This is a genomic window from Pantoea agglomerans (assembly GCF_021397715.1).
Taxonomy (GTDB): Bacteria; Pseudomonadota; Gammaproteobacteria; order Enterobacterales; family Enterobacteriaceae; genus Pantoea; species Pantoea astica.
The window spans coordinates 342,753-400,050 of the sequence record NZ_CP090207.1; the positions used below are offsets into that span (position 1 = coordinate 342,753).

The 57,298-nt window shown below is 56.4% G+C and carries 51 protein-coding genes (2 of these 51 only partly in view); 24 read left to right on the forward strand and 27 right to left on the reverse strand.

Annotated elements, in window-relative coordinates:
- On the forward strand, positions 1–842 hold the 3' portion of the coding sequence (locus LZU96_RS01660; RefSeq protein ID WP_233986685.1) for an alpha/beta hydrolase. 55 nt of this gene lie to the left of the window's left edge; 842 of the gene's 897 nt are visible here — the last part of the coding sequence; its start codon lies beyond the left edge, outside the window; the stop codon is at positions 840–842.
- 96 nt (positions 843–938) lie between these two features.
- On the opposite strand, the gene gorA is transcribed toward LZU96_RS01660, so the two are convergent.
- Entirely contained in the window at positions 939–2,291 is a 1,353-nt protein-coding gene (gorA, locus tag LZU96_RS01665) for a glutathione-disulfide reductase (RefSeq protein ID WP_233986695.1), read from the reverse strand.
- 127 nt (positions 2,292–2,418) lie between these two features.
- Here gorA and rnz point away from each other — a divergent pair, with 127 nt between their 5' ends.
- Positions 2,419–3,330: a ribonuclease Z gene (gene rnz, locus LZU96_RS01670; RefSeq protein WP_233986697.1), complete on the forward strand. Its 912-nt coding sequence runs from the start codon at positions 2,419–2,421 to the stop codon at positions 3,328–3,330.
- On the opposite strand, the gene LZU96_RS01675 is transcribed toward rnz, so the two are convergent.
- A complete protein-coding gene (locus LZU96_RS01675) occupies positions 3,327–4,145 on the reverse strand; it encodes a CPBP family intramembrane glutamic endopeptidase (RefSeq protein WP_233986699.1) in 819 nt (272 codons plus the stop codon). The genes rnz and LZU96_RS01675 overlap by 4 nt on opposite strands.
- Positions 4,146–4,204: 59 nt before the next feature.
- Positions 4,205–5,047: a 23S rRNA (adenine(2030)-N(6))-methyltransferase RlmJ gene (locus LZU96_RS01680; protein WP_233986700.1), complete on the reverse strand. Its 843-nt coding sequence runs from the start codon at positions 5,045–5,047 to the stop codon at positions 4,205–4,207.
- 465 nt (positions 5,048–5,512) lie between these two features.
- Between LZU96_RS01680 and prlC the strand changes: the two genes are divergently transcribed.
- Both prlC and rsmJ read left to right on the forward strand, forming a co-directional pair.
- A complete protein-coding gene (gene prlC / locus LZU96_RS01685) occupies positions 5,513–7,555 on the forward strand; it encodes an oligopeptidase A (RefSeq protein WP_233986702.1) in 2,043 nt (680 codons plus the stop codon).
- Positions 7,556–7,563: 8 nt separating this feature from the next.
- Positions 7,564–8,316, forward strand: a complete 753-nt coding sequence (rsmJ, locus tag LZU96_RS01690; protein WP_233986704.1) for a 16S rRNA (guanine(1516)-N(2))-methyltransferase RsmJ — start codon at positions 7,564–7,566, stop codon at positions 8,314–8,316.
- Positions 8,317–8,485: 169 nt separating this feature from the next.
- Here rsmJ and LZU96_RS01695 read toward each other — a convergent pair whose 3' ends face one another.
- Positions 8,486–8,728 carry a hypothetical protein gene (locus LZU96_RS01695; RefSeq protein ID WP_233986706.1) on the reverse strand — a complete coding sequence of 81 codons (243 nt, stop codon included), beginning with the start codon at positions 8,726–8,728 and terminating at the stop codon, positions 8,486–8,488.
- Between the two features lie 438 nt (positions 8,729–9,166).
- Positions 9,167–9,604 (reverse strand): universal stress protein UspA, encoded by a 438-nt coding sequence (gene uspA, locus LZU96_RS01700; RefSeq protein WP_094121542.1) that lies wholly within the window; start codon positions 9,602–9,604, stop codon positions 9,167–9,169.
- Positions 9,605–10,021: 417 nt separating this feature from the next.
- On the opposite strand from uspA, the gene uspB reads away from it, so the two are divergent.
- Positions 10,022–10,357: a universal stress protein UspB gene (gene uspB, locus LZU96_RS01705; RefSeq protein ID WP_031374844.1), complete on the forward strand. Its 336-nt coding sequence runs from the start codon at positions 10,022–10,024 to the stop codon at positions 10,355–10,357.
- Between the two features lie 44 nt (positions 10,358–10,401).
- Here the strand turns inward: uspB and pitA are convergent, their stop codons facing one another.
- Entirely contained in the window at positions 10,402–11,904 is a 1,503-nt protein-coding gene (pitA, locus tag LZU96_RS01710; protein WP_233988113.1) for an inorganic phosphate transporter PitA, read from the reverse strand.
- Between the two features lie 243 nt (positions 11,905–12,147).
- On the opposite strand from pitA, the gene LZU96_RS01715 reads away from it, so the two are divergent.
- Complete coding sequence (locus LZU96_RS01715) at positions 12,148–13,332, forward strand: NAD(P)/FAD-dependent oxidoreductase (protein ID WP_233986708.1); 1,185 nt, start codon at positions 12,148–12,150, stop codon at positions 13,330–13,332.
- 7 nt (positions 13,333–13,339) lie between these two features.
- Here the strand turns inward: LZU96_RS01715 and LZU96_RS01720 are convergent, their stop codons facing one another.
- Positions 13,340–14,326: an aldo/keto reductase gene (locus LZU96_RS01720; protein ID WP_233986710.1), complete on the reverse strand. Its 987-nt coding sequence runs from the start codon at positions 14,324–14,326 to the stop codon at positions 13,340–13,342.
- 294 nt (positions 14,327–14,620) lie between these two features.
- Between LZU96_RS01720 and LZU96_RS01725 the strand changes: the two genes are divergently transcribed.
- Together LZU96_RS01725 and LZU96_RS01730 are read left to right on the forward strand one after the other, a co-directional pair.
- The gene (locus LZU96_RS01725; RefSeq protein WP_233986713.1) at positions 14,621–14,818 is read left to right on the forward strand and encodes a hypothetical protein; all 198 of its coding nucleotides are present in this window, start codon (positions 14,621–14,623) and stop codon (positions 14,816–14,818) included.
- A 1-nt stretch (position 14,819) separates the two neighbouring features.
- Positions 14,820–15,647 carry a hypothetical protein gene (locus LZU96_RS01730; protein WP_233986715.1) on the forward strand — a complete coding sequence of 276 codons (828 nt, stop codon included), beginning with the start codon at positions 14,820–14,822 and terminating at the stop codon, positions 15,645–15,647.
- A gap of 35 nt (positions 15,648–15,682) precedes the next feature.
- On the opposite strand, the gene LZU96_RS01735 is transcribed toward LZU96_RS01730, so the two are convergent.
- Both LZU96_RS01735 and LZU96_RS01740 read right to left on the reverse strand, forming a co-directional pair.
- The gene (locus tag LZU96_RS01735; protein WP_233986724.1) at positions 15,683–16,768 is read right to left on the reverse strand and encodes a type I restriction endonuclease; all 1,086 of its coding nucleotides are present in this window, start codon (positions 16,766–16,768) and stop codon (positions 15,683–15,685) included.
- 325 nt (positions 16,769–17,093) lie between these two features.
- Positions 17,094–18,119: a LacI family DNA-binding transcriptional regulator gene (locus LZU96_RS01740; protein WP_233986725.1), complete on the reverse strand. Its 1,026-nt coding sequence runs from the start codon at positions 18,117–18,119 to the stop codon at positions 17,094–17,096.
- A 253-nt stretch (positions 18,120–18,372) separates the two neighbouring features.
- On the opposite strand from LZU96_RS01740, the gene LZU96_RS01745 reads away from it, so the two are divergent.
- Positions 18,373–19,053: an SDR family oxidoreductase gene (locus LZU96_RS01745; protein WP_233986728.1), complete on the forward strand. Its 681-nt coding sequence runs from the start codon at positions 18,373–18,375 to the stop codon at positions 19,051–19,053.
- Positions 19,054–19,068: 15 nt separating this feature from the next.
- Here LZU96_RS01745 and LZU96_RS01750 read toward each other — a convergent pair whose 3' ends face one another.
- A complete protein-coding gene (locus LZU96_RS01750; protein ID WP_262287780.1) occupies positions 19,069–20,457 on the reverse strand; it encodes a sugar porter family MFS transporter in 1,389 nt (462 codons plus the stop codon).
- Between the two features lie 271 nt (positions 20,458–20,728).
- On the opposite strand from LZU96_RS01750, the gene LZU96_RS01755 reads away from it, so the two are divergent.
- Complete coding sequence (locus LZU96_RS01755) at positions 20,729–21,388, forward strand: epoxyqueuosine reductase QueH (RefSeq protein WP_233986729.1); 660 nt, start codon at positions 20,729–20,731, stop codon at positions 21,386–21,388.
- A 3-nt stretch (positions 21,389–21,391) separates the two neighbouring features.
- Here the strand turns inward: LZU96_RS01755 and LZU96_RS01760 are convergent, their stop codons facing one another.
- A complete protein-coding gene (locus LZU96_RS01760) occupies positions 21,392–21,889 on the reverse strand; it encodes a helix-turn-helix domain-containing protein (RefSeq protein WP_233986731.1) in 498 nt (165 codons plus the stop codon).
- Between the two features lie 351 nt (positions 21,890–22,240).
- On the opposite strand from LZU96_RS01760, the gene LZU96_RS01765 reads away from it, so the two are divergent.
- Positions 22,241–23,263: an alpha/beta fold hydrolase gene (locus tag LZU96_RS01765; protein ID WP_233986733.1), complete on the forward strand. Its 1,023-nt coding sequence runs from the start codon at positions 22,241–22,243 to the stop codon at positions 23,261–23,263.
- 25 nt (positions 23,264–23,288) lie between these two features.
- On the opposite strand, the gene LZU96_RS01770 is transcribed toward LZU96_RS01765, so the two are convergent.
- The 5 genes from LZU96_RS01770 to uxuA all read right to left on the reverse strand — a co-directional run bounded on the left by LZU96_RS01770 (position 23,289) and on the right by uxuA (position 30,654).
- A complete protein-coding gene (locus tag LZU96_RS01770) occupies positions 23,289–24,257 on the reverse strand; it encodes a sensor domain-containing diguanylate cyclase (protein ID WP_233986735.1) in 969 nt (322 codons plus the stop codon).
- Between the two features lie 110 nt (positions 24,258–24,367).
- Positions 24,368–25,345 carry a porphobilinogen synthase gene (hemB, locus tag LZU96_RS01775; RefSeq protein ID WP_233986737.1) on the reverse strand — a complete coding sequence of 326 codons (978 nt, stop codon included), beginning with the start codon at positions 25,343–25,345 and terminating at the stop codon, positions 24,368–24,370.
- Positions 25,346–25,472: 127 nt separating this feature from the next.
- Positions 25,473–26,978 carry a glycine betaine/L-proline transporter ProP gene (gene proP, locus LZU96_RS01780; RefSeq protein WP_233986739.1) on the reverse strand — a complete coding sequence of 502 codons (1,506 nt, stop codon included), beginning with the start codon at positions 26,976–26,978 and terminating at the stop codon, positions 25,473–25,475.
- A 581-nt stretch (positions 26,979–27,559) separates the two neighbouring features.
- Positions 27,560–29,143 (reverse strand): EAL domain-containing protein, encoded by a 1,584-nt coding sequence (locus LZU96_RS01785; RefSeq protein WP_233986753.1) that lies wholly within the window; start codon positions 29,141–29,143, stop codon positions 27,560–27,562.
- 326 nt (positions 29,144–29,469) lie between these two features.
- On the reverse strand, positions 29,470–30,654 hold the full coding sequence (uxuA, locus tag LZU96_RS01790) for a mannonate dehydratase (RefSeq protein ID WP_233986760.1): 1,185 nt from the start codon (positions 30,652–30,654) through the stop codon (positions 29,470–29,472).
- A 139-nt stretch (positions 30,655–30,793) separates the two neighbouring features.
- Between uxuA and LZU96_RS01795 the strand changes: the two genes are divergently transcribed.
- On the forward strand, positions 30,794–31,477 hold the full coding sequence (locus tag LZU96_RS01795; protein WP_233986762.1) for a FadR/GntR family transcriptional regulator: 684 nt from the start codon (positions 30,794–30,796) through the stop codon (positions 31,475–31,477).
- On the opposite strand, the gene LZU96_RS01800 is transcribed toward LZU96_RS01795, so the two are convergent.
- Positions 31,466–32,521: an AI-2E family transporter gene (locus tag LZU96_RS01800; RefSeq protein ID WP_233986770.1), complete on the reverse strand. Its 1,056-nt coding sequence runs from the start codon at positions 32,519–32,521 to the stop codon at positions 31,466–31,468. The genes LZU96_RS01795 and LZU96_RS01800 overlap by 12 nt on opposite strands.
- Positions 32,522–32,795: 274 nt before the next feature.
- Here LZU96_RS01800 and LZU96_RS01805 point away from each other — a divergent pair, with 274 nt between their 5' ends.
- Positions 32,796–34,013 (forward strand): MFS transporter, encoded by a 1,218-nt coding sequence (locus tag LZU96_RS01805; RefSeq protein WP_233986772.1) that lies wholly within the window; start codon positions 32,796–32,798, stop codon positions 34,011–34,013.
- Between the two features lie 84 nt (positions 34,014–34,097).
- On the opposite strand, the gene LZU96_RS01810 is transcribed toward LZU96_RS01805, so the two are convergent.
- A complete protein-coding gene (locus LZU96_RS01810) occupies positions 34,098–34,913 on the reverse strand; it encodes a TIM barrel protein (RefSeq protein ID WP_233986779.1) in 816 nt (271 codons plus the stop codon).
- A gap of 428 nt (positions 34,914–35,341) precedes the next feature.
- Here LZU96_RS01810 and LZU96_RS01815 point away from each other — a divergent pair, with 428 nt between their 5' ends.
- Together LZU96_RS01815 and iolB are read left to right on the forward strand one after the other, a co-directional pair.
- Positions 35,342–36,847, forward strand: coding sequence for a CoA-acylating methylmalonate-semialdehyde dehydrogenase (locus LZU96_RS01815; protein WP_233986780.1), 1,506 nt, complete (start codon positions 35,342–35,344; stop codon positions 36,845–36,847).
- Positions 36,848–36,977: 130 nt separating this feature from the next.
- Positions 36,978–37,796: a 5-deoxy-glucuronate isomerase gene (iolB, locus tag LZU96_RS01820; RefSeq protein WP_233986787.1), complete on the forward strand. Its 819-nt coding sequence runs from the start codon at positions 36,978–36,980 to the stop codon at positions 37,794–37,796.
- Positions 37,797–38,470: 674 nt separating this feature from the next.
- Here iolB and LZU96_RS01825 read toward each other — a convergent pair.
- Together LZU96_RS01825 and LZU96_RS01830 are read right to left on the reverse strand one after the other, a co-directional pair.
- Positions 38,471–39,313: a MurR/RpiR family transcriptional regulator gene (locus LZU96_RS01825; RefSeq protein ID WP_094121845.1), complete on the reverse strand. Its 843-nt coding sequence runs from the start codon at positions 39,311–39,313 to the stop codon at positions 38,471–38,473.
- 289 nt (positions 39,314–39,602) lie between these two features.
- A complete protein-coding gene (locus tag LZU96_RS01830; protein ID WP_233986789.1) occupies positions 39,603–41,516 on the reverse strand; it encodes a bifunctional 5-dehydro-2-deoxygluconokinase/5-dehydro-2-deoxyphosphogluconate aldolase in 1,914 nt (637 codons plus the stop codon).
- A 546-nt stretch (positions 41,517–42,062) separates the two neighbouring features.
- Between LZU96_RS01830 and iolD the strand changes: the two genes are divergently transcribed.
- From iolD to iolE, 3 genes are all read left to right on the forward strand, one after another.
- Positions 42,063–44,003 carry a 3D-(3,5/4)-trihydroxycyclohexane-1,2-dione acylhydrolase (decyclizing) gene (iolD, locus tag LZU96_RS01835; RefSeq protein ID WP_233986798.1) on the forward strand — a complete coding sequence of 647 codons (1,941 nt, stop codon included), beginning with the start codon at positions 42,063–42,065 and terminating at the stop codon, positions 44,001–44,003.
- A gap of 63 nt (positions 44,004–44,066) precedes the next feature.
- Positions 44,067–45,077: a Gfo/Idh/MocA family protein gene (locus LZU96_RS01840; RefSeq protein WP_233986800.1), complete on the forward strand. Its 1,011-nt coding sequence runs from the start codon at positions 44,067–44,069 to the stop codon at positions 45,075–45,077.
- A gap of 46 nt (positions 45,078–45,123) precedes the next feature.
- Positions 45,124–46,020, forward strand: coding sequence for a myo-inosose-2 dehydratase (gene iolE / locus LZU96_RS01845; RefSeq protein ID WP_233986802.1), 897 nt, complete (start codon positions 45,124–45,126; stop codon positions 46,018–46,020).
- 69 nt (positions 46,021–46,089) lie between these two features.
- On the opposite strand, the gene LZU96_RS01850 is transcribed toward iolE, so the two are convergent.
- Both LZU96_RS01850 and LZU96_RS01855 read right to left on the reverse strand, forming a co-directional pair.
- Positions 46,090–46,644 carry a DcrB family lipoprotein gene (locus LZU96_RS01850; RefSeq protein WP_233986808.1) on the reverse strand — a complete coding sequence of 185 codons (555 nt, stop codon included), beginning with the start codon at positions 46,642–46,644 and terminating at the stop codon, positions 46,090–46,092.
- A gap of 118 nt (positions 46,645–46,762) precedes the next feature.
- Entirely contained in the window at positions 46,763–47,428 is a 666-nt protein-coding gene (locus LZU96_RS01855; RefSeq protein ID WP_233986810.1) for a 7-cyano-7-deazaguanine/7-aminomethyl-7-deazaguanine transporter, read from the reverse strand.
- Positions 47,429–47,632: 204 nt separating this feature from the next.
- Between LZU96_RS01855 and tusA the strand changes: the two genes are divergently transcribed.
- Entirely contained in the window at positions 47,633–47,884 is a 252-nt protein-coding gene (tusA, locus tag LZU96_RS01860; protein WP_031375242.1) for a sulfurtransferase TusA, read from the forward strand.
- A gap of 45 nt (positions 47,885–47,929) precedes the next feature.
- Here the strand turns inward: tusA and LZU96_RS01865 are convergent, their stop codons facing one another.
- Together LZU96_RS01865 and LZU96_RS01870 are read right to left on the reverse strand one after the other, a co-directional pair.
- The gene (locus LZU96_RS01865) at positions 47,930–50,206 is read right to left on the reverse strand and encodes a zinc/cadmium/mercury/lead-transporting ATPase (protein WP_233986812.1); all 2,277 of its coding nucleotides are present in this window, start codon (positions 50,204–50,206) and stop codon (positions 47,930–47,932) included.
- Between the two features lie 100 nt (positions 50,207–50,306).
- Complete coding sequence (locus LZU96_RS01870) at positions 50,307–50,936, reverse strand: lysoplasmalogenase (RefSeq protein WP_233986814.1); 630 nt, start codon at positions 50,934–50,936, stop codon at positions 50,307–50,309.
- 153 nt (positions 50,937–51,089) lie between these two features.
- Between LZU96_RS01870 and LZU96_RS01875 the strand changes: the two genes are divergently transcribed.
- Positions 51,090–51,446, forward strand: a complete 357-nt coding sequence (locus tag LZU96_RS01875; RefSeq protein WP_233986816.1) for a DUF2500 domain-containing protein — start codon at positions 51,090–51,092, stop codon at positions 51,444–51,446.
- Positions 51,447–51,474: 28 nt separating this feature from the next.
- On the opposite strand, the gene LZU96_RS01880 is transcribed toward LZU96_RS01875, so the two are convergent.
- Both LZU96_RS01880 and rsmD read right to left on the reverse strand, forming a co-directional pair.
- Positions 51,475–51,747, reverse strand: coding sequence for a DUF1145 family protein (locus tag LZU96_RS01880; RefSeq protein ID WP_233986818.1), 273 nt, complete (start codon positions 51,745–51,747; stop codon positions 51,475–51,477).
- Positions 51,737–52,336 (reverse strand): 16S rRNA (guanine(966)-N(2))-methyltransferase, encoded by a 600-nt coding sequence (gene rsmD / locus LZU96_RS01885; RefSeq protein ID WP_233986827.1) that lies wholly within the window; start codon positions 52,334–52,336, stop codon positions 51,737–51,739. Before rsmD ends, LZU96_RS01880 begins: the two co-directional genes overlap by 11 nt.
- A 233-nt stretch (positions 52,337–52,569) precedes the next feature.
- Between rsmD and ftsY the strand changes: the two genes are divergently transcribed.
- From ftsY to rpoH, 4 genes are all read left to right on the forward strand, one after another.
- Complete coding sequence (ftsY, locus tag LZU96_RS01890; protein ID WP_233986837.1) at positions 52,570–54,315, forward strand: signal recognition particle-docking protein FtsY; 1,746 nt, start codon at positions 52,570–52,572, stop codon at positions 54,313–54,315.
- 5 nt (positions 54,316–54,320) lie between these two features.
- Entirely contained in the window at positions 54,321–54,989 is a 669-nt protein-coding gene (gene ftsE / locus LZU96_RS01895; RefSeq protein WP_031376707.1) for a cell division ATP-binding protein FtsE, read from the forward strand.
- Positions 54,979–55,965 (forward strand): permease-like cell division protein FtsX, encoded by a 987-nt coding sequence (gene ftsX, locus LZU96_RS01900; RefSeq protein WP_233986846.1) that lies wholly within the window; start codon positions 54,979–54,981, stop codon positions 55,963–55,965. The genes ftsE and ftsX overlap by 11 nt, the downstream gene beginning before the upstream one ends.
- A gap of 241 nt (positions 55,966–56,206) precedes the next feature.
- Entirely contained in the window at positions 56,207–57,064 is an 858-nt protein-coding gene (rpoH, locus tag LZU96_RS01905; RefSeq protein ID WP_031376708.1) for an RNA polymerase sigma factor RpoH, read from the forward strand.
- A gap of 67 nt (positions 57,065–57,131) precedes the next feature.
- On the opposite strand, the gene panM is transcribed toward rpoH, so the two are convergent.
- Positions 57,132–57,298, reverse strand: partial view of an aspartate 1-decarboxylase autocleavage activator PanM gene (gene panM / locus LZU96_RS01910; protein WP_233986856.1) — the end only. It continues 229 nt past the right edge of the window; only the last 167 of its 396 coding nucleotides appear in the window; its start codon lies beyond the right edge, outside the window; it ends in the stop codon at positions 57,132–57,134.

Genomic DNA, 57,298 nt, shown 5'->3' on the forward strand with positions numbered 1-57,298 from the left:
CCGCCGGCAAATTATTTGCCCGCGATGACATTATTCCCCTCTGGCCGGACGATCCGCCCGGCGGCGGCGGCCCATCCGGCGAACTCCATATTAATTCCAGCGGTTCATGGTCAAATATTGTCAGCCCGGCGATCCAGCGTTTTAAGCCGGAAAATCCGAACGGTGAAGCGGTACTGATTGCCGCTGGCGGCGGCTATCGCTGGATTGGCATGGGACGCGAAGCCTGGCCGGTCGCGCGCTGGCTGAACGCCAACGGCTACACCGCCTATGTGCTCAGCTATCGTTTACCGCATGAGAAGTGGCAGGCGGGCCGGCTGGCTCCGCTGCAGGATGCACAGCGGGCGATTCGGCTGGTGCGATCCTTTGAGCGTAAGGTGCATGTGCTGGGCTTCTCGGCCGGTGGTCATCTGTTAGGCATGGCGGCGGCGCGGCCCACGTTTGAGTCCTATCCGGCCATCGATCCGCTGGATGAGGTGGTGCCAAAAGTGGATAGCGTTGGCCTGATCTACCCGGTGATTACGCTGGAAGCGCCTTATCAGCACACCAATACGCACCTGATGATGGTCGGCAAAAATGCCACGCCGCAGGATGAGGCTAACTGGTCGGTACAGAACTATGTCACCCGACAGTATCCGCCGACCTTTCTGGCGCAGGCTGAAGACGACCACACCTCCAATCCGTTTAACACCGAACTGATGCACGACACCTGTCGCCGTAATCGGGTGCCGGTCGAGCTGATTCAGATCAGTAAAGGCGGTCACGGCTTTGGGCTCGGCAAAGCGGGAACGCCCGCCGCGTTATGGGATCAGGCATATGTGCGCTGGCTGGATCGCGTGAGCTGAGTTGCCCTGCGGTGGTGCAGTCCTGCACTCTCCTTATCGCAGGCAAAAAAAACAGGCGACCGGAGTCGCCTGTCTGAAGCACTCTGCCGTTGCGGCTTAGCGCATGGTTACGAACTCTTCCGCTGCGGTCGGGTGAATCGCCACGGTATTGTCGAAGTCTTTTTTGGTGGCACCCATTTTCAGCGCCACCGCGAAGCCCTGCAGCATCTCATCCATACCAAATCCGATACCGTGAATACCGACGATCTTCTCCTCGGCACCGACGCAGACCAGCTTCATGCGGCACGGCTGGCGATGCTGGGTCACGGCGGTGTACATGGCGGTAAACGCCGATTTGTACACTTTCACCTGGTCGTCGCCATACTGCTCACGCGCCTGCGGTTCAGTCAGGCCGATGGTGCCAATCGGCGGATGGCTGAAGACCACGGTCGGGATGTTGCTGTAGTCGAGATGCTCGTCCGGCTTGTTGTTGAACAGGCGCTCAGAGAGGCGACGACCCGCCGCCACGGCGACCGGCGTCAGTTCTACCGCGCCGGTGTTGTCACCGACCGCATAAACGCCAGATACGTTGGTGTTCTGAAACTTATCGACTTTGATATAGCCTTTTTCGTCCAGCGCCACGCCCGCAGCCGCGATATTCAGGTTGTCGTTAGCCGGTTCACGACCAATCGCCCACACCAGGCAATCCACGGTAAAGTCGCTGCCGTTTTCCAGCTGCAGCGTCAGGCTGCCATCGTCGTTTTTAATCACCGCTTTTGGAATCGATTCGGTATGCAGCGTCGGGCCTTCGCTGTTCATCACTTCCACCAGCGTCTCGGTGATCAGCGGATCGAAGTCGCGCAGCGGACCATGTTTACGCACAAACAGATGGGTTTCCGATCCCAGTGCATTCACCACGCCCGCCAGTTCAACGGCGATATAACCCGCGCCCACTACCGCAGTCCGCTTAGGCAGCGCATCCAGTTCAAAGAAGCCGTCGGAATCAATGCCGTATTCCGCACCTGGAATCGATGGCTGGCTGGGACGTCCGCCGGTGGCAATCAGGATATGGTTAGCCGTGATGATCTCGCCGTTGACTTCGACGCTGTGCGCATCAACAAAACGGGCGAAGCCTTTGATCACTTCAACGTTGTTTTTACCCAGCACGTTATCGTAAGAGGTGTGGATACGATCGATATAGGCCGTGCGGTTTTTTACCAGCGTGGCCCAGTCGAAGCGGTTAACCGTGGTGTCGAAGCCGTAGTCCGGCCCGTAGAGATGGATAGCTTCGGCGATTTGCGCAGCATGCCACATAATTTTCTTTGGTACGCATCCCACGTTAACGCAGGTGCCACCCAGTTCTTTGGCTTCAATCAGGGCGCATTTCTGGCCATACATGGCTGCACGGTTGATCGAGGCGATGCCGCCGCTGCCGCCGCCGATGGCGAGATAGTCGAAATGTCGGGTCATTGAAGTATCCATCCGGTTGCATGAAAAATTGGCATAGAGTGTAACGCTGCGGGTCGAATTGACGCAAAGTTTGCGCCTATGATTGTAATAGGGTTCTGTTTTTCATTCACTGACAGGGAAGCATACCATGCACCTTACTTTTCTCGGTACCGGCGGCGGCGCGCCCAGCCTGCAGCGTAACGTCACCGCTATCGCTTTTACCCGGGCGCAAAGTGGTGAAACCTGGCTGTTTGATTGCGGGGAAGGGACGCAGTTGCAGTTTATGCGTTCCGATCTGAAACCGGGCAAGCTGGATACCATCTTTATTACCCATCTGCATGGCGATCATATCTTTGGCCTGCCGGGATTGCTGACCAGCCGCTCAATGGCCGGGCTGACCAGCCCGATGACCGTCTATGGCCCGAAAGGCCTGAAGACCTTTGTCGAAACGGCCTTGTCGATCAGCGGTTCTTATACCGATTATCCGCTAAATATTGTTGAGATTGAGCCGGGCTGGACGCGGGATGACGGTGAGTTCCGCATCAGTGCCTGGCCGCTGAACCATACGCTACCCTGTCTGGGCTATCGGATTGAGCAGCATGATAAGCCGGGATTTCTCGATGCGCCGCGCCTGAAGGCCGAAGGCGTGCCGCGCGGCCCGTGGTATCAGCAGCTAAAGCTGGGCGAAACCGTCACGCTGGAGGATGGCCGGGTGATCAATGGCGCGGACTATCTGGGTCCGGCGACCAAAGGCAAAACGCTGGCGATTTTTGGCGATACCGCGCCGACCGAGGTGGCGTTGCAGATGGCGGCTAACGTGGACCTGATGGTGCATGAAACCACGCTGGAGGCGGCGATGACGGAGAAGGCCAACGGGCGGGGCCACTCTACCACCCTACAGGCGGCGGAGGTGGCGAAGCGCGCCGGGGCAAAACGGCTGATCGCCACCCACTTCAGCTCACGCTATCTGGCGAAAGATATGCGCCGCCTGCTGGCTGAATGCCAGACCATCTTCCCCTGTACCGAGATGGCCTGGGATCTGGCGGTCTTTCCCCTTTAGTGATGCAGTGCGGGATAGGTGAAAAACAGCAAATGGGTCATGTTGAGGGCAAAGTGCAGGGCGGTCGACAGCCATAACCGGCCGCTCCAGTGCCACGCCAGGCCATACAGTAACCCGGCGAGGGTGGCGAAGATCACCAGCAACAGACCGCCGCTCAGGTGCGCCAGACCAAACAGCAGTGAGCTCAGTAACAGCGCAGGTATACCGCCCAGCGCCAGCGCTAATTTTTGCTGCAGATAGCCACGAAACAGCGCCTCTTCCGCCAGCGAGACAAAGAACAGATTGGCGAGCATAAATGCGCCCAGCCAGTCCGGGAAGTGACGTTCAACGGCTAATCCGCCCAGCAATACGGCACTGTATAACAGCAGCGGAACGGCGGCGATCAGCGCCAGCGCGGCGGGCAGTTTATAACGCGGCGGACTGGCCGGAGCGCGAAACAGCGTCGGCAGACAGGCCAGCAGCACAAAGGGAACCAGCGCTTTATCAAAGTTAAACGAGAAGCCGAACGCCACGCTGCGCGCACCGACCTGCACATCATCAATTTTGCGTGGATTAGCAAAACCCGGGAACAGATGGAGGAATAGCCCGATGGCGATCAGCACCAGCACCGCTTCAGTCAGCAATTGCCGCCGGGGATGGTCTCGGTCATAAATACGGAATGCCACCACCGCGGCAGTGCCCGCGAACAGCAGCAGCGCGGGCCACGCTAATACGTCCTGATAAAAACCCAGCAGCGTGGCGAGCGCCAGTAACAGTAATGCCAGCCGCCGGGCCGGTTGCAGCGCGGCCAGCGCGCCAGCCAGTATGATCCACATGGTAAAGACCTGATACAACGCCGCAGCACCGGCAGTGTGCGGCTTAAAAGGAGAAAAAGTTATTCGGGTACGATCTGGTTGACCACAAAGTGGCCGGTGCCAGCCGGAACCAGTTTCTTATGCAGCCACGGCAGCAGCTCGTTCATCTGGGCAGCCAGCTTCCACGGCGGATTAATCACAATCATGCCGGAGGCGGTCATACCGCGCTGATCGCTGTCGGGACGGGCCGCCAGCTCAATCTGCAGAATATTGCGAATGCCGGTCGCTTCGAGATCGCGCAGCATATGTTTGATCTGCTGACGCAGCACCACCGGATACCAGAGCGCGAAGACGCCGGTACCGAATCGCTTATGACCTTCATGAATCCCTTTCACCACCGCCTGATAATCACTTTTCATCTCATAAGGGGGATCGATCAGAATCAGGCCGCGACGTGACGGTGGCGGCAGTTTAGATTTCAGCTGCTGGTAACCATCAGCCCGCTCTACCCGCGCACGGCTATCTTTGCTGAATTCGTTGCGCAGCAGCGGATAGTCGCTGGAGTGCAGTTCGGTCATTTGCAGGCGGTCATCTTCGCGCAGCAGATGGCGGGCAATCAGCGGCGAACCCGGATAATAACGCAGCGTCCCGCTACGGTTCAGCGCCCGGATGGCGTCGAAGTAGGGTTGCAGCAGTTCAGGCGCGTCCGGCTGCTGCCAGATGCGGGCGATGCCTTCCAGATACTCGCCGGTACGCTCAGCGTGCTCACCGCTCAGTTGATAGCGACCCGCGCCCGCATGGGTATCGAGATAAAAGAACGGTTTCTCTTTCTCTTTCAGCGCGGTGATGATCAGGCTCAGTACGGTGTGCTTCAGCACGTCAGCGTGGTTGCCAGCATGGAAGCTATGGCGATAACTCAGCATTGTTTATCCTGTTGAATGTATAAGGTTTTAACTGATGGAAAATCAATTTATACCAATTATTACCTCACGTATTACCCACAGAACGACGCACAGCAACCGACGCAGGAACAGCATGAGAATCCGCGATTATATCAGGGATGCCTCGCTGATGGGTCGAAAGCGTGATAACTAATCCAGCCGCTGCCGCGCGTGACGCAGGTGAAAATCTCACAGCCAGAGTAAAAGCGTCATTACGCCCTGACCGAAGCGGCACTGCCTTGACGTAACGCAAATTTTTTTCGCCCGGCAGCCCATGAAATGCGCCGCGATAAGCACCGTTTAGTTTTTGCCGCGCCATGGTCATATTGCGCTCGTTTCTTCCGCAGCGAAGTTAGGCCCCATTGATTTTCGCTACACTTAGCCGCATGTTACTTAGATTGCGTTGCGCGACCCATCGCGCCCCACACATCAATAAAGGACTGCGCTATGACCAATCCGCTACTGACATCTTTTACGCTTCCCCCTTTTTCTGCCATCCAGCCTGAACATGTGGTTCCTGCCGTCACGGAGGTACTGAACGACTGCCGCGCGATGGTCGAAAAAGTGGTGGCGCAAGGCGCACCTTACAGCTGGGATAACCTGGTTCAGCCGCTGGCAGAGAGTGATGACCGCCTGAGCCGCATTTTCTCGCCGGTCAGCCATCTGAACTCGGTTAAAAACAGCCCGGAACTGCGCGAAGCCTACGAGCAGACGCTGCCGCTGCTCTCTGAATACAGCACCTGGGTCGGCCAGCATGAAGGTCTGTATCAGGCCTATCGCAACCTGAAAGAGGGCGACCAGTACGCCGCGCTGGATCTGGCGCAGAAGAAAGCGGTCGATAACGCGCTGCGTGATTTCGAACTCTCCGGTATCGGCCTGGCAAAAGATAAACAGCAACGCTATGGCGAAATTGCGGCCCGCCTCTCTGAGCTGGGATCGGCCTACAGCAATAACGTGCTGGATGCCACCATGGGCTGGAGCAAGCTGATCACTGACGAAAACGATCTGGCCGGTATGCCGGAAAGCGCGATGGCTGCCGCCAGAGCGCAGGCGGAAGCCAAAGGTCAGGAAGGCTGGCTGCTGACGCTGGATATCCCCAGCTATCTGCCGGTGATGACCTATTGCGACAACGCCGCGCTGCGTGAAGAGATGTATCGCGCCTATGCGACCCGCGCGTCCGATCAGGGTCCTAACGCCGGTAAATGGGATAACGGTCCCATCATGGCGGAAGAGCTGGCGCTGCGTCATGAACTGGCGCAACTGCTGGGCTTCGACTCCTACGCCGACAAATCGCTGGCGACCAAGATGGCGCAAAGCCCGTCTCAGGTGATCGACTTCCTCAACGATCTGGCGGAACGCGCCCGTCCGCAGGGTGAAAAAGAGCTGGAGCAGCTGCGCGCTTTTGCCCAGAAAGAGCATGGCGTCACCGAGCTGAACCCGTGGGATCTCACCTATTACGGTGAAAAACAGAAGCAGCACCTCTATACCATCAGCGACGAACAGCTGCGTCCTTACTTCCCGGAATCGCGCGCGGTAGCGGGCCTGTTCGAAGTGGTTAAACGCATCTACGGCATCACCGCAAAACAGCGTACCGATGTGGATGTCTATCATCCTGACGTGAAGTTCTTCGATCTGTTTGATGAGACCGGTGAGCTGCGCGGCAGCTTCTATCTCGATCTCTATGCCCGTGAACACAAACGTGGCGGCGCCTGGATGGATGACTGCGTCGGTCAGATGCGTAAAGCCGATGGCAGCCTGCAGAAGCCGGTCGCCTATCTGACCTGTAACTTTAACCGTCCGGTGCAGGGCAAACCGGCACTCTTCACCCATGACGAAGTGATCACCCTGTTCCACGAATTTGGTCACGGTCTGCACCACATGCTGACCCGCGTAGAAGTTCCAGGCGTCTCCGGCATCAGTGGAGTACCGTGGGATGCGGTCGAGCTGCCAAGCCAGTTTATGGAAAACTGGTGCTGGGAGCCGGATGCGCTGGCGTTTATCTCCGGCCATTACGAGACCGGTGAACCGCTGCCGAAAGAGCTGCTGGATAAAATGCTGGCGGCGAAGAACTATCAGGCGGCGCTGTTTATCCTGCGTCAGCTGGAGTTCGGCCTGTTCGATTTCCGTCTGCACACCGAATTTGACCCGACCAAAGGGGCACAGATTCTGGAGACGCTGCGTGAAGTGAAAAGCCGCGTTGCAGTGGTCCCGAGCCCGGAATGGGGCCGTTTCCCGCACGCCTTCAGCCACATCTTCGCCGGCGGTTATGCAGCCGGTTACTACAGCTATCTGTGGGCGGATGTGCTGGCTGCGGATGCCTATTCACGCTTTGAAGAGGAGGGGATTTTCAACCGCGAAACCGGTCAGTCCTTCCTTGACAACATCCTGACGCGCGGCGGTTCGGAAGAGCCGATGGAGCTGTTCAAACGCTTCCGCGGCCGTGAGCCGCAGCTCGACGCGATGCTGGAACATTACGGCATTCAGGGATAAGTCGTTACGTGAAAATCTGTTTGGTCGATGAATCAGGCGCCGGAGACGGCGCCTTATCACTTTTGGCGCAGCGCTGGCAGCTGGAGCACGACGAGAACGCGCTGCTGGCGCTGGTACAGACGCCGACCCATCTTGAGCTGCGTAAGCGCGATGAACCGAAGCTGGGCGGCATCTTTGTCGATTTCGTTTCCGGTGCGATGGCGCATCGTCGCCGTTTTGGCGGCGGACGTGGCGAAGCCGTGGCGAAAGCGGTCGGCATTAAAGGTGACTATCTGCCCGATGTGGTGGATGCCACCGCTGGCCTCGGACGCGATGCCTTTGTTCTGGCGGCGCTGGGCTGTCGGGTGCGGATGCTGGAGCGCCATCCGGTGGTCGCGGCGCTGCTGGATGATGGCTTACAGCGTGGCTATCAGGATGCGGAGATCGGCGGCTGGTTGCGTCAGCGTCTGACGCTGATTCACGCCGCCAGCGCCCAGGCGCTGAGCGATATCACGCCAGCACCGGACGTGGTCTATCTCGATCCGATGTATCCGCATCGTCAGAAAAGCGCCATGGTGAAGAAAGAGATGCGGGTGTTTCAGTCGCTGGTCGGTGCCGATGAGGATGCTGACGCGCTGCTGGAACCGGCCCGTCGTCTGGCAAAGAAACGTATCGTGGTGAAGCGGCCCGACTATGCGCCGCCGCTGGCAGGGGTCGTCACTCAGGCGGCGGTGGTCACCAAAAGTCATCGCTTCGATATCTATCCCCCGCTGGTCAGCTGACCGTAACGGATCTGCGCATCTGGCAAACCGGAGACCAGCCCTTCCTGTTTAATGCCGGCCGCCGCGCCAACCAGAAAAAGCCTGCCTGATGATATCAGGCAGGCTTTTTATTAGCGTATTTAGCGGGCGATCAACCTGCCGCAGTAAATACGCAACCGCTTATATTTAATCAGGCGGCTAATTTAGTCAGAAAACCTGAGAAAGCGCTTAAAAAACTTTTCGCTACGCTCAGGCCAAAGGCTTTATAAGACAGACCAATTTCTTCCTGAATAACGGTTGTTTCATTCAGAGATTTAATTGTGGTGTCGAACAGATCAGAAACCTGAGTTAATGCATCATTAACGTTGCCGATAAATTCAGTCAGGCCCGCGCCGCTAACGGCAGCAATTTCAGTCTGGTTGATTTCTCTCATAATTAATATCCTTATCTTGTTGTTAAATTACATTATTGTGCTTCATCAGTCGCCCGGCGACTGAGAGAGCAGAACGAATATAATGAACCCGGCGAACCTTGCCTATAGTAAAATATTGATAAATGAAATTGCGGCGTAAAGCGTGAGAGGAACCTTTGCTTGTTAATGTATTGCTAATATAAAGATTATTTTTATAGAGGCTAAATGCGCAATTTTATCGTGAAAGTGCGAATTATCTGATGTCTGGTAATATCGGTCACGGCGGTGTCAGTTGAACAGGCCCTTTTCCATTGTGGCGAATCGTGCTGACAGGGGAACATCAGGAAAGCGCAATGCTGGCGACAGGCGAAGCGGGCTGGCGATATTCACTCACGGGCCGTGCCGGACCCGACGTAACGGGAAAAAGCCGGTGATTGTCGCCGGCTTTATGATCGGCGGTTATTCGTCGTCTTCATCGCGCAGCGGCACAATCAGCATGTCGATGTGCACGGTGTTGATCAACTGACGCGCCGAGGACATCAGCTTGCTCCAGAAGTCCTGGTGATGACCACATACCACCAGATCGACGTCATACTTTTTAATCGCATCGACCAGTACCTGGCCGAGATCGCCACTGCCGCTCAGCGTCTCACTGATCGGGTAGCCGGCGGAATCAGACAGACCTTTCAGCGCCGAATGGGTCTCTTCGGAAATACGCTTCTGCATATCGCCAAGGTTGACATCAATCAGGCCGGTATAGAGGTCGGAATAATTCACATCAACGTGGATCAGGGAAATTTTAGCGTCATAAGGGCGGGCCAGCGAAACGGCTTTATCCACCAGTAACTGACTTTCGGGAGAAAGGTCTACTGCAATCAGGATATGTTTATAAGCCATGATAAAACTCCTTTCACGAGATTAAGGATGGCATCCGGTGTTCCTGCCGCGTCACAGCGTAGCGAAATCCTTTGCGCGAACGGGCGATGAGCGCCACCAAAGTGTGTACCTGCGCTGCAGGTGACGATGTTGTTATGTCTCTGAGTATAGCCTTCTCTGGTGGCAAATGCTGCTGTTGCCGCCTGGCTTGTGAATAAGATCAACGATGCGGCAATTTTACTCGCCCCGAACGAAAAACATCGCTGGAAAAAATTTAAACATTTCTCCTACACTGAAAAAAGGCGGTCTGGTTTGTTTCCGCCCAGGCGTTCATAACACTATCGCAGTCCGGTAATTCAGTGGTTGGCTATTTCTGTGGGCGTGCTCAGCGTTTTCCCGCTGCGTCTGTTCCTGCGGCTCCAGCCAGGAGGGGAGAATATGATCAGCACTATCGCGCTTTTTTGGGCTCTTTGTGTGGTGTGTATTGTGAATATGGCGCGCTATTTTTCGTCACTGCGCGCCCTGCTGGCGGTGTTACGTGGGTGCGATCCGCTGTTGTATCAGTACGTCGACGGTGCGGGATTCTTCACCTCACACGGTCAGCCCAGCAAACAGGTGCGGCTGGTGACCTATATCTGGGCGAAACGCTATCTTGATCATCATGATGACGAATTTATTCGGCGCTGCGAGCGGGTGCGTGGACAGTTTATGCTGACCAGCGCGCTGTGCGGACTGGTAGTGATCAGTCTGGTGGCGATGGCCATCTGGCATTAAAAAGGGCGACTTGCGTCGCCCTCGGGTATCACTGGTTTCTGGTGTTACACCAGTTTTAACGCAATCCAGTAGAGCGAGCCTGACAGCACAATACAAACCGGCAGCGTGAAGATCCACGCCATGGCGATGTTCTTGATGGTCCGACTCTGCAATCCGCCACCGTCAACCAGCATAGTACCGGCAACAGATGAGGAGAGGATGTGGGTGGTGGAAACCGGCATTCCGGTGTAGCTGGCGACGCCGATAGAGAGCGCTGCCGTTACCTGCGCCGACATCCCTTGCGCATAGGTCATGCCTTTCTTACCGATCTTCTCACCGATGGTGGTGGCAACACGACGCCAGCCAATCATGGTACCGGTGCCCAGCGCTAACGCGACGGCGACGATAATCCAGACCGGCGCATACTCAATAGTGCCCAGCAGATCGCTTTTCAGCTTATTGAGGAAGCGCTGATCCTCCGGGGTGGTTTCCGGCAGTTTGGCCGCTTTGTCGGCGGTATCAGAGATACACAGCAGCAGACGACGCATCTGACCGCGTTGATCAACCGTCAGCTGATCGTAGCTTTGCAGATTATTCAGCAGCCCCTGCGCGCGCTGAACCGCCTGTAACGCGCGAGCGCTATCACAGTGGAACTCTTTCGGGCTGGATGACGGCACTTCTTCCGGCGTCGGCAGCTTAGGCGGAGCCATCTGAATAATATGGGTCAGCGAGGCGTTGTGCTGCTGATAATATTGCTCCAGATGATTGACCGCATCGCGGGTCCGGGTGATGTCATAGCCAGAGGCATTCATGTTCACCACGAAGCCAGCCGGCGCGACGCCAATCAACACCAGCATAATCAGGCCGATGCCTTTCTGGCCGTCATTCGCGCCATGCGAATAGCTGACGCCAATCGCTGAAACAATCAGCGCAATACGGGTCCAGAACGGCGGCTTTTTCTTGCCGTCGATCTTCTCGCGGTCGGCGGGCGTCATATGGATGCGGGCACGCTTTTTGGTGCTGCTCCAGTAGCGACGCAGAATAAAGATTAAGCCGCCCGCAATCACCAGGCCGACAATCGGCGACAGGATCAGCGACAGGAAGATGTTCAGGACTTTCGGGATGTTGAGCGCATCAACCACCGAGGTACCGGTCATCAGGGCGTTGGTCAGACCGATACCAATAATGGCGCCGATCAGGGTATGGGAGCTGGAGGCCGGCAGACCCAGATACCAGGTGCCGAGATTCCAGATGATCGCCGCCAGCAGCATAGAAAACACCATGGCGAGACCGTGAGCCGATCCAACATTCAACAACAGATCGGTGGGAAGCATATGAACAATGGCATAGGCGACACTCAATCCACCGAGTAGCACGCCAAAGAAGTTAAATACACCCGCCATTACCACAGCAAGCTGGGCACGCATGGCACGCGTATAGATGACCGTCGCAACTGCGTTGGCCGTGTCGTGGAAGCCGTTGATTGCTTCGTAAAACAATACAAACAGCAGGGCAAGAACCAATAACAGGCCAGTACTGAGGTCGAGACCAGCAAACAGATGTAGCATAAACGTTACGCCATTTTTGGAGGACATGAACGCGGCGCATTATCCGCGACAACGTGCTGTATGGGAAAGGAAAATATAGTCTTAATTTGACCTTTAGCAGTAACGCACCTGACTTAAAGGGTTAAAAAGCTCCAGATATTAGCTAGTTACATTATGACACATTTACGGCAAATTTTTGACGCTGGCGTCTCAGTGAGCAGATCACTACAATCTGCGCCTTTCCGATTAAGTGAGTGAACCGCCGTGGAACAGTTTGACGTTATCATCATTGGAGCCGGTGCCGCAGGGCTGTTCTGTGCCGCCCAGGCCGGACAGCGCGGGCGTCGCGTCTTGCTGCTGGATAACGGCAAAAAGCCGGGACGTAAGATTCTGATGTCGGGCGGAGGACGCTGCAACTTCACCAATCTCTATACTGAACCGGCGGCCTATCTGTCGCACAATCCTCATTTCTGTAAATCGGCGCTGGCGCGCTATACCCAGTGGGATTTTATCGATCTGGTCAATCGTCACGGCATTGCCTGGCATGAGAAAACCCTCGGCCAGCTGTTTTGCGATGAGTCCGCGCAGCAGATTGTCGATCTGCTGATGGCCGAGTGCGAAAAGGGCAACGTGACGCTGCGGCTGCGCAGTGAAGTGCTGAACGTGGCGCGTGACGACAGCGGTTATACCCTGCAGCTGAACGGCAGCACGGTACAGGCGGAAAAGCTGGTGATTGCCAGCGGCGGCCTGTCGATGCCCGGCCTGGGCGCAACGCCGTTCGGCTATAAAATCGCGGAACAGTTTGGCCTCAACGTCTTCCCGACACGCGCGGCGCTGGTGCCCTTTACCCTGCATAAACCGCTGCTGGAACAGCTGCAGACCCTGTCTGGCGTGGCGCTGGAGACCACCATTGACGCGCAGGATGGCACCCGCTTTAAAGAGGCGATGCTGTTTACCCATCGCGGCCTCTCTGGCCCGGCGGTATTGCAGATCTCCAGCTACTGGCTGCCAGGTGAGTTCGTCACCATCGATCTGTCACCCGCGACGCCGCTGGATGCCTTCCTGACCGTCCAGCGTGAGGCGCATCCTAACCTCAGCCTGAAGAACAGCCTGGCGAAAATTCTGCCGAAGCGGCTGGTGGAAGTGTTGCAGACGCTGAAAGTGGTGCCGGATATCACGCTGAAGCAGCTCAACAGCCGGCAGCAGGCGGAGCTGGTCGGGACGCTGCACGCCTGGCGTATTCAGCCCAACGGCACCGAAGGCTATCGCACCGCCGAGGTAACACTGGGCGGCGTCGATACCACCCAACTCTCCTCGAAAACCATGGAAGCGCGGGCCGTACCGGGGCTCTATTTTATTGGAGAGGTTGCAGATGTGACCGGCTGGCTGGGTGGCTATAATTTCCAGTGGGCGTGGAGTTCCGCCTGGGCGTGCGCCCAGGCGTTGTAACGCGCGTTTACCAGCGCTGATGGACGTGAGGCGCGATCTTCTCCTGATAGATCTGCTTCAGCGCCGTCATGGTATCCGCAGAGAGCGCATCGACGTCGCTGGCGCGGGCATTGGCTTCCGCCTGTTGGCGGTTTTTCGCGCCAGGAATCACTACGCTGACATCCTCGTTCATCAGGATCCAGCGCAGCGCCAGCATCGCCATGGTGGTGTCGCCAGTGACATAGCGGCGAATCTCCTCGACCGCCTCCAGCGCCACCTCATACGGCACGCCGGAAAAGGTTTCGCCCTTATCAAACGCTTCGCCATTGCGGTTAAAGGCGCGATGGTCGTCGGCAGCAAACTGGCTGTCTGGCCCCATTTTGCCGGTCAGCAAGCCTGACGCCAGCGGCACACGGGCGATAATCCCGACATTACGCCGCTTCGCTTCACGCAGCAGTAGCTCCGCTGGTCGCTGGCGGAAGAGATTGTAAATCAGCTGAATGGATGAGACGTTCGGAAACTCCAGCGCCTTCAATCCTTCCTCTACCTTTTCCACCGACACGCCGTAGTGACGGATTTTGCCGGCAGCCACCATCTCATCCATTACCGCAAACACCTCCGGGTTGTAATAGACCTCGGTGGGTGGGCAGTGCAGCTGCACTAAATCCAGCGTGTCGGTTTGCAGGTTCTCGCGCGAACGGTCAATAAAGGCGTTGAGGTTGCTGGCGTTATAGCCCTCGGCAACGTGCGGCGAAAGCCGGCGGCCCAGCTTGGTGGCGACAAACGGCCGTTCACCGCCACGCTGATTCAGCACTCCGGCAATAATCTTTTCAGAGCGGCCGTCGCCATAGACATCGGCGGTATCAATAAAGGTGATACCGGCATCAAGAGCAGCATGCAGCGCCGCCTCGGCATCCTGCTGGCTGACTTCTCCCCAGGTCCCGCCAATCGCCCATGCGCCAAAGCCAATTTCGGAGACGCGCTGACCGGTACGACCTAACGTGCGTTGTTTCATCTGAATCTTCCTCAATATGTTGCAGACAGGGTGACCGTCATCGGACAAAGAGTGAGCTTAGCGCTAACCGGCGAGAAAGGGGTGAAGCACGCTCACAGACCGTGCAGCCGGAAAGGGAGAGTTGTCGCTGCCAATCTACTGGTTATATTAGCTATTTCAGCCAATCACGCCGTGTAATGATCGCTAGCCGCTTCGCTAATTAATTGATTTTAAGAAATTTCACCTGAAATTAACCAGGCGAGAGTGTCGTTTCAGTCACATACTTCCTCTTTTAGGCCAGATAAGTGGATCGCCATGTTCAAATTTGTAAAATCGCTGTTTGCCAGCCCCGATAAATTTCTGCAAATCATGACCCGCCAGGATATCAACGACTCTATCGCCGAAGGCGAGCGCATCATTATTGACGAGAACGGCAATATTTCGGTCAACACGCTCAGTGAAGAAGTACACGAAGATTTTGCCCGCCATGTGAATACGTTAAAGGGAGTCTGAGGTGGGTACCGCAATATTCATGGTGTTAATGGTCAGTGGTTACTGGTACACCAGCCGCGATTTAAATAGCCGTTTTAAAATTCGCCGTTCATCGGGCTGGGATGTTTATTTTCTGGTTGCGCTTTATGGCTGTATTTTCGTTCTGCAGGGCGTGTTTGCGACCGGCATCGTCTGGTTACTGCTGCTCGCCGTCTCTGCTATTGCCAATGCGGTACAGATGATCCCCGGCGTCCATCTCAAATGGCAGATGGAGTTTATGAACTGGAGCTTCCTTGGCATCCAGGCACCGATTGTCATCATGCTGGCCTTCGCTATTCTGCTCTGTCTGTATCGCTCGAACTGGGCGGGCAGCGCACGACTCAACGTTTCGGGCCGTAAAGATCTCTATCAGCAACTGTCGCGCTCGAACGGTGTGGAGCAGCTGCTGTTTCAGTGCATGGAAGAGGGCGAGCTGGCGTGGATTACCCTCAAGTCACGCCGCATCTATATCGGCATGGTACACGCCTCGACGTTTGAGTATGAGAGCACCAAAAATATCGTGCTGATCCCGATGCTCAGTGGCTACCGCGACAGTAAAACGCTGAAGCTGGCGGTGGAGCATAATTACAGTAAGTGGTACGCCGAACACGACATCACGCTGGACTCGACGCCCAAAGATGCCATGTCGTTCCGCAAGGTGATCATGGTGGATCAGATTGAGAGCCTGTCGCTGTTCGACCCGGCCAGCGCGACGGCGCTCTCTATGGGCCATCCGCAGGAAGTCGAGAAAAGCCAGGGCAGCGAAGACGGTCAGAGCCCGGATGATCAGAGCCGGGAGCCGCCGCAATAATAATAAGGCCAGGTCAATACCCTGGCCTGTCGCGATTAGCTATATTGCTTCGCCGTTTCTCTCAGCAGATCGGTAAAGTTATAGATATCGTTGAGGGATATTATCGGATGGCGAGTCTCTTTCTTCTCGCCATCAAACATCCCAATATACAACTGGCTGCGGTTAAAATGCAGACGGCAAATAGGTTTCCGATTGTTATCATCGATCAGTATGCCCAGATAGCTTTGCGTATCCCTAAAGGTAATTCGCTGAGGTTCAATAACCTTTCTTATTATTGATTTTACGATGTGGAACCCTTCTATCTCCATTTCGGTGGTAACGATTAAATGCTCTTCTGCTTCGTTTTTCTCACTATGATTTTTTACTACATCGTCACTACTGATTTGAGCGGGGGATGTTGTAACACCCCCACTTATTGCTGACTTAAGCCTTTCATTAATTTGATCATTTAACCACTGCGTAGCGGCCTTTTTAGTCAATACAGCAAACTGTTCTCTGACCTTTTGCGTCAATATTCCATCATAGACACGCGAAGCAAAAAGCTTAACGAAGTCTTCATCGGGTTCACTGAACTGGCGGGAAATCATCTTTTTTAACTGACTGATGTACTTAAGTTCACCTGCTGCGCTAACAATCGATTCGACATCAAAGGCGCTTTTAGTGAGTTTGAGCAGTTCAGGAACCACATGCTCATCAATATCCAGCAGATCCAGTTCTAAAAATGGCTTTTCATCCATTTTATTGGGTGCATCAAGGTCAGTGAAGAATTTATAAATCTGACCATTTGTCAGGATAGAAATGCGTGCGTTAGTAACGTGAAAGTAACGGAAAAGTTGAGAGGCATGTTTAATATTTAACGATTCGCCAATCTTTTTACATTCAATCAGAATCTGAATTTCACCGTTTTTCAATATAGCGTAATCAATCTTTTCACCCTTTTTCGTTCCGACATCACAAATGAATTCAGGAATGACTTCAGTCGGATCAAAGACATCGTAGCCTAATATCTGACTAATAAAGGGCATGACAAAGGCGCTTTTAGTAGCCTCTTCTGTTTGAATAACGGCTGACTGCTGCTGAATTTTTGCTGAAAGTCCATTGAGATTACTGAAAATATCCATAGAGAATCCTGTCTATTGTTCTGACTTTTTTCGAAATTTTGGCTTCATTCACGAATGATGAGGAAGCTGAATGTTGGAACATCTTTTTTTAAAACTTTCAGGGCTTTGGCGGACGATAGTTGTATTGAATTATTCCCTGAATTCAAAACGCCGTATGAAAAATTATCAGAAAAAAAGGAGGTTGGCTATTTAGTGATCGATGAGAGAGGTTTTTTTAAGGGAAGAAGACATAGCAAGATGGGCAATTCCTTTTGGCTGAGCGACCTGCGTGAATACGTTCGAAGCAACGCTAAGTATAAAGTTTGCGTTGCCTCCAGAAGGTATCCTACATTGCTTCCATATTCTCCGCCGTAAACAGCCGGAACGCGACCTTACCTTCCTGATACTCATCCGGCTGATAACCGGTTTCCAGATGGCGCAGCAACAGATCAATCGACAATCGCGCGTGCTGCTGCGCGTGCTGATCCAGCGTGAACGCCACCTCATCGTTCAGCAGCAGCTGGCGGGTTACCGGATAGAGCTCATGGGTGATATAGGTACAGTGGCCCAACAGCCGGTGGGCGCGCAGGGTTTCGCTAACGTCGGTATTGCCCATCCCGGTGTTATAGACGCCCGCTATCGCCTGCGATTGCGTCAGATTGCGCGCCAGCAGGCTGCGAATGGTGTCACGATCATCCTGGCCGAGCAGCACTTCACGCAGGTGACGCTGCGGCGCGCGCTGCGTCATCACCTCACGGAAGCCGGCGATGCGCTGCCGGTGCGCCTGATAATCAAACCGGCCGCTCACCATCACAATATCCCCGGCCTGATGGGCGGTCTTACTCATCAGTAAACCGGCGGTCCGTCCCGCCTGATACTGATCGATACCGACATGGCACAGACGATCGGCGGCGGGCAGATCGGTCACGATGGTGATCACCGGTACGTGACGACTGCGACACAGCGCCAGGGCGCGATAGATCGGCGGCGAGTCATGGGCAAAGACAATAATGCCGTCGCGGGTGGCGCTACGGGCAATAATGCTCTGCGCCAGCTTTTCGGGCTGCGCTTCTGTGACCAGCGTTTTATGCAGTTTAAGCCGCCGGTAGCCGAGCTGGCTGGCGACGTCGCTGAAATGGGCGGTGAGCTGCTGGAAAAATGCGGAGCCGTTGTTGCTGAGGAAGACCTCAATCTGCCACGGATGTTGATACTCCTCCGGCAGCAGTCGTTTGAGACCGGCTTCGCGCGCCGCTTTTAACACCTTGCGGGTGGTCTCCAGCGACACGCCGCCACGCTCGTTCAATACCCGATCGACCGTCGCGATGCCTACGCCCGCCATTTTTGCCACCGTCTCTAAGGTGAGCTTTTTCATTCAGACTCCACGCGAAAAAAGCGGGCGAACATCGCGCCGCCTGCCTGCCAGTCGATATCTTCTAACCGGTTAAAAGTAAAAGATAAAGCGAAACTTTGATGGAAAACCATCAATGAAGCCGAACGGGCCGATCAGCCGCATCAGCTGATGCATTTTACCTGCCGTGCGGTCACCCGACTAAAACGCACATCCGGGCGCTGGCAACGCTGATTTGTCGTTAAGCTAGTAGTGAGATTAACAACGAGGAATGAACATGGCTCAGCAACAGAAAGTGTTAGTGATTGGCGCATCGCGGGGTATTGGCCTGGCGGTGGTACAGGCGTTTGCTGCACAAGGCTGGCAGGTTACGGCCACGCACCGCAGCGGCATCCCGACGCAGGGCAACCCGTCGGGCGTTGACTGGCACGCGCTGGAGATGACCGAATCGTCCTCGGTGCAGCAGCTGGCCGGCCAGCTCGCCGGACAGACCTTCGATGTGATTCTGATTAATGCCGGAATATCCGGGCCGGCGCATCAGAAACTGGCGCAAAGTGACCCTCAGGAACTGGCGCAGCTGTTTATGACCAATACGATCGCACCGGTGCGCAGTGCCGAGATTCTGCTGCCGCTGCTCAGCAAGCAAAAGGGCGTGCTGGCGATCACCTCATCACAGCTGGGTAGCCTGAGCGAAAACCCGCGTGCCGACATGCCGCTCTATTCCGCCAGCAAGGCGGCGCTGAATATGCTGAGCCGGACGCTGGCCGAAGATGTGGAAGCCGTGGCCGGTACGCTGGTGACGCTCCATCCGGGCTGGGTAAAAACAGATATGGGTGGCGAAGCGGCACCTTTAACCGCAGAGGAGAGCGCGGCCGGTATTGTGCAGCAGCTGACCGCCTGGCAGGGCCGCGGCGGCCATCACTACATCGATTACGCCGGTAAAACGCTGCAATGGTAATCGACGACGGGGCGGTTACGCCCCGATATCACGCAGCGCTTTGCCTTTCATCAGGTTGCGTTCGATATGCTCCAGCGTGACATGTTTGGTCTCCGGCACCAGCATCATTGTCACCACAATGAACACCAGATTAAGCGCACCGTAGAACCAGAAGGTGTTGGCGTTGCCCAGCTGATCGAGCATGGTCAGGAAGGTCGCACCGACAATCATGTTACCGACCCAGTTGGTGGTGGTCGACGCGGTGATGCCAAAGTCACGCCCTTTCAGCGGCTGAATCTCTGAGCACAGCAGCCAGATCACCGGTCCGGCAGCCATCGCAAATCCGACGATAAACATCAGCAGCATAGCGATAGCAAAATATTTGCGGAAGTCGGTTTCGACGCCAAGATGCAATAGCGTGCCGAGCACGCCCATTCCCACCGCCATCACCAGAAAGCTGGTGGTGAGCATCGGCTTACGTCCCCAGCGGTCAACCAGGAAGATCGCAATCAGCGTCGCCAGCATATTGACCAGCCCGACGATAACCGTGCCCCACATCTGTTCGCTGGTGCTGGAGAAACCGGCAATATTGAAAATTTTCGGGGCGTAATACATCACCACATTCATGCCGGTAAACTGCTGCATTACCTGCAGCAACATGCCCAGCCACACGGCACGGCGGAAGTTGCTGTTCGAACGAAACAGTGACCAGCCGCGTTGCTTCACCTGCAGACTTTCACGGATCTCTTCCAGCTCCTGCCGCGCCTGTTCGCTGGTATTACGCAGCCGGTCCAGCACCCGCTGTGCCTCATTAAAACGGCCGTGCGCCGCCAGCCAGCGCGGGCTGTTAGGCAGAAACAGCACGCCGATGAACAGAATCACCGCCGGAATGGCGATAATCCCCAGCATCCAGCGCCAGTTGCCAGTGTAGCTAAAGGCCGTATCAGAGAGATAAGCCACCACAATGCCGGTGGTCAGCATCAGCTGGTACATCGAAATCATGGAACCCCGAATACGCTCAGGCGCAATCTCAGCCAGATAGAGCGGGGCGGTGTAAGAGGCGATGCCGACCGCCAGCCCCAGGATCACCCGGGCGCAGACCAGCGATTCGACATCCGGTGACAGCGCTGACCAGAGCGAGCCGATGACGAACAGCGTGGCACCGGCCAGCATACTTTTCTTGCGTCCCAGCTTTGATGACATCCAGCCCGCGCCCAGCGCACCCAGCGCAGCCCCGAACATCATCGAGCTCACGACCCACTCCTGCTGATGGTTAGTGATCTGCAAATCTTTGGCGAGAAACGGCAGCGCGCCGGCAATAACGCCGATATCCAGACCAAACAACAGGCCGGAGAGCGCGGCCATAAAACAGACGAACCAGGTAAAGCGGTTCTGACCCGACGGCGATTTGTTAGTTGCAGCCATGCCTCACTCCTTGCCCTGTGACTTTGTCAGTATTGTTAATGTTATGTAAACATAGTCGATGGCAGTGTGTTACCGGTCACAGTTTAAAACATCAGCGACGTGGCAGAAGGCCGTGGTTGCCCGCCAGAACCCGCTGGCACAGGATCGGCGGCTCAGCACCGCTGTGGGCGCAAGCGCACGAATATCCAAAAACCGGCCAGCCGGGGAAATTTTGCAACCCCCGGCGTGCGCCATTACACTGCAGTTTTTCTGCTAATGATTGAAGGTGCTTATGTCTCAGCCTTATCAGCGCCAGCCGCTGCCCTTACCGGGCGGCCACAAAAAGGTGCTTTTACACTCCTGTTGCGCTCCCTGTTCGGGCGAAGTCATGGAGGCGATGCTGGCATCGGGTATTGAATACACCATCTATTTCTACAACCCGAATATTCATCCGCTCAAAGAATATGAGCTGCGCAAAGAGGAGAATATTCGTTTTGCTGAAAAATTTGGCGTGCCGTTTGTTGATGCCGATTATGACCGCGATGACTGGTTCAAACGCGCGCGCGGTATGGAGTGGGAGCCGGAGCGCGGCGAACGCTGCACCATGTGTTTTGATATGCGTTTCGAACGTACCGCGCTCTATGCGCATGAAAATGGCTTTCCGGTAATGACCAGTTGCCTGGGTATTTCACGCTGGAAAGATATGAAGCAGATTAACCGTTGTGGTGTCCGCGCAGCGGCGGCGTATCCGGATCTGCTTTATTGGGATTTTAACTGGCGTAAAGGCGGCGGATCTTCACGCATGATTGAAATCAGCAAGCGCGAGAGTTTTTATCAGCAGGAATATTGTGGCTGCGTTTATTCACTGCGCGACACCAATCGTCATCGCGTCACGCAGGGTCGTGAGCGGATTCAGATTGGTGTGCAATATTATCAGCCGGACGATCTCTGAACCTCACAGGCTGTGGGAGGATTCAGTCTGGCGATAGTGGTGCGGTGATATCGCAATACGCTGAGTGATTCCACTGCAGCTTTTTTCCGGCGTTCTGCCCTGAGCATAGCTGCATAATGCGCAGGGATTATCGGTCCCGGCTAACTGCTGTCGCGCCGCCTCATCCAGCGCGCGCCGGCGGCAGACGCTGGGCGTACAGCCCATCAGTTGTTTAAACGAGCGGGTGAAAGATTGTTGGCTTTCAAAATGATACTTCAGCGCCAGGCTTATTATCGGCGTGCGGCTGTTTTTTAAATCATTGACACAGGCAGCCAGCTTGCGCTTGCGAATATAACGTGCCAGCGTTTCATCGTGATAACGCGCAAATAATTTCTGCAAATACCATTTGGAATAACCTGCTTTTTCAGCAATATCATCAACGCTTAATCGCTGGTCGAGATTATTATTAATCCACTCAGTGACAGAGACGATCACGCTTTCATTATATTTACTCTCATTCATATCGGCCCCCTAATTTTTGTGCGGGCAGTTTAAAATAATTTATCTTTTGCTGAGCATGACTTGCGTAAAGTTTTATCAGGAAATGAATCTTTATCTCCGATAAAACAGTTTTAATGATCATTTGATAATATAAATAGCGTAATTGTTATTGATGTGTTGAGTGTATTGGTGGGGTTAGTGGTTCGAATAAGCGGAAACCGTAATCTTCATTAAAGGATTTTCTTTCGCTCAAACTGTCCCGTGGTGACGCCAGACGCTGATAATGGAGTCATCATATCGCACAGCCCATCAATACACTTTTCGCCGCTTCATGCCAGGCTTAACCCTCACCTTTAACCTGGAGAACTCTGGATGAGCCCGACATACGCGTTGAAGAAACCGCTTGCCGCCTTGCTCACCTCGCTGACTTTACTCAGCACGGCACCGGCTCTTGCCGCCACCGTCTACGGCGAGCAGCTGGAAGGATTTCAATACCCTTATCCTCTGCAACATTTTAATTTTTCCTCCCAGCAGCAGCCGCTGAGCATGGGCTATATGGATGTGAAACCGGCAAAAAATGCCAACGGACAAACCGTGGTGCTGATGCACGGTAAAAATTTCTGCGGAGCCACCTGGGAAGAGACGATTCGCGCGCTGAGCCAGCAAGGTTATCGCGTAGTGGCGCCCGACCAGATCGGTTTCTGCAGCTCAACCAAACCGGCGAATTACCAGTACAGTTTTCAGCAGCTGGCGGAGAATACCCATCAGTTGCTGACGAAGCTGGCAGTGGAAAAAGCGGTGATTATCGGCCATTCCACCGGCGGAATGCTGGCAACACGCTATGCGCTGATGTATCCGGCACAGACGCAGAAGCTGGTGCTGGTCAATCCGATCGGGCTGGAAGACTGGAAGGCCAAAGGCGCGCCGTGGCGTTCTGTCGATCAGTGGTATCAGCGCGAGCTGAAGCTGAGTGCCGAAGGGATTAAGAAGTATGAACAGCAGACCTACTATGTCGGACGCTGGAAACCGGAGTATGACAAATGGGTCGATATGCTGGCCGGCCTGAACAGCGGGCCAGGACACCAGAGGGTGGCGTGGAACTCCGCCCTAATCTACGACATGATCTTCACGCAGCCGGTATTTTATGAGTTTGGCGATCTGAAAGTGCCCACCACTCTGATGATCGGCACCTCAGACACTACCGCCATCGGCAGTGATATCGCCTCTGCGGCGGTGAAAGCGCGGCTGGGTGATTACAAGGTGCTGGGAAAAGAGACGGCAAAACGCATTCCGGGCGCGCGCTTAATCGAATTTCCGGGGATGGGTCATGCGCCGCAAATGGAAGAGCCGGCGAAGTTTAATCAGACGCTGCTCGACGACCTGGCGCGTCAGTAACCGGTCAGGCGCGCGGCGTCCGACGTTACAGCGCCGCGCGCTTCTGCTTTTTACTGCGGTACATCTGCTCATCGCTGTCATGCAGCAACTGCTCCAGCGACTGCGGCCCGGCCGGATCAAACTCCACCACGCCGCACGAGAAGTGCAGATGATAACGGCGGTTCAGGCTGATCGACTGCTGCGCCAGATAGTGGGCAAACTGCTGCAGCAGCGCTTCAGTCTGCTGCTGTTGCAGGCCGTTGAACAGCACCACAAATTCATCGCCGCCTAAGCGTGCAAACAGATCGGAGTGTTTAAACACCACCTTCATCGCATCAGCAAAATCCATCAGGGCGCGGTCGCCCTCGCGATGGCCGAGTGAATCGTTGATCTGCTTGAACTTGTCGAGATCGAGAAAGGTCAGACAGGCGGGGCGGTTCTTCATCCGGCACTCATTCAGCACCATCTCGCCCAGCGTCATAAAGCCGCGACGATTAGTAATCTGCGTCAGCTCATCACAGGTTGCGGTCTGAAATGCCACCAGTTCCGCTTCAGCCATCGCCGCCAGGTCGCGTAGCGTGGCCCGATCTTCTTCGTCGAACGGGCGTGGCGACCGGCCAATGATGCAAAGCGTGCCCATCTTCGCGCCGCCCGGCGCCCGCAGCGGGCAGCCAGCGTAGAAGCGAATATGCGGCTCACCGGTCACCAGCGGATTATCATGAAAGCGCGGGTCTGCTGCGGCATCTTCGACGATCATGATCTCATCCTGCAGGATGGCATGGCCGCAAAAAGAGATATTGCGCGGCGAACCGGCAGGCTCAAAACCCTGCGCTGACTTAAACCATTGATGATCGGCTTCCAGCAGGCTAACCAGCGCAATCGGCACGTCAAACAGGCGGCGCGCCAGACGGGTTAAACGATCGAAACGCTCTTCCGCAGGCGTATTCATAATGTTCAGCGCACGCAACTGCGACAAACGTTGTGCCTCATCGGCAGCGATCTCAGGTGCTTTCATCGCAGAGCCCTTTATTTTTTTAACTAGAGCCAGGTTCTGGTGTGAGCCTTACGGCAAAGAAAAAAGACAGTGATCGAAGCGATTCAATTCACTGTCTTATTGAGGGGGGATCAGAGCACTTTTTGTTCGGCGAGATCAAGCGCGAAATAGCTGAAAATCAGGTCCGCACCGGCACGTTTTATCGCACCCAGGCTTTCCAGCACCACATTACGTTCATCGATGGCGCCCGCCTGCGCGGCAAATTTGATCATCGCGTATTCGCCGCTCACCTGGTAGGCAGCCAGCGGCAGCTCTGTGCGCTCGCGGATGTCACGCAGGATGTCGAGATAGGCGCCTGCCGGTTTAACCATCAGCGAATCTGCACCTTCAGCCGCATCAATCAGCGATTCACGGATCGCTTCACGACGGTTCATCGGATTCATCTGATAAGTCTTACGGTCGCCCTTCAGCGAGGTGCCTGCCGCTTCACGGAACGGACCGTAGAAGGAAGAGGCGAACTTGGTGGAGTAGGACATAATGGCGGTCTGGGTGAAACCCGCCGCGTCCAGCGCCTGACGAATCGCCTGCACCTGACCGTCCATCGCCGCCGAAGGGGCAATAAAGTCAGCCCCTGCTGCTGCGGCCACGACCGCCTGCTTGCCGAGGTTGATCAGGGTCGCATCGTTATCCACGCCGTGATCGCACAGCACGCCGCAGTGGCCGTGGCTGGTGTATTCACAGAAACAGGTATCGGACATGACAATCATTTCCGGCACCGTCTCTTTGCAGATGCGTGACATCCGCGCCACCAGACCGTTTTCATTCCACGCATCGCTGCCGGTGGCATCGGTATGGTGTGAAATCCCAAAGGTCATCACCGAGCGGATACCGGCTTTCGCGATGCGTTCAATCTCATAGGCAAGACGCTTTTCCGGGATACGCATCACGCCAGGCATCGCCTGAATCGCTTTGTAATCGTCAGCACCCTCTTCAACGAAAATGGGCAGAGCCAGATCGTTCAGGCTGAGGGTAGATTCCTGGAACATTTCGCGCATTGACGCGCTGGCGCGCAATCTTCTTGGGCGCTGGATAAGGGAATAATCAGACATATTCATTCTTACGCAGGTGAAAAAAGTGACAACAGTTTACTCCCTTTGTCTGCGTGGCATGAAGGTTTGTGTGCGGTCATCGGGGGGCAAAAAAAACTCTCCCGCCGGGCGGCGGGAGAGGAGGCGGTTACTCGTTAATGTCCGGGTGCTGCTGCACCAGGTTTTTACGTTTCGCTTCGAGGCGGGCAATTTCTTCGTCGATATCTTCGATTTTGTGCTCGATGTTATCGTGATGCTCCTGCAGAATTTCGCGCGCTTCAGCCATATCGGAGGCGGCTGGTGTCGCCCCTTTCAGCGGCTTGTTAGCGGTCTCTTTCATAAACAGACCGGTAATCAGACCCACCACCGCGACTACCATCAGATAGTAGGCTGGCATGTAGAGGTTGTTGGTGGTCTCGACCAGCCAGGCGGCCAGCGTCGGGGTCAGACCGGCAATCAACACCGAGATGTTAAAGGCACTGGCCAGCGCACTGTAGCGGATGTGGGTCGGGAACATCGCCGGCAGCGACGAGGCCATCACGCCGGTAAAGGCGTTAAGGATTACCGCCAGCAGCAGCAGACCGGCGAAAATCAGTCCCAGCACACCGCTGTTGATCATCATGAAGGCCGGAATCGCGAAAATCATCAGGGCGATACTGCCGATGATGACAAACGGACGACGACCAAAACGGTCACTCATCATGCCGATCATTGGCTGGACAAACAGCATACCGATCATGATGGCGATAATAATCATCACGCCATGATCTTCGCTGTAGTGCAGGTTATGCGACAGGTAGCTCGGCATGTACGTCAGCAACATGTAGTAGGTGACGTTAGTAGCGATCACCAGACCGATACAGGAGAGCAGGCTGCGCCAGTGTTTGGTCGCAATCTCTTTGAATGAGACTTTCGGGCCATCCTGCAGGCCTTCGCGGTCACCCTGTTCCAGTTTGTCCACGTGCTGCTGGAAGGCCGGGGTCTCTTCCAGCGCATGACGCAGGTAAAGACCGATAATTCCCAGCGGCAGCGCCACAAAGAATGGCAGACGCCAGCCCCACTCAAGGAAACTCTCTTCCCCGATGATGGAGGAAATCAGAACCACCAGGCCTGCGCCGAGCACGAAACCGGCAATCGAACCAAAGTCGAGCCAGCTCCCCATGAAACCGCGCTTACGGTCAGGCGAGTATTCGGCGACAAAGATAGAGGCACCGGTATATTCCCCGCCGACCGAGAAGCCCTGCGCCATCTTGGCGAGCAGCAGCAGAATCGGTGCCCAGATGCCGATAGAGGCATAGGACGGTATCAGGCCGATACAGAAGGTACTGACCGACATGATGATAATGGTGATGGAGAGTATTTTCTGACGACCATATTTGTCGCCCAGCATACCGAAGAACAGGCCACCCAGCGGGCGAATCAGGAAAGGAACAGAGAAGGTGGCGAGCGCCGCAATCATCTGAATGCCCGGCGAGACGTCCGGGAAAAAGACTTTACCCAGCGCGTAAGCCACAAAGCCATACACACCGAAGTCGAACCACTCCATCGCATTACCCAGAGAGGCTGCGGTGATGGCTTTACGTAAACGGGCATCATCAATGATGGTTACATCATCGATCCCGATTGGTTTTACACGCTTCCTACGCAATTTCATAGAATTACCCTGTAATGGAACATGAAAGTCCTCAACGGCGCGAACCGAGCAAAAGGGTTCAGACCGCGGCGTTGAGGAAATTAAAGCATAGCCGTAAACAGGCCTGTTTTACCGGCCAGCCAACACAATAATTCGTGCCGGAATTAGTGCGTTAAGCGGCAGAGTATACCGTTTTTGTGTGATATCTGTCATGTTTGGCCTAAAACTGAGCCATCAGACCGATCATTTAGTCCGTTTATCATCCCTGAAAAAATAATCACTCTGCGTGACGAATGACGCTTTTTTCATCAGATTGCTCACTGTGGGTCCGCATTGTCAGCCGCTTCGGTTAGATTTTCAGCGGTTTGCCGTCGGCAAGCTGACGATCAGCGCGGCACAGAAACATTCAGTAACATTGGGTGTTTCGCAAGGGCAGGGGTGAAAGGGTTGATCGCTGAGGCTGCCCGGATACAGAGGCGCTGGCGACAAGCGCCGCAACGGGCAGGTTGTGAGGGCAGAGCACACAGTAAGGCGGGACCATCCAGCCGCCGTGGCGTTGCGCGCCGCCGGCAGGCAGCAGAACCGGCGTGATTCAGCGGATGTTAACCGGGTTCATCATCCCGCATGGGCCGATCGCCCTGTTCCTGCTGCCAGACGATCAGCGCAGCGTTATCCATGGGACGGGCATAGTAGTAACCCTGGATAAAGACCACGCCGCGTTGCTGCAGATAACGAAACTGCAGGGCGGTTTCCACCCCTTCGCCCAGCACCTGTAACTGCAACTTATGGCTGAGGTTAATGATGGCGTCCAGCACCGGCGTTTCGCCCTCCAGCGATTCAATGGCGTTAATAAAGCCGCGATCGATTTTCAGGTAATCCAGTGCGAAGGTCTGCAGGTAGCTCAGGGAGCAGTGACCGGTGCCGAAATCGTCAATCGCAACTTTCATGCCGAACTGACGCAGCTGGTCGAGTTTACGCGCCACGCCTTCGCCATCTTTAATCAGGCTACGCTCCGTCAGTTCAAGGGTGATCACAAACTGCTTCTCTTTCACCCGCTCGGCAAAATAGAGCATGTCGCTGACAAAATCGGGATGCTGCAGATGGTCTGCCGCCACGTTAATGGCCAGATGGAAATGCGCCGGGACCTGCCACTGCTGGACATCTTCCACGATCAGATCGAGCAGATGACGGGTCAGCGGCACAATCATCCCTTCCGCTTCGGCGGCACCGATAAAAATATCGGGACGGACGCCATTGCCATCGGGCGTGGTCCAGCGCAGTAGCGCTTCCACGCCACTGCAACGCTGCAACCGATCGTCATAAACCGGCTGATAGTGTGCGCGGAACTGACCCCCGGCGATGGCGCGGCGGATCTCGTCACGCCATGAAATGCGCCGCTGCAGCCAGTTTGAGGTCAGGATCATCAGCAGAATGGAAAAGATTGCCGCCATCGGCAGGAAGATAAACAGCACCTGACGCCAGGCCGTGATCAGCTCGCCGGGCGGGGCGATCACCGTGACGCTCAGCGGATAACGCTGTGAGGCGGCGTGATAAACCAGCGGTTCAAACCAGCCTTGCGCCGTGGTTTGCTGGATACCATAGGCGATCGGTGCGCCACCGCTGAACTGCATACTCAGCTGATAGCCGCGCGCGCTGCCGATGGCACGCATAAAATCGATCAGATACTGACCATCAATCACCGCCCAGAATCCTTCGCCGCCTGGCAGTTCACGCACGAACAGCACCGCCGGGCGATCCGGGACAGCGTGCGTGCCGGCTATCGACAAACTCCACCAGGCTTTGCCGGTCACCGGCACATCACGCATCATCATTTCAGATAGCGAGCCAGAATTTAAACCATAGGCGGAGGAGCAGGCGATGTGATCATCTTCCAGTTTACCAATGGCACGGAAATAGGCGTTGAGCGTACCGAGTCGCTGCAGGGAATTTTCGATCTGGCTGCAGGGCTGGTTCTGAAACTGGCGGAGTGAGGTGATCATATCCCAGGCGCTGTCGCTCATTTTCTCAGCCTGAGATAAAAGAGTATTGGCGGCGCTCACCTGCTGCTGGTGAACCGTATGACGCGCATCGAGGGCGGTAAAAAAGATGCCAAGTATCAGGGGCAACACGCCGGAAACGATGATAATCAGCCTGGCGTAGTCGCGTTTTCGTTGCAATAACGGCACCGCAAATTCCTCTGAATGTTATAGACGTTATGAGGAGGTGCTAATCAATCGGCGCAGCATAGCATGTCTCCGGGCGATGCAGGTTAGCGTTTTGTCCGCCAACAGAACTGATTAAGGTCAATTATCGACCAGAGATTGCATTTGTTGACAATGTTTTTCTTTTGCTGGCATTCAGATAGGGTTCTTAACCGTTCAGCGCAACCACAGAGCCGCTGTGGGTCTGGTGGCAGAGTGAAACGCAGCAGGTGGCAGAGTCATTTGCTGCGATGAAGGAAGGTAAATGCCCTGGCCGGCACCAGGCCGGACGCAGGGCCAGTGACGCAGGTTTAGTCGTTAAAATAGATCTGTTTCAGGGCCACTTCGACACCCCGTAATTCCGCCAGACCCTTCAGCCGTCCAATCGCCGAATAGCCGGGATTGGTGCGTTTATGCAGGTCGTCGAGCATCTGATGCCCGTGATCGGGGCGCATCGGAATTGCCCGGTGATTACCCGCCTGACGGCGGCGCTGCTCTTCAGCCAGAATCACTTTGATCACGCCAACCATATCAACGTCGCCCGCAAGGTGTGCCGCTTCGTGGAAGCTGTTAGGATTCGCCTCACGTTTGGTGGCGCGCAGATGAACAAAGTTGATGCGGTCGGCGTACGCTTCCGCCATCTCAATCAGCGGGTTATCGGCGCGAACGCCATACGAGCCGGTACAGAAGCAGAAACCGTTATGCAGACTATCCACCGTCTCTTTCAGCCACTGCATATCTTCCTGCGTCGAGATAATTCGCGGTAGGCCCAGGATCGGGCGCGGTGGATCGTCCGGATGTACCGCCAGCTTAATTCCCACTTCTTCCGCGACCGGCACGATTGCCCGCAGGAAGGTGGCCATATGCTCGCGTAACCGGGCTTTATCGATGCCGTCATATTGCGCCAATTGCGCCTGGAACTGCTCCAGCGTGTAGCCCTCTTCGGCACCCGGCAGACCGGCGATAATATTGCGCACCAGCCTGTTTTTGTCGTCTTCACTCATGGCGGCGAACAGCTGTGCCGCCGCCTGCTGCTCGGCGGCGCTGTAATCCTGTTCGGCACCCGACCGTTGCAACAGGTGCAGTTCAAACGCAGCAAAGGCATCGGCGTCAAAGCGCAGCGCTTTTGCGCCATCCGGCAGCGTCCAGGCGAGATCGGTACGGGTCCAGTCGAGCACCGGCATGAAGTTGTAGCAGACGGTATCCACGCCACAGGCGGCCAGGTTGCGTATCGACTGCTGATAGTTGGCAATGTAGTGCAGGTAGTCGCCGCGCTGGGTCTTGATCGACTCATGCACCGGGATGCTCTCTACCACCGACCAGACCAGGCCTTTTTCTGCCAGCAATGCCTGGCGGGCCTTAATCTCTTCTACCGGCCAGATTTCGCCGTTAGGAATATGGTGTAGTGCGGTTACGATGCCGGTTGCGCCAGCCTGACGGGCATCATCCAGAGAGACCGGATCGTTCGGACCGTACCATCGCCATGTCTGTTCCATGTTTACTCCTCAACTGTGATGTGGCCCAGTGGTCAGGCCGCTGGACCAAGAGTATGATAGCCAGCAAAACGGGGCCGTGATCCGGATCGCAGCATGACAAACTGCGCGATCGGTGCAGCCAGATAACAAGGAGAAGGTGATGACGCTGCCTGTCATAAAAACTGAACGTCTCTATCGTCAGATTGCTAATGCCATTATGGCGGGGATTGAGCGCGGTGATTTTGTCGCCGGTGACCTGCTGCCGCCGGAGCGGGAGCTGGCGAAGCAGCTGGGGGTCAGCCGTTCTTCGGTACGTGAGGCGTTGATCGCGCTGGAGATGACGGGCTGGGTCGATATCCGCACCGGCACCGGCGTTTTTGTCGCGCAGCCGCTGCCTGCGTCTGCACCGGCAACGGAGAGCGAAGCCTGTAGCCTGCAGGATCTGTTACAGGCCAGAGAGGCGTTCGAAGGAATGCTGGCAGGACTGGCCGCGCGCAACGGTAGCCCGCACCAGCGTGCCGCCCTGCTGGCGCTGACTGCCGAGCTGCAACAGCACCAGGAGAATGATGCGGCCTTTCTGGCGCAGGATAAGCGCTTCCATTTGCTGATCAGTGAGATGAGTGGCAACGATCTGCTGCGTGAGCTGCTGGAGCAGTTATGGAATCAGCGCCACACTCCGCATGTGCAGCGGCTGGAGCGCCATTTCGCCGCCAACAGTTTTGCCCTTGAGATGAACGCTGACCATCAGCAGATTGCGAACGCCATCGTGGCCGGTGATGAAGTGGCGGCCCGTCAGGCGATGGAAAACCATCTGCGCCACGTCCAGCAACGGTTACTTGGTTAAACCGCGCGCTCGCTTCGGCCGTCCGGTGCCCAGCATAATCGCCAGCCGGCTGCCGCCTGGGGTGGTCTCCATCAGAATTTTGGTAATGCTGGTGAGCGGCACCGATAACAGCATCCCGACCGGGCCGAGCAGCCAGCCCCAGAACACCAACGACAGAAACACCACCAGGGTGGATAAACCCAGTCCCCGGCCCATCAGGCGCGGCTCCAGCATATTGCCGAACACCATATGAATGGCCGTAAACAGCGCCGCCACCATCGCCGCATCAAACAGGCTGTTCAGCAGCAGCGCCTGTAAAAAGGGCGGGATGCCGGCAATAATCGGCCCGATATTGGGAATAAAATTGAGGATAAACGCCACGACGCCCCACAGCAGCGCAAATTTCACATCCAGCAGATAAAGGCTGAGCCAGACCGACAGGCCGGTTATCAGACTCACCAGCGTTTTCAGTGCCAGATAGTGCGTCACCCCTTTCAGCGCCTTATGCAGCCCGGCAATGCGGATTTTGGGATTAACCAGCGCGTTACGCATTTTGTAGGGCAGGTGGTGGACTTCAAACAGCATAAACACCACGGTCAGAATCAGCAGCACCGTATTGGTCATCGCGCCTGAGAAGCCGCTCAGGGCCACCGTGGCCAGATTCACCATGGTGTTTGGGTCGAAGCGCTGAATCAACGCATCGGTGGAAATGTTGAGGTGAAAACCGGCCGCCAGATGCTGCAGCACCGTCATTTTCTGTTCCATGGTGGCGCGCAGTTGCGGGTAGAGATCGTAAAACTCACTCATCGAGCTGGCCAGTACCGCGCCAAGCAGCAGAATGACGAAGAAGATCACCGTGATTACCAGAGTAATCGCCAGCCCACGCCGGAAGCCGCGCCGCATCAGCAGGGTGACCAGCGGGTTGAGCACAATGGCAAAAAAGGCCGCCAGCAACAGCGGCACCAGAATATCGGACGCGGCCCGCACGCCAGCGAGGATAATCACCAGCATCGCCAGTTTGATCAAAATATTTTGTCCGATTTTTTCCCGTTGCAGCTCGCTCATTCCCTCTCCCATCACGCAAATTGGCTGATGAAAGTGTAGCTGAAGTAAAATTAACAAACTGATTTATCAGAGAAACGGTAAAAATGGCCAGCAGTCTGGGCGGGCGCAAAGCCGCTGCTGAGTGTGCCAGAGATCAGGCGGTCTGCTGCAGCGCGTTTGCTGTCTGGCGGGATAATATCGCCGGTTGCGGCGCTGTACGGATGCGCGCCCGGCGAAAGCAGGTATAGTTAAACATTACTCTTTAGCTTTCAGCCGACTACGAGTGCAATGATTCATGCCTGACCAACCTGCAGCAGAGCCGGGTTCTGCATCCGGTAGCGTAAAAATCTCCCTGCTGATCCTCTCCATCGTGATCTACAACTTTGCCAGTTATCTCACTATTGGCCTGCCGCTGGCGATCCTGCCGGGATGGGTACACGACACGCTGGGCTTTAGCGCCTTCTGGGCCGGATTAGTGATCAGCCTGCAATATGTGGCGACGCTACTGAGCCGACCGCATGCCGGTCGCTATGCCGATCTCTGGGGACCCAAGAAAGTCGTGGTGGTGGGGCTGGTGGGCTGTCTGATCAGCGGCGTCTGCATCCTGCTGGCGGCGCTGACGCTCGACCGTCCGTTGCTGAGCCTGACGTTGCTCTGCATCGGCCGGTTGATCCTCGGTGTGGGGCAGAGTTTCACCGGCACCGGCACCTCATTGTGGGGCGTGGCGCGGGTCGGTTCGTTGCACATTGGTCGGGTGATCTCCTGGAACGGCATCGTCACCTACGGCGCGATGGCGATTGGTGCGCCGCTTGGCGTGCTGATCTACCGGCTTGGCGGCCTGCTGTGGCTGTCAGGGATTATCATTGCCATCTGTCTGGTGGGGATTGCCGGGGCAGTGCCGCGTCCGGCGGTGAAAGGCAGTAAAGGCCGGCCGCTGCCGTTCCGCGCGGTGTTGGGGAAAATTGCCGGATTCGGCGCTATTCTGGCGATGGGCTCGGCCGGTTTCGGCGTCATCGCCACCTTTATTACGCTGTTTTATCAGGATAAAGGCTGGGAAGGGGCCGCCTTTGCGCTGTCGCTGTTCAGTGGGGCGTTTGTCGGGGCGCGGCTGCTGTTTCCGAATGCCATCAACCGTCATGGTGGTTTGCGGGTTGCCAGCCTCTGTCTGGCGGTGGAAGCAGCCGGGCTGTTTCTGGTGGCCGCCGCGGGCGATCCGTGGATGGCTAAAGCGGGTGCCTTTCTTACCGGTGCTGGTTTCTCGCTGGTCTTCCCGGCGCTGGGGGTTGTCGCGGTAAAAGTGGTGCCGCAGCAGAATCAGGGCAGCGCGCTGGCAACCTATACCGCCTTTATGGATCTGTCGCTGGGCATTACCGGGCCCATCGCCGGACTGATCATGAGCTATGCCGGCGTTTCCCAGGTCTATCTGCTGACGGCGCTGCTGGTCTGTCTGGCTTTTTTCTGCACCCTGCGTCTGCAGTTCAGGCAACCGGTGACAGAGCCGGATCAGCGCTGAAAAAAAGGCCCCGACCGGGGCCAAACGTCTTTTCAGACACAGATAAGAATCGGTTGGCACGAGGTCACTTCCCCGTAGCCGGTTTCAGGCCTGTAGCAGTTCGATACTGTGGCGAATCTGGCGTTCAATCTCCGCGGGCGTCCAGCGCTCAACCTGGCTTGAGAAAGGCTCAAAGGCGTAAATCCCCTTGTAGCCGAGCATCTCCAGCCGCTTCACCTGCACCACGCTGTTCAGGACATCACTGTCACTTAACATCACCCGCTCTTCATCCGTCAGTTCAGCGGTCGGGCGCAAATCTTCCACGCCAGAGAGATGCACCAGCCCGATTTGCTCAATATCGATGCTGGCCGGAAACTCCTGTTCAGCCTGCTCATAGAGATGATGGTGGAAAGTATCCAGCACCAGCTTAAACGGCACATCCGCCTCTGCAATCAGCTGTTGTGCCTGCACCGACGAACGCAGTGAGCTGACCGGAAAACCCAGCGGCTCCACCAGACCCTGAATGCCGTAATGCGCAAAGCGCGGTGCCAGTTGCTGCATCGCCGCCAGGGTCTGTTGCGGCGACACGGCGAGACCTTCATTCAGTGGACACATCACCAGCGCGCGGGCACCAATCCGTTGTGCTTCCTGCAACAGCGCTTCGGCACGGGTCAGCAGGTCATCATCGATACGGTTAAACGGATAGAGCGCGTTAATGGTGATGATATCGATATGATATTTGTCGGTCAGCGCGCGCAGCTGATCGGCACTGAGGCCGTCAGTGACTTTGCCGCCCGGCATGTCATTGCGCAGTTCAACCTTGCTCAGTCCAAGCCGGTGTACCAGCTGGAAGAAGGCCTCCAGTGAGAGGCGGGGCGCAATTTTACGGTTAATACAGAAGCGGGTGGGATCGATGGCCATGCGGCGACTCCGGTGGCAGGCAGCGTGAGAGATAGCGCTAAAGAGAACATTTATTTCATTGTTTATGAATTATGAAATAGTAATTATTAGATCAGCCTCGCATTAATTCCATATTCCGTTTCAGCCTGTGTAAGCAAAACCGGATCGGGCCTGCAATAAACGTCAATTTCCGTCGCTCTTTCCCGGTTTGCTAACGCCGTTGCAGCGCCTTTACTGGCTGGATTTCACCGCTTTTCAGACCGCGCTGCCTCACTGACCAGAAAAATGCGATCTGTGCCGCTAAAAGGAAATTTTCCAAAAATATCTATTTGAAAAATTTGTTCCACTGTAATAGCTTCATAACACGCTTTCAGGTTTGCCTGATCAGACTGCGGGACAGGCCGCACGGTGCGTCTGCAGGAAACTTAACCCTTTAAAGAGGCAACATCATGACGATCACAGGAAACTTTATTGGCGGTAAAACCACCTTCAGCGCCAGCAACGAAACCATCCCGGTTTACGATCCGGCAACCGGCCAGGTGGTACGTGAACTGACGCAAAGTACCGCTGATGAAGTGGCTCATGCGATTGAGGTTGCGCACAACGCTTTTCCGGCCTGGTCGAAAACCTCGCCGCTGCGCCGCGCCCGTGTGCTGTTTAATTTCAAAGCGCTGATGGAACAACACCGCGACGAGCTGGCCGCGCTGATTGTTTCGGAACACGGCAAAGTCTGGTCTGATGCGCTGGGTGAACTGACCCGTGGTATCGAAGTAATTGAGTTTGCCTGCGGCATCCCGCATCTGCTGAAAGGTGAATATTCACCAAACGTCGGCAGCGGCGTGGACAGCTACTCGCTGATGCAGCCAGTGGGCGTGGTGGCGGGGATAACCCCATTCAACTTCCCGGCGATGGTGCCGTTGTGGATGTTCCCGATCGCCCTGGCCTGCGGCAATACCTTTATCCTGAAGCCGCCAGCGCTCGATCCGAGTGCAGCGGTGCGCATGGCGGAACTGCTGACCGAAGCGGGACTGCCGGATGGCGTATTCAACGTCGTTCACAGCTCCAATGACGATGCGGAACAGTTGTATAAAGATCCGCGCATCGCGGCAGTGAGCTTTGTCGGTTCATCCGGCGTCGCTGAGCACATCTACAAAACCGCCAGCGCTCACGGCAAACGAGTGCAGGCGTTTGGCGCAGCCAAAAACCACGCCATCGTAATGCCGGATGCCGATCTGGATGCCACCGTGAACGCCATTATGGGCGGTGCGTTTGGCTCAGCGGGTGAGCGCTGTATGGCTCTGCCGGTGGTGGTCGCGGTCGGTGATGATACAGCTGACAAACTGATCGCCCGACTGACGCCGCTGGTAAACGCGCTGCGCATTGGTCCCGGCATCAATAAAGGCGCTGATGAGAATGAGATGGGGCCGGTGGTTTCCGCGGCGCATCAGAAGAAAGTGCTCGGCTACATCGATAAAGGCGAGCAGGAAGGCGCGAAGCTGGTGGTCGATGGCCGCAACGTTCAGGTGGCGGGTCACGCTGAGGGTTACTACGTCGGCGGTACGCTGTTTGATAACGTCACCTCTGACATGGTGATCTGGCGCGAAGAGATTTTTGGCCCGGTGCTGAGCATCATGCGTGCGCCGGACTACGACAGTGCGTTACAGCTGGTCAACAGCCATGAGTTTGGTAACGGCAGCGCCATTTTCACCAGCAACGGCAATATCGCGCGTGAATTTGTCCAGAACGTTGAAGCGGGCATGGTCGGCGTGAATGTGCCGGTGCCGGTGCCGATGGCGTTTCACAGCTTTGGTGGCTGGAAGCGCTCGGTGTTCGGTGCGCTCAACGTCCACGGTCCGGACGGTGTGCGTTTCTATACCCGAATGAAAACCGCCACGGTGCGCTGGCCAGCGGGTCAGCAGACCGTTTCTGAATTCAGTATGCCAACGCTCAGTTAATTCAATGCACGCTGTTTAACGTGCCAGACCGGCAGGCCGCCTTGCGTTGACCTGCCGGTATCCGGTTTTGTTGCCCGGTTAAATCCGGGTCACGGCGGGCACGTAAAGCATGACAGAGAGGAGGAAGGGAATGTCTTTACTTTCGAAAGCACAAGCACCAGACAGTCAGGGGCGCATTCAGCACGTAACACCGGAGCGTGCCGGCTGGCGTTATGTCGGTTTCGACGCTTATCTGTTGAAGAAAGGTGAAACCCTGCGGCTCAGCAGCGGTGATAAAGAGCTGTGCCTGGTATTAGTTGCCGGGCTGGCCTCGGTGAAAACCCGCCATGCGGAATTTCCGGGCATCGGAAAGCGCATGTCACCGTTTGAGCGCGTGCCGCCGTGGTCAGTCTATGTGCCGCATAACGATGAAGTGGAAGTGCGGGCCGACAGCGATCTGGAGCTGGCGGTATGCAGCGCGCCGGGTCACGGCAACCTGCCTGCGCGGCTGATTGCCCCAGAAGATGTCGGCGTTGAGCATCGCGGGAAAGGGCGTAATCAGCGGCTGGTGCACAATATTCTGCCGGATAATAAACCCGCTGACAGTCTGCTGGTGGTGGAAGTCTACACCGATGAAGGCGACACCAGCTCTTATCCCAGCCACAAGCACGATCAGGAAGAGAGCGAAGACGAAACCTATCTGGAAGAGACCTATTATCACCGTTTCGATCCGGAACCGGGTTTCGCTATGCAGCGGGTTTACACCGACGATCGCTCGCTTGATGCCTGCATGGCACCCTACAATCGCGATGTGGTGATGGTGCCGCGTGGCTATCATCCGGTGGCGACGCTGGCGGGTTACAACAACTACTACCTGAACGTGATGGCCGGGCCGGTGCGGCTGTGGAAGTTTACCTGGGAGAAAGATCACGCCTGGGTTAACAGCGACGCCTATCCGCGTCAGAAGTAACCGCTGCACTGATTCTCGTCAGCAGCGGATAACCCTCAGAAAAGTAAAACGGCAGCCGATGGGCGTAATGCCTGTCAGTTAAGCGACCGGTGATAATGCAGTCTGGTGCCGCTCAGGGGCTGGCGGTCCTCGCGCCGCTGCGCGGTGCCTTCACGTCATTCGTCTGCCTGACGGACCGGCGGGGATGGCACATCCTGTGCCGCCCCGACTTTCGCCCGCGTCCTGCGGGCTCTCCTGGCTAATGTTCAGCGCTGCGGATTGCCTGCCCCTGATCGGCCCCCGCCTGCTCTGAGGCTTCAGTGTGTGCTGTTAAAAAGGGCACAAGAGTGGAGGCCTGGGCGCCTCTGCTGCGGAAAGGGCTATCCGCAGCGCTGAGGCGTGACGTTGGGCCAGAACGCCACGCCGGGAAGCGTGGAGAGTTCGGGGCCGGCCAGGGAAGGCCGATCCCCGAACGGTTCGTCGGCACGACGTCAAAGCCGAAGGTACCGCGTGAGCGGCGCGAGGACGGCCCGGCAGCAGCAGAGATGCTCAGGCCCGCACTCCGGCACGCTCGCGCAGAAAAAAAGCTGCCACGTCTGACCGTGACAGCCTTTGCAAATTCAACCTTAACTGACCAGCACTACAGCCCATCGGCTGCCTTTGTTATTGCCGCTATCCAGCGTTAACGCCGCAAATCAGGGCGTTTCCACGTTGTTCAGCGCCAGTGAAACGGCCAGCGTCTGTGCCAGACAGAGCGATGCCACCTGCGAGCGGAAGCCGTCTACCTGTGCTTCACGCACCACAAAGCAGACGTCGCTGAAAGCCGCCAGCGGACTCACCTGGCTGTCGGTAATGGCGATCTGATGCGCACCGCGCTTGGCACCCATTTCGACCACTTCGACCGCTTCACGCGCATACGGCGAATAGCTGATGGCAATCACCACATCTTTTGGATTTACCAGGCTGAGCTGTTCGGTAAACATGCCGCCAAGGCCGTCGATCAGGAATGCCCGACGTTCCAGATGACGCAGCGCATAGACCAGGTAAGAGGCCACGCTAAAGGAACGGCGCAGGCCAATCACATAGATATTCTCGGCCTCGTTAAGCAGTTTCACCGCCTTGTTCAACTGCTCCGGATTCACCTGCATCGCCAGCTGCTGTAACGCCTGGCTGTTCACCATGGTAAAGACATTCAGGATCTCAGCCGGGCTCTCAGGCGCGCTGGCGCTGTCGTCGGTTGACGTCTGGCGAAACAGGCGGGCGCGCTCGGTGTAGTTCACCGTCTCTTCCATCAGGTGCTGACGAAAAACCTGTTTCATTTCGTTGAAACCGCTAAAGCCAAAAGCGTTGGCAAAGCGAATCAGAGTCGATGGCGGCACATCGGCCTGCTGGGCGATGGAAGCCACGGTATCAAAGGCGATGCTATTGCTGTTATCAAGGATGTAACGCGCAACCTGTTTAAGACGTTTGCTCAGCGTTTCGTAGCGGCGACGAATATCGTCCTGCAATAAAGAAAGTTGGGTGGGATTATTGGTCATTACTTCTGCCCGTGTAATAAGAATAATGGCTGGATAATGAGCGCTATAGTACCAGATGGATGGAAAATTTCATTTGTTTGCGTCAACAGAGCGGTTTATTTCATGGCTTTATGAAATGCTTCACAGATTGTCTCTGCATCACCTGTCTGCTGGCCGACCGCGACTCCCTGCAGGCCGAAAGGGGACAAACGGCGGGCGCGAATGGCAACAGAAATGAATTAAGCGCGGCGGAAGATGAAAAAAAAAGCGCCACCCTCCGGCCGGAGGATGGCGTCTGGCGCTGAATCAATCAGGCGCGGGCGGCGCGCCAGTACTCTATCAGCCGCAGGTAGTTGCCCTTCACGGTCTCGATCAGCGCCTGATCGTCCAGTTCGCCCTGCAGCCACTGGCGTGATGGCTGACCAAAAATAGTCCTGCCCACTGCGAAGCCTTTAACCCAGGGCGCTTTTGCCGCGGCGGCAAAACCAGCTTTGAGCTTCTCCTCTGGCGCATCAAGGCCGAGGAGCAGAATGCCGCGACAGTGCGGGTCCTGCTGCTCAATCAACCCGCTGATCGCCTGCCAGCTCTCAGCGGAGAGCGGCGGCAGTTTCCACCAGTCCGGCTGAATGCCGAGGCTGTAGAAGTGGCTGAGAATATCAAGATAGTAGCGCTCATCACGGTCCGGATTGCTCTCCGGCAGAATCACTTCCAGCAGCAGCTCGTGTCCGCTTTTGTTACAGCCGTTCCAGACATCCAGTACCAGCTCATCCTGCTCTTTACGCAGTTCGGCGCTGTCGTGTGGATGATAAAATACCAGGCATTTCACCACATGCTCGGCTGGCCAGTCGATTAACTGCGAGCCGATATTGCCATGTTCCAGTCGCAGCGGGCGCGAACCCGGCAGCTCAATCGGACGGCCAATCCACCACTGTTTTCCGGTAATCGCATTCAGTGCTTTCTGACCGTAGGTGGTATCAGCCAGGATACCGCTCTTGTTTTCCAGTCCGGCCGTTTGCGCCGCTTCCTCGGCCGCTTTCAGCAGCAGCAGTTTAAGCTGTGGAATTTTGCTCTCATCAACGCCCGCTTCACGCGCCATATCCAGCAGCTGTTTGCGATGATCAAAGGCGAAAACATTCAGTTCTGGCCACTGCTGCTTGCGGGTGGTCACGCGATGCAGATGGTTGAGGCGATCGTCGAGATCGGGCCGTTTCACCTCTTTATCGCGGCTCAGGAAATCATCCAGCTCCGCTTTGGTCGGCATGGCGGGTGCGCAACCGTGGCGTGACACCACCAGCGCACCGCAGGCGTTGGCGTAACGACACGCCTGCTCCCAGCCCTCATCGTTCAGCCAGCCACGCAGCAGGCCCGACATAAAGGCATCGCCCGCGCCCAGTACGTTTAACACCTCGACGCGCACGCCGGTGTGCAGCCGGGTCTGCTCCCAGCTATCCGGGATCTCGCCTTCGAACACCACGCAACCCAGCGGGCCGCGTTTGCAGACCAGCGTCGCCTGGCTGGCCTGACGCACATTCTTCAGGGCGGTCAGCGTGTCGGTGCTGCCACCGGCAATATGAAACTCTTCTTCGGTGCCGACGATCAAATCGAAATAATGCACCACTTCCTGTAGCTGCTGCGTCACCTGCGACGATTCAATGAAACGCGTTTCACCGTCGCCGAGCGAGGTCAGTCCCCACAGCACCGGACGATAATCGATATCCAGCGCGGTACGCAGGCCGTGGCGGCGGGCAATATCCAGCGCTTTCAGTACCGCTTCGCGGGTTTGCGGATGAGATAAATGGGTGCCGGTTACTGCCACCGCACGCGAAGAGGCAATAAACGCTTCCTGCACGTCCTCCGGTACCAGTCCCATATCCGCGCAGTTGTCACGGTAGAAAATCAGCGGAAAAGTCTCTTCATCTTTAATACCGAGGATCACCATGCCGGTCAGGCGTTTTTCATCGGTAATTAAGGCGTCGGTATTGCAGCCTACGCGCTGCAGCTCTTCCCGCAGAAAGCGACCATTGTGCTCATCTCCCACCCGCGCCAGCATCGCCGATTTCAGACCCTGAATCGCGGTGCCATAGGCGACGTTACCTGACGAACCCCCCAGATATTTGGCAAATGAGGTGACATCCTCCAGCCGCGCCCCGATCTGCTGACCATAAAAATCGACGGCGATGCGCCCGATACAAATCACATCAAGCCGCTTCTGTTGTGTACTCATACCTGTGGTTTCCTTCTGTGATTAGCAGACACTGCGGGCGAAAAGCCCGACGACGCGCGCTTTGCTTCCGGGTCTATAGGTGCCTGATTGGCTATGAGGTCAGTATGAGGAATAAAAATTCCAGATTCAATATGAAATGAAATATCCATCGCGATTTTGTGAACCAGGTAAAACTCCTGATTCCGCCTGGTGACGGGTAACCTTATCTTCGCCGTGCCCGGCGTGTCGGGGTTGTGAGAGAGATCGCAGGAATATTGCCAGCAATAGAGGAAGCTACTGAAGTGAAATGAATTTTTTCAACGCACCTTGTTGTCCATAAAACGTTCCAGTTTTTCCCGCCCGGATGCCTCGTCAGACCCTGCAGCATGACTAAATTTGATCTCACTCGCAAAATGAAATGTTTCTTCTGTAATTGTATTTTATGAAAAATATATTTGTTTATAATCGCCTCACGTTTCAATTATACCGGTCGCCTTTTCCGCAGTATGACTTCGCCTGGCGCGTTGTACCGGAGTCAGGTACCACCAGCATGTAAAGGAAGAGCATATGGGCACAATCAGACTGACCACTGCACAGGCGCTGGTTAAATTTCTTGATAATCAATACATTGATGTCGATGGCGTTGAGACAAAGTTTGTAAAAGGCATCTTCGCGATTTTCGGTCATGGCAACGTGCTGGGAATGGGGCAGGCGCTGGAGCAGGACAGCGGCGATCTGGTGGTTTATCAGGGTCGCAATGAGCAGGGCATGGCGCATGCCGCGACCGGCTTTGCGAAACAGTCACTGCGTCGTCAGATCATCGCCTGCAGTTCATCAGTCGGACCGGGCGCCGCCAACATGATTACTGCCGCCGCTACCGCCACCGCAAACCGTATTCCGCTGCTGCTGCTGCCGGGCGACGTGTTCGCTACCCGTCAGCCCGATCCGGTTTTGCAGCAGATTGAGCAGAGTTACGATCTCAGCATCAGCACCAACGACGCCTTCCGGGCCGTCAGCAAATACTGGGACCGCGTCAGCCGTCCGGAACAGCTGATGTCCGCCTGCATTAACGCCCTGCGCGTGCTGACCGATCCGGCCGAAACCGGTGCGGTAACGCTGTCGCTGCCGCAGGATGTGCAGGGCGAAGCCTGGGATTACCCGGACTATTTCTTCCAGAAGCGGGTACATCGACTGGATCGTCGCCTGCCGGTTGCGGCGCAGCTGGCCGATGCCCTGACGCTGATCGGCCGTAAGCGCAAGCCGCTGATCGTTTGTGGCGGCGGGGTGAAGTATTCCGAAGCAGGCGAGGCACTGCGCCAGTTCGCCGAACGCTATCAGATCCCGTTTGCGGAGACCCAGGCGGGCAAAGGCACGGTGATCTCTGACCATCCGCTGAACGTCGGCGGCGTGGGCGAAACCGGCTGTCTGGCGGCGAACCTGCTGGCCAAAGAGGCTGATTTAGTTATCGGCATCGGGACCCGTTACACCGACTTCACCACCGCCTCGAAATGGATTTTCCAGAACCCGGACGTCAGCTTCCTCAATATCAACGTCAGTAATTTCGACAGCTACAAGCTGGATGGCGTGCAGCTGCTGGCCGATGCCCGTGAAGGGCTGACCGCGCTGACCGCCGCGCTGGCGTCACAACATTACAGCAACGACTGGGGCAGCCAGATTGAGCAGGCGCAGAGCAAATTGCTGAAAGAGACCCAGCGCGTCTATCAGGTGACCTATCACGAGCAGGATTTTGTGCCGGAAATTGCTGACCACCTGGATCGTGAAGCGGTCTTCGCCGAGTTCAACCGCCTGACTCAGTCGGTGCTGACCCAGAGCAGCGTGCTCGGCACGCTGAACGAACAGTTACCCAAAGAGGCGGTGATTGTCGCGGCGGCAGGCAGTTTGCCTGGCGATCTGCAGCGCGTCTGGCGTACCAAAGATTACAACGCCTATCACGTTGAGTATGGCTACTCCTGTATGGGGTATGAAGTTAACGCCGCGCTGGGCGCAAAACTGGCGCAGCCGCAGCGTGAAGTCTATGCGCTGGTCGGCGACGGTTCTTTCATGATGCTGCACTCCGAGCTGGTGACCTCGATTCAGGAAGGGGCGAAGATCAACGTGGTCCTGCTGGATAACATGACCAACGGCTGCATCAATAACCTGCAGATGGAACACGGCATGGACAGCTTCACCACCGAGTTTCGCTTCCGTAATCCGGAAGGCGGCAAGCTGGATGGCGGCTTTGTGCCGGTTGATTTCGCCGCCATCGCGGCAGGCTACGGCTGTAAAACCTACCGCGTCACCACGCTGGAGCAGTTAAAAGCCGCACTGGAAGATGCCAGAACGCAGACCGTTTCCACTCTTATCGACATCAAAGTGCTGCCAAAAACCATGATCCACAAATATTTCAGCTGGTGGCACGTTGGCGTTGCACAGGCCTCCGATTCTGAACGGGTTCAGGCGGTCGCGGATAAGCTGAAAGCCCATCTGGATCAGGCCCGTAAATACTAATTTCAGGGCCGGAGCACGGCCCCTTTCTTCTTCTCTCAGCACGAACCCTACACAGGTGTAATTATGACTTTGAAACTTGGCGTCATCGGTACCGGTGCAATTGGTCAGGAACATATTCGCCGCTGCAACCACGTGTTGCAGGGAGCGCAGGTGGTTGCCGTCTCGGATATCAACGTTGACGGCGCGCGCGCTGCGCTGCAGCGCCTGAATATCGAGGCGGAGGTGTTTCAGAACGGGCATGACGTGATCCAGTCGCCGAACGTCGATGCGGTGCTGGTGACGTCATGGGACCCGACCCATGAAGAGTTCACCTTAGCCGCCATCGCAGCCGGCAAACCGGTGTTCTGTGAAAAGCCGCTGGCGATGAGCGCCGAAGGCTGCCGCCGGGTGGTCGATGCTGAAATTCAGGCGGGCAAACGGCTGGTCCAGGTTGGCTTTATGCGACCTTACGATGCCGGTTATCGCGCCCTGAAAAAAGTCATTACCGACGGAGATATCGGTGAGCCGCTGATGCTGCACTGCGCGCACCGCAACCCGACCGTGCCGGAAAATTACACCACGCCGATGGCGATCACCAACACGCTGATCCACGAACTGGATGTGCTGCGCTGGCTGACCAGTGACGATTACAAAACCGTGCAGGTGGTCTTCCCGCGCGTCACCTCAAAATCGCATGCTCAGCTGAAAGACCCGCAGATTGTGCTGTTTGAAACCCAGAAAGGGGTACGCATCGACGTCGAGATTTTCGTCAACTGCGCTTATGGCTATGACATTCAATGTGAAGTGGTTGGCGAAGAGGGCATTGCCCGGTTACCGGAGCCGTCGTCGGTTCAGCTGCGTAAAGATGCCCGGCTGTCGAACACCATTCTGGTTGACTGGAAAGATCGGTTTATCGAAGCGTATGACGTTGAGCTGCAGGCGTTCATCAACGACGTGAAAGCGGGCACGCTGACCGGTCCGTCAGCCTGGGATGGCTTCGCCGCCTCAGTGGCTGCCGATGCCTGTATCAAAGCGCAAAACAGCGGTGCGATTGAAACGGTAGAGATGCCGCCACGTCCTGCTTTCTACTCCTGATTCAGCACAGACAGGCGGGATGCCCGCCCGGCTAAGGAACAACATAATGAACAAAAACAACGTAAAACTGGCGATTGCCCCGATCGGCTGGACCAACGACGACATGCCGGATCTCGGCAGCGAGAACACCTTCCAGCAAACCGTCAGTGAGATGGCGCTGGCGGGGTTTACCGGCAGCGAAGTCGGCAGTAAATATCCGCGCGATCCGGCGATCCTGAAACCGATGCTGGATATTCGCGGCATCGAAATCTGTAACGCCTGGTTCAGCACATTTTTTGCCAACGGCGATAAGGCCAAAACCATCGATGAGTTCATTAACCACATGAACTTCCTGCATGCGATGGGCGCGCGGGTCATTGGCTGTTCAGAGCAGAGCAAAAGTATTCAGGGCACCACGCTGGCGGTGTTTGAGCAGAAACCGGTGTTCAGTGATGAAGAGTGGCAGCGCACGGCAGACGGCTACAACGAACTGGCGCGCATTGCGGCTGAAAAGGGAATGCGGGTCACGCTGCATCACCATATGGGCACCGGCATTCAGACCACCGAAGAGATCGACCGCTTTATGGCATTGACCGACGAGCAGGTTGGCCTGCTGTATGACACCGGTCACGTCTACTATTCGGAAGGTTCACAGCAGAAGATGCTGGCGGTGCTGGAAAAATATCTGCCGCGCATTTTTCACGTCCATCTGAAAGATGTGCGCGACGAGGTGGTCGCTGAGGTGCGCGACAATCATCTCTCCTTCCTGGAAGGGGTGAAGAAAGGCACCTTCACCGTGCCGGGCGATGGCGTGATCGATTTTAAACCGGTGTTCAAAATCCTCGACGATTACGGCTACAAAGGCTGGATGGTGGTGGAAGCGGAGCAGGACCCGGCGCTGGCTAACCCGTTTGAATATGCGGTGAAAGCGCGCCGTTATATTCGAGAGAATACCGGGCTGTAAGCGCAGGCGGGAAATAACCGGCTTCCCCGAACCGGGGAAGCCGGAAGCCAGCAGGGCAGTCGCCCGGCCTTATTTCAGAGTGATACTTTTCACAATGTTGTCGGCATCGCTTTGTGCCTGCTGCTGGTTATCGCCCGGCAGAGTAATCTGCAGCGTGACCAGTTTGCCATCGACCTTCGCCAGAATCACCGATGACCATGATGTCTGGTTGTTCGCTGAAATCACCGTATCCAGCTGCTGTGCCGGCTGATCTTTCAGCGTAACCGATTTGTTTGAAACCACCTGCAGTTGCGGATCGCGATTGCGCTGCTGCTGTTCCATACGCTGTGATAACACGTCCAGGCCATCATTGGTCGGCTCACCGGCAATCACAATAATCGCGCGCGCGCCGGTTTCATCGGCGTAAACGTGCATATTAGTGGTCTGCGAACCAAGCTTGCCGCTCTTATCTGACATGCCAGGCGGCAGCGAGAAGCTCAGTTTGCCATCCATCAGCGTCACCGTCTGCGCCGACTGACTGGCGCTGACGCCGTTGTCATTTGCCGCGTCATCTTTCTTCTGGTCACAGGCGGCTAAGCCGAGCACCAGTAAGCCCATTCCTACATATTTCACCAGGTTGCGCATCAGAATCCCTTTTTTAAGTTTCCAGTCAGCCGTTAATACAACAGGAATCAGGTTGCAAACGCAACCTGATGATTGTCAGCAGATCTTAGCGGGTAATGGCGAAAATCGGTATGGCGGGTTAGCCGAAATTTACCTGAGCGGCAGAACGGCGCTCAGCCAGCCGTTTCAGCGCGGCATTGAGCAGTACGCCGTAGGCGGGCAGGAAGAAAATCATGCAGATCAGCACCTTGAAGCTGTAATCCACCAGGGCAATCTCCACCCAGTGCTGGGCCATAAAGGCATCAGGGCTCTTGTAAAAAGCGATGGAGAAAAAGGCCAGCGTATCGCTGATGTTGCCGAGGAACATAGCGCAGCCTGGCGCGATCCACCACTGCGGCAGGGCGCGCAGACGGTTAAAGACGTGTACGTCGAGGATCTGACCCAGTGCGTAAGCCATAAAGCTGGCGCAGGCGATGCGGGCGACAAACAGGTTCACCTGTTCCAGCGCCTGCCAGCCCTGCCATTCACCCTGATAGTAGAGCGCAGAGACGGCATAGGAGATAAACAGCGCCGGGATCATCACCGCCAGAATAATGCGACGGGCCAGCGGCGCGCCAAAGATGCGCACGGTCAGATCGGTTGCCAGGAAGATAAACGGGAAGCTGAATGCGCCCCAGGTGGTGTGGAAGCCAAAAATCGAGATCGGCAGCTGCACCAGATAGTTACTGGAGGTGATCACCAGCAGGTGAAACAGCGATAACCAGAACAGCGCGTGCATGCGCTGACGCGAAGAGAATGCGAGCATAATCAACCTTTTTAATGTTGGGGTGAGGGAACCCATTGCGGGACGCCGTTCGGGCAGCGCCTGGCAGTTTTATGAGCAAAAAGCGGCGGCATCTTACCGCGTTGTGCTATTTATGCAATGGTTAATTTTAGCGCAATCGTTATCGCCTTGCGTCATCATCATCACGCGTTAGAATGAGCGCCCCAAACCTGAACCGAGTCCATTATGAGCGATGCTTTTTCCTCTGCCGACCATCAACTGGATGCCCGTGGCCTGCGTTGCCCGGAGCCGGTGATGATGGTGCGCAAAACCGTACGCAGCCTGCAGGATGGCGACACGCTGTTGATCATTGCCGACGATCCGGCCACCACCCGGGATATTCCGGGCTTCTGCCGCTTTATGGAACATCGTCTGCTGGCGCAGCAGACCGATAACCTGCCGTATCAGTTCCTGATCCAGAAAGGCATGGCGGAGTAGTCGTGCTGGCTGAGCGCGGCCCGTCATCGGACAGGCCGCCTCTCTTTAGCTGCGGTTGCGCAGTAACCGCAGCGCGTTGGCGGTGACCAGCGCCGTGGCGCCCGAGTCCGCCAGCACCGCCAGCCACAATCCGGTCAGTCCCAGCAGCGTCGTGACCAGGAAAACTGCCTTCAGCCCCAGCGCGATGGTAAGGTTCTGACGAATGATGCGGCGCGTGCGGCGCGCCAGCACAATCATCGGTGCCAGATGGCTCAGCTGATTGCGCGTCAGCGCGGCATCGGCGGCTTCCAGCGCCACATCGGTGCCGCTGCCCATCGCAATGCCCAGCGTCGCCGCTTTCATCGCCGGCGCATCGTTAATCCCATCACCGACCATCGCCAGCGGCTGCTGCTGGCTCAGTTCGGCTATTGCCGCGACCTTATCGGCGGGCAGCAGGCTGGCCCGGAAATCAATGCCCAGCTGACGGGCAATGGTCGCGGCTGCACGCGGATTGTCACCGGTCAGCATCAGGCTCTCAATGCCCAGTTTTTTCAGCGCCTGCAGAGCCGCTGCCGCATCACTGCGCAGCCGATCGTGCAAGGCCAGCGCCCCCAGCACGTCGTCATCCCGCACCAGTACCACCACGGTTTCACCTTCTGCTTCGCGCCGGGTGATCTCTTCGGTTTGCTGCGCTGTCAGCCCGCCAATCTGTGCAGGCGTCAGCAGCTGGATTTGCTGACCGCCGACCCAGGCGGTAATGCCCCGACCCGCCTGCACCTGCTGATCGTCTGCGACCGGAATCGTCAGATTGCGAGCCGCCGCTGCCGCCACAATCGCCGTGGCCAGCGGATGGGTCGCGCCCTGTTCCACGGCGGCGCTCAGCGCCAGCATCTCCGTTTCACTGGCGGTGCCAAAGCGCACAATTCCGCTGAGCTGCGGCTTGCCGACGGTCAGGGTACCGGTTTTATCGAACGCCATCATGCGCAGCGAACTCAGTCGTTCTAAGGCCGCGCCGCCTTTGATCAGCGCGCCCTGACGGGCAGCGGCGGCCAGTCCGGAGGTAATCGCCGCTGGCGTGGAGATCACCAGCGCACAGGGACAGCCAATCAGCAGCAAGGTCAGGCCTTTGTAGATCCACGGCTGCCATTCCCCCGCGCCGAGCAACGGCGGGACCACCATCACCAGCAGCGACAGCAGCATCACCAGCGGCGTATAGATGCGGCTGAACCGATCGATAAAGCGTTCAACCGGCGCGCGATGGGTTTCCGCCTCCTCAATCAGTTGCAGTATCCGGTCGATCGCGCTTTCGCCCGGCTTCGACACCACTTCCAGCGTCACCAGACGGTCAATGCTGGTGGCACCAGCCAGGATTTTGTCGCCGCGGCTGTGCGTCACCGGCAGCGATTCGCCGGTTAAGGCGCTTTCATCAAAACTGGCGAGCGGCGTCATTAAGCAGCCATCGACCGGCAGGCGGCTGCCCGCCGCCACTTCAATCTGATCGCCGGGCTGCAGCGCGGCGAGTGGCACGTCACGACGCTGGCCCTGCTCAAGGCGGATCGCCGATTCCGGGCGCAGCGCCATTAAACGGGTGACGCCACTGCGTGCCCGCGCGGCGGCGTAACTTTCCAGCTGCTCGCCGAGCTGAAACAGCACCAGCACCATCGCCGCTTCGGCGTGGGCACCGATGATCAGCGCACCGGCTGAGGCCAGCGTCATCAGGGTTTCGATGGTGAAAGGCGAACCGCTGCGCAGCCGCTGCCAGGCGCTGCGTGCCACCGGAAACAGGCCGATCAGGGTGGTGATGACAAACAGGCGATCGCCCCACAGCGGCGCGAAATGGCTGAGCAGGCTGCTGGCGAGCACCAGCAGCGCCAGCGCAATCAGCATGCGGTTATGTTGCCAGCGCGGGCCATCGGCTGCCGTGTCGGTCTGGCTGCTGAGCTGGAAACCGGCTTTTTTAACCGCCTGTTCTACCGCCTGTCGCACGTCGCTGTCGGCGCTGATCACCAGTTTTTCACTGCTGAACAGCACGCGCGCTTCGGTAACGCCCGCCACCTGCTGAACCGCGGTTTCAATGCTGCGGGCGCAGCCGGGACAATCCATCCCGCTGACCTGCCAGCTAAACGGCAGGTGACCGGCGCGTCGCCGGTCGCCTTCCTCATCGGCATCGTTGCCGGGACTGCTGTTACTGTCGCAGCAGCAGCCCGCGCTGTCTGCGGTAACCGGGGTTGCGGCGTGGATGGAGAGCGTCAGGGGACGAGTCTGAGGGATCTGGCACAGGGGTTTGGCTGCGGCGTGGCTGGCACGCGGTTTACCGCAGCCACAGGCGTGATGTTGATGCATATGACCTCCGGATAAGGGATGAACGAAGCTGTCCATCCCGTTATCCTACACTCTGGAGTTAACTCCAGAGTCAAGGCCATTTTTTAAACCAGGCGTTCTGTTACACCACCCACAGCGAACGGACAATCATAAAGTGACCGGCAAAGTAGCAGGCGGCAACGATGGCGCTGTCGGCACTGAAACGGCGACGATAATGACTGATAAACCAGACAATATTCGCCAGCAACAGCAGACCGGCACCCACCATGATGGAGAAGCTGTAATCGGTCGGGCGGAAGAAGTACTGCTCTGTCGCTATCCAGGTCATTACCAGCGTCATACCGATAAACGTACAGATCGGCCAGCGCAGATCTTCCAGTCGGCTCCACAGAATGCCAATCAGCACCACGCCGATAATCAACAGCGTCAGCGGAATCGGCCAGAAGAAAGTCATGGTCATGCTGGCGGCGAAACAGAGGGTATAAAGCAGATGCGACAGGAAAAACGCGCCAATGGCGTAGAGCATCTGCTGACGGGGTAGCAGCGTTAACGCATCGCCGACCAGAGTGGCGATCAGACCGGCCAGAATCAGGTAGTCCGTGGTGTTCAGCGTCGGGGCCTGCCAGGCGAGGCCGACCAGCAGCAGCAGCGTGACCGGTTTAAACAACCAGCGTTGCCATTGCGGACCGCGATAGGTGGCATCAACGTAGAGCCAGCCGGAGAAAAGTACAGCGAGGAAAGACCAGAGCATTGTTTCTCCCTTTTTTAACCAAAATGGTGAAAGATCCCAAAATATCCCTTCCAGTTTAGGTTACGTCCTGACGATGTGACAATCAGGCAACTCTGGTTGTATGCTTTGCCGCGCAGTTAACGCCATCCGCATTTCTTTAAGCACGAGAGAATTATGAGCAAACCACCGCTAATCATTATTATCGTCCTGGCGATTATCGCCGTGCTGGCTACCCGTCAGTTCATCAAACAGCGCCGCGAAACCGCCGTCAATGATGCCTCTCCGGTGCGATCCCTGACGGCGGAAGTCAAAACCAAACGTGAATTTCCGGCACCCAATCGCCGTTCACGTCAGCGTGAGGTGATTGCCGGGGAAGAGATGCGCTACGAAGCCCTGTTTCATCCGCTTAACGGTGCCAGCGACATTAAAGTGCAGCTTAAAGAAGGCGAATATCATCAGCTGGATAAAGGGACGAAGGGCGAACTGAAAATGCAGGGAACGCGCTTTATCAGCTTTACCCCAGCGCAGTAATCAGCGGGCAGGGCGCCCGCTCACAGAACTATTTTTTGCGGGGAAAGTGCTTTTTCTGCCAGGCGACCAGTTCAAATACGCCAAACACAAACACCTTCGCCTGGGTAAGGCGGTCAATCGGCGGGGCATCTTTGGTCTGCGTGGCGCGCAGTAATACCAGCTGCAGGCCGTGCATCATGATCATGAAAAACAGCGCGACATTAATAAAGTAGGTCAGCGGTTTCGGGTAGGGATGCACCACGTTAACCAGTAAAAATGCCCATACGCACAGCATCAACAGACGCCCCAAATTAAGTAACATCCTGCGTCTCCTGTTGACGTTGATATAAACGATAAGCCACTTGTCCGGCTATTTTCTCGCGATAAAGATTCCACTCTGGCGGCACCGGCGGCGCGCCATTATCCACTTCACTTTCGACATAGATCAGCGCGTCGTCCGCCAGCCAGTGATTCTGCTCCAGCAGCTGCAGCGTCTGCTCCAGCAATCCCTGGCGAAACGGCGGATCGATAAACACCACGTCAAAGGGTTCGCCTGGCTGCGCCAGAAAAGTGAGCGCATTGGTCTGAATCACCTTGCCGTTGTGGGCATTCAGCGTCTGCAGGTTCTTCATTAGCTGCTGTGCAACCGGACGCTCCAGCTCCAGCAGCGTCGCCGATCCCGCGTAGCGCGACAGCGCTTCCAGTCCTAACGCGCCGCTGCCGGCGAAACAGTCGAGACAACGTGCTGCTGGCAGTACCGGCGCCAGCCAGTTAAACAGGGTTTCACGCACCCGATCGGTGGTGGGACGCAGCCCGGCGCTGTCGGGCACCGGCAATTTGCGTCCGCGCCATTGTCCGCCGATGATGCGGATCTGCCCGGCACCGCCGGTACTGCGGGGGTTTTTAGTCATCTTGCTCACAACTCGTCATAATTTGTTGCGTAGTTTAACGGGCGAATCGGTGAGAAGAAACGTTAAAAAAGGGTGCTGTGGTGAGCTGGCTGGAAAGTGTTAGACTACTGAGTTGCTGAAGTCATGCAGTATTCTGCGGTTTTACGCCGGTCTGGCGTTAGCCAATTTTAATTGATTCACCCCTGGAAACGACGCGCGACCGGGACAAAGCCATCGAGGAGTGTAGTCACACAATGGCAAAAGAGAAAAAACGTGGCTTTTTTTCCTGGCTGGGATTTGGCAAAGAAGAAGAGAAGCAACCCTCTGCAGAGGAGCAGGCGCAACCGGCGGCTGAGTCCACGCCGCAGCAGGAAGAACAGCCAGCCGCAACCTTAACGCAGGCTGAATCGCAAGCGGAAGAGACTGTCGCCATCACCGAAACGGTGGCCGGACAGCAACGTGATGCGGAGGTAACGGCTGCCGCGCCGCATGAAGCCGCACCGGAAGCCCTGGCGGAACCGGAGCCGATTCAGGCTGACCCGGAAGCCTTACTGGAAACGGAAAGCGATCCGCACGGCGTACCGGTCGTCGAGGCTGACGCCATCATCACCCCAGCGGCTGATGCCGCAGCAACCCAGGCTGACGCGCCGCTGAGCGACGAAGAGCTGGACGCACTGGCGCTGGGTGATGCAGAGATCGTCGAAACCCCGCAGGCTGACGCGCCGCTGAGCGACGAGGAGCTGGACGCGCTGGCGCTGGGCGATGCAGAGATCGTCGAAACCCCGCAGACTGACGCGCCGCTGAGCGACGAAGAGCTGGACGCGCTGGCGCTGGGCGATGCAGAGATCATCGAAACCCCGCAGGCTGACGCGCCGCTGAGCGATGAAGAGCTGGAAGCCCTGGCGCTGGGTGATGCAGAGATCATCGAAACCCCGCAGGCTGACGCACCGCTGAGCGATGAAGAGCTGGAAGCCCTGGCGCTGGCAGAAAGTGAAGAAGCCGATGCCGTGCCGGATACCGTCAGCGATCTGCCGTTAGCCGCTGCGCCAATCATTACGCAGGAGCAGGAACGCCCCAGCAAAGAGGGCTTCTTTGCCCGCCTGAAGCGCAGCCTGGTAAAAACCCGTCAGAACCTCGGTTCCGGTTTCGTCAGCCTGTTCCGTGGCAAAAAGATTGATGATGACCTGTTTGATGAGCTGGAAGAGCAGTTGCTGATTGCTGACGTCGGCGTCGATACCACCCGCCGGATCATCACCCATCTGACTCAGCAGGCGAACCGTAAGCAGCTGCGTGATGCGGAAGCGCTTTATGGTTTGCTGAAAGCCGAAATGGCGTCGATTCTGGCCAAAGTGGATGCGCCGCTGGACGTCTCCGGCAAAACCCCGTTTGTAATCCTGATGGTCGGCGTCAACGGTGTGGGGAAAACCACCACCATCGGTAAACTGGCGCGTCAGTATCAGGCCGAGGGCAAATCAGTGATGCTGGCTGCCGGTGACACCTTTCGTGCGGCCGCGGTCGAACAGCTGCAGGTCTGGGGCCAGCGCAACAATATTCCGGTGATTGCTCAGCATACCGGTGCAGATTCTGCCTCGGTGATCTTCGATGCGATTCAGGCGGCGAAATCACGCGGTGTCGACGTGCTGATTGCCGATACCGCCGGTCGCCTGCAGAACAAATCGCACCTGATGGAAGAGCTGAAGAAAATTACCCGGGTGATGAAGAAGCTGGATGAAGATGCGCCGCATGAAGTGATGCTGACGCTTGACGCCAGTACCGGGCAGAATGCGGTCAGCCAGGCCAGACTGTTTGATGAAGCGGTGGGCTTAACCGGCATCGCGCTGACCAAGCTGGATGGCACCGCCAAGGGCGGAGTGATCTTCTCGGTCGCCGATCAGTTCGGTATTCCGATTCGCTACATCGGTGTCGGGGAAGGCATCGAAGATTTACGCCCGTTTAAGGCGGATGATTTTATTGAGGCACTGTTTGCCCGAGAGGACTAATTAGGATGATTCGCTTTGAAGAGGTCAGTAAGGCATATCTCGGCGGACGTCAGGCACTGCAGGGGGTGGATTTCCATCTGCGTCCCGGCGAAATGGCGTTCCTGACCGGCCACTCCGGTGCCGGTAAAAGTACGTTGCTGAAGCTGATTTGTGGCATTGAGCGTCCGAGTGCCGGACAAATCTGGTTTAGCGGCCACGATATTTCCCGATTGCGTAACAGCGAGGTGCCTTTTCTGCGCCGTCAGATCGGCATGATCTTTCAGGATCACCACCTGCTGATGGATCGTTCGGTCTACGACAACGTGGCGATCCCGCTGATTATCTCCGGCGCCAGCGGCGAAGATATCCGTCGTCGCGTTTCGGCAGCGCTGGACAAAGTCGGCCTGCTCGACAAAGCGAAAAGTTACCCGATTCAGCTATCAGGCGGTGAACAGCAGCGTGTGGGTATCGCCCGTGCGGTGGTGAATAAACCGGCGGTGCTGCTGGCGGATGAACCCACCGGTAACCTTGACGAAGCGCTGTCGGAAGACATTCTGCGACTGTTTGAAGAGTTCAACCGCGTGGGCGTCACCGTATTGATGGCGACGCACGACAACGGCTTAATTGCCCGTCGTAACTACCGCGTCATGACGCTGAATCAGGGACGCCTGCACGGAGGCCACGATGGTCAATAAACGCAATAAACGCCCGACGGCGCCGAAAGCGAAGCAGCAGCCGTCGAAAAGCAAAGCGCTGAAAGGCGGCTGGCAGGAGCAGTGGCGCTATGCGCTGCGCGGTACGCTGTCGGACATGTGGCGTCAGCCGCTGGCGACGCTGCTGACGGTTATGGTGATCGCCATTTCGCTGACCCTGCCAAGCGTCTGCTACATGGTGTGGAAGAACGTCAGCCAGGCGGCGACCCAGTGGTATCCGGCACCGCAGCTGACGGTTTATCTCGATAAAGCGCTGGATGACACCGCCGCCGAAAACGTGGTGGCGCAGCTCAAACAGGTGGAAGGCGTGGATAACGTCAATTACCTGACGCGGGAAGAGGCGCTCAATGAGTTCCGCAACTGGTCAGGGTTTGGCGGTGCGATGGATATGCTGGAGCAGAACCCGCTGCCTGCGGTGGCGATTATCACGCCGAAGCTCAATTTTCAGAATTCCGACACCATGCAAAGCCTGCGCGATCGGGTGACTAAAGTGCAGGGCGTGGATGAAGTACGCATGGACGACAGCTGGTTCGCGCGGCTGGCGGCGCTGACCGGGCTGGTAGGGCAGATCGCCTCGATGATCGGCGTACTGATGATTGTGGCGGTGTTCCTGGTGATCGGTAACAGCGTGCGGCTCAGCATCTTTGCCCGCCGCGATACCATCAACGTACAAAAGCTGATTGGCGCCACCGATGGCTTTATTCTGCGGCCGTTCCTCTATGGCGGAGCGTTGCTGGGCTTGAGCGGTGCGGTATTGTCGCTGCTGCTGTCGGAAGTGCTGGTGCTGCGGCTGCAATCGGTGGTGGCCCATGTGGCAACCGTGTTCGGCACCACTTTCTCGCTGGAAGGCTTCTCCTGGGATGAGGCGCTGCTGTTAGTGCTGATTGCCGCGATCATCGGCTGGATCGCCGCCTGGCTGGCGACGGTACAACATTTACGCCGATTTACGCCCCAGTAAACGCCTGCAACATTTTTTTGTTATAATAGTCCTCTGCTACCGGCGATGGGATGCAGAGGACGCACTCGCCTCTTCCCTTCCTGTCATCTGTGTGTAAAATATTCACTGCTATAATTGTTGTTGTGGATAACTTTGTTGTCCCGGTAGCACAGATTGCTTTCGGATTTCGCGCGACGTTGACATACTGTATCGTCTGCGCAAGGAAATGTGCGGCAATTCCACTGAATTTGTGAGGGTTTGAATGACCAAAGAAATGCAAACTTTAGCTATTGCTCCTCTGGGCAACCTGGAATCTTACGTTCGGGCTGCCAATACCTGGCCGATGCTGTCGGCAGAAGAGGAAAAAGCGTTGGCTGAACGGCTGCATTACCAGGGCGATCTGGATGCGGCAAAGACGCTGATCCTGTCTCACCTACGCTTTGTAGTTCATATCGCTCGTAATTACTCCGGCTACGGCTTGCCGCAGGCTGACCTGATTCAGGAAGGCAACATCGGCCTGATGAAAGCGGTGCGTCGCTTTAACCCTGAAGTGGGCGTGCGACTGGTCTCTTTCGCCGTACACTGGATCAAAGCCGAAATTCATGAATACGTGCTGCGTAACTGGCGTATCGTGAAAGTCGCGACCACCAAAGCACAGCGTAAGCTGTTCTTTAACCTGCGTAAAACCAAGCAGCGTCTGGGCTGGTTCAATCAGGACGAAGTCGAGATGGTGGCGCGTGAACTGGGCGTGAGCAGTAAAGACGTGCGTGAAATGGAATCACGTATGGCGGCCCAGGATATGACCTTTGATATGTCGGCCGACGATGAGAGCGGTGAAGGCAAATCAATGGCACCGGTGCTCTATCTGCAGGATAAAACCTCTGACTTTGCCGACGGCATTGAAGAGGACAACTGGGATGCGCACGCTGCCGATAAGCTGAGCTATGCGATGGAAGGTCTGGATGAGCGTAGTCAGCACATCATCCGTGCCCGCTGGCTGGATGAAGACAACAAAACCACGCTGCAGGAGTTAGCCGATCAATATGGCGTCTCAGCGGAACGTGTCCGCCAGCTGGAAAAGAACGCCATGAAAAAACTGCGTATGGCGATCGAAGCGTAATACCGCAAGGTAACCTTCAGGGGCGACATGATCATGTCGCCCTTTTTGTTTTCTGCGCCCGCCTGCTTTACTCCACCGCCCGTATCCAGCCATCGGTCTGGGCTCTGAAACCACACGCCTGCATAAACGCCGCCCGCACCCGCTGATCGTCGCTGCCATCATCTGCAATCCACCAGTCCGCTAATGATCCGTTCTGCCTGATGGTCTCTTCCAGCAAATATTGACCCACTCCGC

What these genes read in the sequence shown, in the direction of transcription:
- gorA (WP_233986695.1), bottom strand. Translation starts at nt 2,291, where the DNA reads ATGACCCGACATTTCGACTATCTCGCCATCGGCGGCGGCAGCGGCGGC.
- rnz (WP_233986697.1), top strand. Translation starts at nt 2,419, where the DNA reads ATGCACCTTACTTTTCTCGGTACCGGCGGCGGCGCGCCCAGCCTGCAG.
- LZU96_RS01675 (WP_233986699.1), bottom strand. Translation starts at nt 4,145, where the DNA reads ATGTGGATCATACTGGCTGGCGCGCTGGCCGCGCTGCAACCGGCCCGG.
- LZU96_RS01680 (WP_233986700.1), bottom strand. Translation starts at nt 5,047, where the DNA reads ATGCTGAGTTATCGCCATAGCTTCCATGCTGGCAACCACGCTGACGTG.
- prlC (WP_233986702.1), top strand. Translation starts at nt 5,513, where the DNA reads ATGACCAATCCGCTACTGACATCTTTTACGCTTCCCCCTTTTTCTGCC.
- LZU96_RS01695 (WP_233986706.1), bottom strand. Translation starts at nt 8,728, where the DNA reads ATGAGAGAAATCAACCAGACTGAAATTGCTGCCGTTAGCGGCGCGGGC.
- uspA (WP_094121542.1), bottom strand. Translation starts at nt 9,604, where the DNA reads ATGGCTTATAAACATATCCTGATTGCAGTAGACCTTTCTCCCGAAAGT.
- uspB (WP_031374844.1), top strand. Translation starts at nt 10,022, where the DNA reads ATGATCAGCACTATCGCGCTTTTTTGGGCTCTTTGTGTGGTGTGTATT.
- pitA (WP_233988113.1), bottom strand. Translation starts at nt 11,904, where the DNA reads ATGCTACATCTGTTTGCTGGTCTCGACCTCAGTACTGGCCTGTTATTG.
- LZU96_RS01720 (WP_233986710.1), bottom strand. Translation starts at nt 14,326, where the DNA reads ATGAAACAACGCACGTTAGGTCGTACCGGTCAGCGCGTCTCCGAAATT.
- LZU96_RS01725 (WP_233986713.1), top strand. Translation starts at nt 14,621, where the DNA reads ATGTTCAAATTTGTAAAATCGCTGTTTGCCAGCCCCGATAAATTTCTG.
- LZU96_RS01735 (WP_233986724.1), bottom strand. Translation starts at nt 16,768, where the DNA reads ATGGATATTTTCAGTAATCTCAATGGACTTTCAGCAAAAATTCAGCAG.
- LZU96_RS01740 (WP_233986725.1), bottom strand. Translation starts at nt 18,119, where the DNA reads ATGAAAAAGCTCACCTTAGAGACGGTGGCAAAAATGGCGGGCGTAGGC.
- LZU96_RS01745 (WP_233986728.1), top strand. Translation starts at nt 18,373, where the DNA reads ATGGCTCAGCAACAGAAAGTGTTAGTGATTGGCGCATCGCGGGGTATT.
- LZU96_RS01750 (WP_262287780.1), bottom strand. Translation starts at nt 20,457, where the DNA reads ATGGCTGCAACTAACAAATCGCCGTCGGGTCAGAACCGCTTTACCTGG.
- LZU96_RS01755 (WP_233986729.1), top strand. Translation starts at nt 20,729, where the DNA reads ATGTCTCAGCCTTATCAGCGCCAGCCGCTGCCCTTACCGGGCGGCCAC.
- LZU96_RS01760 (WP_233986731.1), bottom strand. Translation starts at nt 21,889, where the DNA reads ATGAATGAGAGTAAATATAATGAAAGCGTGATCGTCTCTGTCACTGAG.
- LZU96_RS01765 (WP_233986733.1), top strand. Translation starts at nt 22,241, where the DNA reads ATGAGCCCGACATACGCGTTGAAGAAACCGCTTGCCGCCTTGCTCACC.
- LZU96_RS01770 (WP_233986735.1), bottom strand. Translation starts at nt 24,257, where the DNA reads ATGAAAGCACCTGAGATCGCTGCCGATGAGGCACAACGTTTGTCGCAG.
- hemB (WP_233986737.1), bottom strand. Translation starts at nt 25,345, where the DNA reads ATGTCTGATTATTCCCTTATCCAGCGCCCAAGAAGATTGCGCGCCAGC.
- proP (WP_233986739.1), bottom strand. Translation starts at nt 26,978, where the DNA reads ATGAAATTGCGTAGGAAGCGTGTAAAACCAATCGGGATCGATGATGTA.
- uxuA (WP_233986760.1), bottom strand. Translation starts at nt 30,654, where the DNA reads ATGGAACAGACATGGCGATGGTACGGTCCGAACGATCCGGTCTCTCTG.
- LZU96_RS01795 (WP_233986762.1), top strand. Translation starts at nt 30,794, where the DNA reads ATGACGCTGCCTGTCATAAAAACTGAACGTCTCTATCGTCAGATTGCT.
- LZU96_RS01800 (WP_233986770.1), bottom strand. Translation starts at nt 32,521, where the DNA reads ATGAGCGAGCTGCAACGGGAAAAAATCGGACAAAATATTTTGATCAAA.
- LZU96_RS01805 (WP_233986772.1), top strand. Translation starts at nt 32,796, where the DNA reads ATGCCTGACCAACCTGCAGCAGAGCCGGGTTCTGCATCCGGTAGCGTA.
- LZU96_RS01810 (WP_233986779.1), bottom strand. Translation starts at nt 34,913, where the DNA reads ATGGCCATCGATCCCACCCGCTTCTGTATTAACCGTAAAATTGCGCCC.
- LZU96_RS01815 (WP_233986780.1), top strand. Translation starts at nt 35,342, where the DNA reads ATGACGATCACAGGAAACTTTATTGGCGGTAAAACCACCTTCAGCGCC.
- iolB (WP_233986787.1), top strand. Translation starts at nt 36,978, where the DNA reads ATGTCTTTACTTTCGAAAGCACAAGCACCAGACAGTCAGGGGCGCATT.
- LZU96_RS01825 (WP_094121845.1), bottom strand. Translation starts at nt 39,313, where the DNA reads ATGACCAATAATCCCACCCAACTTTCTTTATTGCAGGACGATATTCGT.
- LZU96_RS01830 (WP_233986789.1), bottom strand. Translation starts at nt 41,516, where the DNA reads ATGAGTACACAACAGAAGCGGCTTGATGTGATTTGTATCGGGCGCATC.
- iolD (WP_233986798.1), top strand. Translation starts at nt 42,063, where the DNA reads ATGGGCACAATCAGACTGACCACTGCACAGGCGCTGGTTAAATTTCTT.
- LZU96_RS01840 (WP_233986800.1), top strand. Translation starts at nt 44,067, where the DNA reads ATGACTTTGAAACTTGGCGTCATCGGTACCGGTGCAATTGGTCAGGAA.
- iolE (WP_233986802.1), top strand. Translation starts at nt 45,124, where the DNA reads ATGAACAAAAACAACGTAAAACTGGCGATTGCCCCGATCGGCTGGACC.
- LZU96_RS01850 (WP_233986808.1), bottom strand. Translation starts at nt 46,644, where the DNA reads ATGCGCAACCTGGTGAAATATGTAGGAATGGGCTTACTGGTGCTCGGC.
- LZU96_RS01855 (WP_233986810.1), bottom strand. Translation starts at nt 47,428, where the DNA reads ATGCTCGCATTCTCTTCGCGTCAGCGCATGCACGCGCTGTTCTGGTTA.
- tusA (WP_031375242.1), top strand. Translation starts at nt 47,633, where the DNA reads ATGAGCGATGCTTTTTCCTCTGCCGACCATCAACTGGATGCCCGTGGC.
- LZU96_RS01865 (WP_233986812.1), bottom strand. Translation starts at nt 50,206, where the DNA reads ATGCATCAACATCACGCCTGTGGCTGCGGTAAACCGCGTGCCAGCCAC.
- LZU96_RS01870 (WP_233986814.1), bottom strand. Translation starts at nt 50,936, where the DNA reads ATGCTCTGGTCTTTCCTCGCTGTACTTTTCTCCGGCTGGCTCTACGTT.
- LZU96_RS01875 (WP_233986816.1), top strand. Translation starts at nt 51,090, where the DNA reads ATGAGCAAACCACCGCTAATCATTATTATCGTCCTGGCGATTATCGCC.
- LZU96_RS01880 (WP_233986818.1), bottom strand. Translation starts at nt 51,747, where the DNA reads ATGTTACTTAATTTGGGGCGTCTGTTGATGCTGTGCGTATGGGCATTT.
- rsmD (WP_233986827.1), bottom strand. Translation starts at nt 52,336, where the DNA reads ATGACTAAAAACCCCCGCAGTACCGGCGGTGCCGGGCAGATCCGCATC.
- ftsY (WP_233986837.1), top strand. Translation starts at nt 52,570, where the DNA reads ATGGCAAAAGAGAAAAAACGTGGCTTTTTTTCCTGGCTGGGATTTGGC.
- ftsE (WP_031376707.1), top strand. Translation starts at nt 54,321, where the DNA reads ATGATTCGCTTTGAAGAGGTCAGTAAGGCATATCTCGGCGGACGTCAG.
- ftsX (WP_233986846.1), top strand. Translation starts at nt 54,979, where the DNA reads ATGGTCAATAAACGCAATAAACGCCCGACGGCGCCGAAAGCGAAGCAG.
- rpoH (WP_031376708.1), top strand. Translation starts at nt 56,207, where the DNA reads ATGACCAAAGAAATGCAAACTTTAGCTATTGCTCCTCTGGGCAACCTG.